The organism is Streptomyces sp. NPDC051987 (genome assembly GCF_040680735.1).
GTDB lineage: Bacteria > Actinomycetota > Actinomycetes > Streptomycetales > Streptomycetaceae > Streptomyces.
The window spans coordinates 1-45283 of the sequence record NZ_JBFAXI010000063.1 but is presented as its reverse complement, the minus strand read 5'-3'; the positions used below and the strand labels follow the sequence as shown (position 1 = coordinate 45283).

Here is a 45283-nt window from a genome sequence, read left to right as displayed (position 1 = left end):
CACGGCGACCCTCACCGGGCGCGAGAGTCCCGAGGTACGCCAGGTCTTCGACGACCTGTACGCGTCGAACCTGACCAAGGAGCAGGACATGATCGAGGATGAACCGCGATGTTCATCGCCCCGGAACGCAGTACCGCCAGACGCTCCTCAAGGACCTCTTCGAGTTCCTCACGGGTGCGCCGCTCCATCAGCATGTCCCAGTGGGTACGCGCGGGCTTGGCCTTCTTCTCCTCAGGGCCGTCACCGTCCACGAGGAGTGCCTGGGCCCCGCAGACCTTGCACTCCCACTCCGGCGGGATCTCCGCCTCGACCGAGAAGGGCATCTCGAACCGGTGCCCCTTCTCGCATGCGTACTCCACGGCCTGGCGCGGGGCCAGGTCGATACCGCGGTCCGTCTCGTAGCTGGTCACCACGAGGCGCGTACCGCGAAGAGCTCGCTCACTCATGAATCGTGCCTCCCGGGCTTGTCGCCCACAGGACAGGTGTCGCTGTCGTCGTCATCCGGTCAACGTCCGGTCGGCGGTAAAGATTCCCGTTCCGGGTCATGCGTCGCCGTCGTAGCCGCCCCTTGTTGTACCCACCAGCGCCCGGTTTGTCACATCTGCTAACGGATGTCACCCAGCGTTTCGGCATCTTTGACGCGCAGTAACGGTACGCCTGGCAGGCCAAACGCGTACACTACCGCCCTTCCGCGTTGAACGCTAAATCTTCTGCGGGACCGGGTTGCCGGCCTCGCCGATCGCCCGTCGCACCGGCACCCGCGCGAGCAGCGCGAACCCGATCACGAAGAACGCCACCAGCGAGATGATCGCCGAGCGGTAGCTGCCGCTCAGCTGGTAGGTGATCCCGAACAACAGCGGTCCCAGCCAGCTCATCCCCCGATCGCTCATCTCGTACGCCGCGAAGTACTCGGCTTCTTTCCCGGGCGGTACGAGATGGGAGAACAGCGAGCGGGACAGGGCCTGGCTGCCGCCGAGCACGAGGCCGATGCCGGCCGCGAGGACGAAGAACCACACGGGCGCCCCGGCCGGCAGGAAGTACCCGGCCGCCAGCGTCACCGTCCACGCCACGAGCGACCCGAGGATCGTGTGCTTCGCGCCGTAGATCCTGGCCAGCCGCCCCATCGTCAGGGCACCTGCCACGGCAAGCACCTGCACCAGCAGCACGGCACCGATGAGCGTCGACTGGCCGAGCCCGAGCTCCTCGGAGCCGTACACGGACGCCTGGGAGATCACGGTCTGGATGCCGTCGTTGTAGACGAGGTACGCCAGCAGGAAGGAGAGCGTCAGCGGGTGGCGGCGCATGTCGCGCGCGGTCGCCAGGAGCTGGCGCAGTCCGGGCGCCGTCCCCGCGGCCGCCCTGCCGCCCCGGTCGCGCAGCCGCCGCAGCGGCACGAGGGTGAAGGCGCCCCACCACAGGCCCGCCGCGGCCAGGCAGATACGGACCGCTTCCGTCTCGGAGAGGCCGAAGGAGTCGCGCGCCGAGTAGAGGACCAGGTTGACGATCAGCACCAGGGAGCCGGACGCGTAGCCGAAGGCCCAGCCCCGGGAGGAGACGGTGTCGCGTTCCTCGGGCGACGCGATCTGCGGCAGGTAGGAGTTGTAGAGCATCAGGGCGACGGACTGGGCGGCGTTGGCGACGACCAGCAGCACTCCGCCGAGCAGATAGCGGTCGCCGTCCAGGAAGAACATGCCCGTCGTCGCCGCGGCCCCGGTGTACGCGGCGACGCCGAGCAGCTGCTTCTTGCGGCCGGTACGGTCGGCCGCGCTGCCCACCAGGGGCATGATCACGACCGCGAGGAGCACCGACAGGGAGACCGAATAGGCGAAGAAGGAGCCCGCCCGGACCGGGACGCCGAACGGATGTACATAGCCGTCGGCGTCCGCCGCGTGGCCGGCGACCGACGTGAGGTACGGGCCGAGGAACACGGTGAGGACGCTCGTCGAGTAGACCGAGCACGCCCAGTCGTAGAAGTACCAGCCGCGCTGTTCGCGCCGCAGTTCGGCGGTCTCGTCGACGACCCCCGTCCGCACGGTCTCGGTGCCCACCCGTGCCCTCGCCTTTCCCGCAGCGGTACCGCGCGCGCCTCAGAACCAGACGCCGCGCTTCTGCATGACCTCGCGCAACGTGTCGATGTGATCGGTCATGATGCCATCGACACCCAGGTCCAGCAGCCGGTGCATCCGCTCGGGTTCGTTGACGGTCCACACGTGGACGTGCAGCCCGCGCGCGTGGGCGGCGCGCACGAAGCGCCGGTCGACCACCGGAACCCCCGACTGGGACTCGGGCACCTGGGCCGCGACCGCCGACCGGCGCACCGCCGCCGGCAGGCCCCAGGAGCGCAGCCGCAGTCCGACCACACCGCGGGTGCCGAACGAGGTGGCCAGGCGCGGCCCGGCCAGTCGCTGCGCCCGCAGCACCCGCGCCTCCGAGAACGAGCCGACGCACACCCGGTCGTAGGAGTCCGTCCTCTCGATCAGGTCCAGGAGCGGCCGCAGGGCCGGCTCCGCCTTGGCGTCCACGTTCCAGCGGACGTCAGGGAACTCCTCCAGCAGCTCCTCGAAGAGGGGCAGCGGCTCGCGGCCCGCCACGCGCGCGTGCCGCACGTCCTGCCACGGCAGGTCGGCGATCCGGCCGGCCCCGTCGGTGACCCGGTCCAGCGTGTCGTCGTGGAAGGCGACGAGCCTGCCGTCCGCCGTGGCGTGCACATCGGTCTCGATGTACCGGTAGCCGAGTTGGACCGCGCGCCGGAACTGCGCCACGGTGTTCTCCAGGCCGTCCGCGGCTCCGCCGCGATGGGCGAAGGGGATGGGGCCGGGGTGGTCCAGGTACGGGTGGCGGGTCGGCGTGCTCACGGACGCAGTATCGCGCGCTCGGGTGACCCGGTGGCAACGACCGTACTGCGGCCGGATGCCGTCGGGACGGCGAACACCTTCAGGAACAGCTGCGCGAGCGGGCCGATGGACACGGCGTAGAGGAGGGTGCCGGCGCCGACCGTCCCGCCGAGCGCGAAACCGGTGAGGACCACCGCCACCTCGATCGCCGTCCGCAGCAACCGGATCGAACGGCCGGTGCGCCGGTGCAGCCCCGTCATCAGGCCGTCCCGGGGGCCGGGCCCGAAGCTCGCGGCGATGTACAGGCCGGTCGCCGCCCCGTTCAGCACGATTCCGGCGGCCATCAGCGGAATCCGCACGGCGAACGCGTGCGCCTCGGGGAGGACGGCGAGCACGGCGTTCATGGCGAGGCCGATGACGAAGACGTTGGAGACCGTGCCGAGGCCCGGCCGCTGACGCAGCGGGATCCACAGGAGCAGTACGGCCGCCCCCACGACGATCGACACCGTGCCGATGCTCGTCCCGGTGTGCTTCGCGAGGCCCTGGTGCAGCACCCCCCAGGGCTCCAGTCCCAGGCCTGCCGCGACGAGCAGCGCGGAACTCACGCCGTACAGCGTGAGCCCCGCGTAGAGCTGGACCAATCGCCGTCCGAGACGGTCCTGCGTGGACAAGGGATACCCCCTGGGTGGTGACGGTGGCCTGACTCATGTCACTCTGTGGCTTGGGGAAGAGTGCCATCCATGGCCAATTCGGGGAAGGTGGACTGATTCTCATGGCGCAGTGGACCTCGGCGGTGGGGCCCGCTCAGCTCGCCCGGCTGCTCACCTCGCAGCAGGACCGCCCGGCCGGCCCCGGCACCCGGCGCCCGCCCGCCTATCGCGCCCTCGCCGACGGCATCCGGCTGCTGGTCCTCGAAGGCCGCGTCCCCGTCGCCGCCCGGCTGCCCGCCGAACGCGAACTGGCCCTCGCCCTGTCCGTCAGCCGTACGACGGTGGCCGCGGCGTACGAGGCGCTGCGTGCGGAGGGCTTCCTGGAGTCCCGCCGGGGCGCAGGCAGCTGGACCGCCGTCCCGGCCGGCAACCCCCTTCCGGCCCGCGGCCTGGAGCCCCTGCCCCCCGAGGCGCTCGGCTCGGTGATCGACCTGGGCACCGCCGCGCCGCCCGCGCCCGAGCCGTGGCTGACCCGCGCGGTCCAGGGCGCCCTGGCGGAACTCCCGCCGTACGCCCACACCCACGGCGACTACCCGGCCGGGCTTCCGGTCCTCCGGTCGATGATCGCCGAGCGCTACACGGCGCGCGGCATCCCCACCATGCCCGAGCAGATCATGGTGACGACCGGTGCCATGGGCGCCATCGACGCGATCTGCCATCTCTTCGGCGGCCGCGGCGAGCGCATCGCCGTCGAGTCGCCGTCCTACGCGAACATCCTCCAGCTGATGCGGGAGGCGGGTGCCCGGCTGGTGCCGGTGGCGATGGCCGAGGGGCTGGGCGGCTGGGACCTGGACCGCTGGCGCCAGGTCCTGCGCGAGGCAGCGCCCCGCATCGCGTACGTGGTCGCCGACTTCCACAACCCCACCGGGGCGCTCGCCGACGACGACCAGCGGCGCCGGCTGGTGGACGCGGCCCGCTCGGCGGGCACGGTGCTCGTCGCCGACGAGACGATGAGCGAGCTGTGGCTGGACGACGACGTGGAGATGCCCCGTCCGGTGTGCGGCTTCGACCCGGCCGGCTCCACCGTCATCACCGTCGGCTCGGCCAGCAAGGCGTTCTGGGCGGGCATGCGCATCGGCTGGGTGCGGGCGGCTCCCGACGTGATCCGCAGCCTGGTCGCGGCGCGGGCGTACGCCGACCTCGGCACGCCGGTGCTCGAACAGCTCGCGGTGAACTGGCTGTTCAGCACGGGCGGCTGGGCCGAGGCCGTCGACCTGCGCCGGAGCCAGGCCCGCGAGAACCGGGACGCCCTGGTGGCGGCGGTCCGCCGGGAGCTGCCGACCTGGGAGTTCGAGGTGCCGAAGGGAGGACTGACCCTGTGGGTCCGGGCGGGGGGCCTGTCCGGCTCGCGGCTGGCCGAGGCGGGGGAGCGGGTCGGGGTGCGCGTCCCGTCCGGTCCGCGGTTCGGGGTCGACGGCGCCTTCGAGGGCTATGTGCGGCTTCCGTTCACCGTCGGGGGAGCGGTGGCGGAGGAGGCGGCGAGCCGACTGGCGGCGGCGGCGCGGTTGGTGGAGTCGGGGGCGAGCGGAGGGGGCGCAGAGTCGCCGCGGTCCTTTGTGGCGTAGCGGCGGGGCGGCTCCGGCAGTTCTTCGGCCGCGGTGCGCGGGGGCCGGTCGCGCCCGCGCGGCGGAGCCGCACAGTCCGTTCGGCACAGCGCCCTCTGACGGGGCGCTGTCCGGCCGTGTCTCTCACGCCTTGGCGCGGGCAGGCGCCGCCGGGGCGGCGCGGGTGGGCGCGGGGCGCCCGGCGAGCGCCGGTGAGCGTCCCCCGGCTCAGGCCTCGGCGACGGCCGCCTCCAGGGGCACCTCCTGCTCCACCACCCCGCTCCGCGGCGGCAGCAACGCCAGGACCGCCTCCCGGTCGACCTCGCTCGTCGCGTCGTCGTACGGATCCGGAGTCGCCGGCACCTGAAGCCGCAGCACCGGTCCGTGCCCCAGCCGTGCGTACCCCCGCCCCGGCGGCACCTGGGCCAGCGGCGTCGTGTGCGGGGGAGCCCCCAGCGCCGCCGTCAGCTCGTCCGGCAGCGCCGCTCCCAGCACGACACGCGCGCGCGTGTGCTGGCGTACCGCCTCGCTCAGCGCATCCGCGCTGTCGAGCTGCTCGGCGACCACCACCGTGACATTCGCCGCGCGGCCGTGCCGGAGCGGGACCTGGAGGAGGTCCTGCGGGTCCTGCCGGGCGTCCGCCGCGGCCAGGTGGACGAAGGCGCCGGGGCGGTCGAGGAGGATCCACAGGGGGCGCCGGCAGTCGTCCGGCGGCGGGTGGCCCGCCTGGCGTGCGCGGTTGAGCGTGACGAGCCGCCGCTCCGTCTCGTTCGCCGCCCACTCCAGGCTGGCCAGTGCCCCGGTGAGCCCGCACTCCACGGCGAGGACCCCGTCCCGGCCGGCGAGGCACAGGTACTCGCCGCTGCCGCCGCCCTCGACGATGAGCACGTCGCCGTACTGGAGGGCCTGCAGGGCGACGGACCGCAGCAGGGTCGAGGTGCCGCTGCCGGGGCGGCCCAGGACCAGCAGGTGCGGCTCGGTGGAGCGGGCACCGGTGCGCCAGACGACCGGCGGCACGTCACGCTGCTCCTCGCCGTACGCGAGGGGGAGCGTGCGCTGGACCTCGCTGGGGTCGGTGAACCCGAGCACGGTCTCGCCCGGCGCGGTGACGAAGCGCTGGGCGGCGATGTCGGTGGGCAGCGGGGCGAGGACGGTCACCGTGAGCCGGTTGCCCTCCTCGTCCCACGCGAAGTGGTACTCGCGGCCGCGCCCGGACTTCGCGGTGAGCAGGTTCTCGATCCGCGCGCGGGCCGCGGGCTCACCGTCCGGGAAGTACGCGGGGTAGCGGAGCAGGAGCTGGCCGAGGCGGCCCGCGTCGTCGAACTCGTGGGAGAGGAAGGCCTTCTCCCACTCCCCGCCGTGCGCGTACAGCGGCGCCGGGTCCTCGGCGGCCGAGAAGTACGGCACCAGGGCCTCGTACAGGGACTGGAGCCGCTGGGTCTGCGACTCGTCGGGGCCCTCCGGCGGGGGTGGGGTGCGGTCCCGGCCCTGCCAGGCGCTCGCCGCCATCAGGGTGATGACGGCGAGCAGTGGTCCGTACGGCACCAGCGCCACGACCAGGACGACCGAGGCCGCCAGGAAGAGCAGTGGCCCACGCTTGTCCTTCGGGGTCTGAGCCCATCTGCGCCGCCCGGCGGAGGCCAGCCGGCCCAGCCCGCGCGAGACGGTGATCAGCGGATGCAGGACGTCGGTGGCGCTGTCGGCGGCCGTCCGGGCCAGCTCCCGGCTCCGGACGAGCTGTGCGCTGCCGTTGCTCAGAATGCGGGGAAGAGGGCGCCGGGCCACTGCTGTCTCCTCATGGTGCGTACGGGCCGAGGGGGGTCAGAACTTGATGCCGCCGAGCAGGCTCGCCAGGCTCTCGCCGCCTGCCTTGATGCTCGGTGCGATGGCCGTGCTGGCGAGATAGAAACCGAAGAGTGCCGAGACCGTGGCGTGCGACGGCTTCAGTCCGTCCTTGCGGAAGAAGAGGAAGACGATGATGCCGAGCACGATGACGCCTGAGATGGAGAGGATCATGTGAGATCTCCTGGTGTCGAAGGGGGACAGTCACCATGAGTTCTTCCAGGATCACAGCAGGTATCCATATGATTAAAGGTGCAATCGGGTGAATGTCGCAGAAATTGCCCCTCTTGGCGGATCGCTCCCGTCCCTGTGATCTTTACCTCGGGCAGATCCGGTCATGTTCACCCTGGCCCAGTAGGCTGGCGGTTCACTCGTACGGCCGCGCGGCCCGCCCGTTGCCGTACGCTCCCTCCGTCCACGTACGTCCCCACAGCGCACAGGAGAGGTGGTCCGGCCGATGAGCGAAGCCCCCGACCCCGAGGTCGTGGAGCTGGCGACCAAGATCTTCGATCTGGCCCGGCAGGGGCGGACCGAAGCGCTCGTGGCGTACCTCGACGCAGGCGTTCCGGCCAACCTCACCAACGACCGCGGCGACTCCCTCGTGATGCTCGCCGCCTATCACGGTCACGCCGACGCGGTCCGCGAGCTGCTCGCCCGGGGCGCCGAGGCGGACCGGGTCAACGACCGAGGTCAGACGCCACTCGCCGGAGCGGTTTTCAAGGGCGAGACGGACGTCGTCAAGGTGCTGGTGGAGGCCGGCGCGGACCCCGCGGCGGGCACTCCGTCCGCCGTGGACACCGCCCGGATGTTCGGCAAGGCGGAGGTTCTGGAACTGTTCGGCACCTCCTGACCCATCTGTTCTGACCAGCTAAAACACACAAAACGGGGGAGGCGGTACAGGGCCGCCGAAATTTCGGTCGCGGCAGGTCGAAGTGCCGAGTCATCATGACGTCGTGATTCACGGACGCGGTGGCTGGGCAGGTGTTGCCGCGCCGCGCGGACCGTGATGCGGCCCGCATGGGCCACTGACGAGAGGCAGAGAGAAATGGTCTACAGCAAGCAAGAGACGGCGGGCGCCCCGACGTTGTGTCACGCGGCCAGGTAGTGCGTGTTCTCCGGTTGCGTCGACGCTTGATGTGAGGCTGTTTCCCATGTTCGATCCGGTCATAGCGCCCAGCGGCACGCTGCTCGGCCTGCTTCAGCGGGGCCGCGGCGACGGCACGCTGCACGCGCTCACCGCCCCGCGCGCCGAGGCGCTCGCGGCGCTGAACCACTGTGTGCTCAGCGATCCCCGCCACGACTGGCAGGTGGAGAACCGCTCCCTGTACTACGCCCGGCTCTACCTCGACCTGCACGGCGAGCTGGACGCCATCGAGGCGCACCTCTTCGACCCCGAGGACCTCCTCGACACCGAGGAGTCCCGCACCGGCCTCGCGCTGGCCGTGCTCGGGCACCTCGCCTCCTACGGCAGGCGCGACGCGCTCGCACTGCTGCGCAGATACGCCGCCACCGGCTCGAACTGGGCCTGGGCCCTGGACGAACTGGCGCTGCGCGACGACGACGCGGGCCTGCGCGCCCTCGCCGCCCCGGTGCTCGCGCGCTTCCCCACGGATGCCGAGGGCGAGGCCGAGCTGGCCGCCGCCGTACGGGACGCGTTCGAGCCACGGCCCTGGCGGCTGTGGGCCGAGGATCCCCGGGAACCGATCGCCGCGCGCGTGCGTGCCGCGCAGGAGACCGGCTGTTTCGACCGCTGGCAGCGGCAGATGCGGCCGTCCGGGCCCCGTCCGGGGTGGAGCGTGCGGGCCGTCTTCGAATGGGCCCAGCAGGGCGTCGACCGCGGCGCGGCCCTCCACGTGCCGGCCGCTCGCTGTCTGGTCGCCGTCGCCGGGCCCGAGGACCGGCCGGAGATCCTCCAGGCCGCCAAGGACGGCACCGACGGAGCCCGTTGTACCGCCCTGCGGTACCTCGCCGACAGCAACGACCCCGACGCGCTGAACCTGATCGAGGTCGCGGTGGCCGACGGCACGGCCGCCGTCGTCGAGGCCGCCGTCGACGCCTTCGAACGCATGCGCAGTATCGCCGCCGTCGAACGCGCCCGCGGCTGGGCCCGCCGGCCCGACGCCCTCGGCGCCGCCGCGGGCCGGATGCTGGCCTGCCGGGGCGGCACCAAGGACAGCGAACTGGTTCTCGCCGCGCTGCGGGAAACCGTCCGGGGCGAAGGCCCCGACGCGCCGGGTCTGTGGACCCTCGTGGACGGCACCGGACGCCTCGGCATCGTCTGCGCCGCGCCCGTGCTGCGCCACGTCTACCGCGAGACCGCCTCGTCCCACCTGCGCGGCCGCGCCGCCCGCGCCCTGGCCGCCACCGACCCCTCCTTCGCCGCCGGCTTCGCCGTCGAATGCCTGTGGGACTGCGAGGAGACCACCCGCGAACTCGCCGCCCGGCACGCCGAGACCGGTGACGCCCGGGTCGTCGAACGGCTCCGCCGGCTCGCCGCCGATCCCGCCGAGGAGGCGGAGGTGCAGACGGCCGTACGCAGCCGCATCGGACCGGACCCGGCCGCCATGTGACCCGCGCTGCCGGGGATCTCTGCCCCACCACGGGAACCACGGGGGATCCCGTACACGTTCCCTGCGCGGACGACTGCTCGCCGGGTGAACGACGGGTGACCGGCAGGTCAGCCGGGCATGGCCACCGGCTGGCCCGCTCGGGTGTGCAGGGCAACGCTCATGGGACGTTTAACAGCCGGAAAGATCCACTTTGACGCGGCCACGTCCAGCACGGCGACAACACCGGTATGCGTGTCGTCATCGTGACCGAATCCTTTCCCCCCGATGTGAACGGCGTGGCCCACTGCGCGCTCCAGACCGCCCGACACCTCGTCGACCGCGGTCACGCTCCCCTCGTCGTCGCTCCGGCCCCCGCCCCCGGAAACAGGCTCGCCGCGGCCGCCGCGCCCTGCCCTGTCGTCCACGTCCCCTCCCTTCCGCTCCCGGGCTATCCCCAGGTCCGCGTGGCTCTCCCCAGCCGCAAGCTCGCCGCCGCCCTGATCGAGCACCGCCCCGACGTGGTGCACCTGGCCAGCCCCTTCATCCTCGGCGTCCGCGGCATGGCCGCCGCCGCCCGGCTCGGCATCCCGGCCGTCGCCGTCTACCAGACCGACCTGGCCGGATATGCCCGCACCTACGTGGGCGCCGGAGAGGCGGCCGCCTGGCGCCGGATCCGCTCCGTGCACGGCGCCGCCGACCGCACCCTCGCCCCGTCCACCGCGTCGATCAGCGACCTGGAGGCGCACGACGTTCCGCGCGTCCAGCTGTGGCAGCGCGGCGTGGACACCGTCCGCTTCCGCCCCGAGTTCCGCGACGAGGCCCTGCGCCGCGAGATCGCCCCCAACGGCGAGGTCATCGTCGGCTACGTCGGCCGCCTCGCCCCCGAGAAGCAGGTCGAACTCCTCGCCGGGGTCTGCGGCCTGGAGGGCGTGAAGGTCGTGATCGTGGGCGACGGGCCCGCCCAGGCCCACCTCACCGAGGCGCTGCCGGGCGCGGTCTTCCTCGGCCGCCGCACCGGCGGCGACCTCGCCCGGATCTTCGCCTCGTTCGACGTCTTCGCGCACACCGGCCCCTTCGAGACGTTCTGCCAGACCGTCCAGGAGGCCATGGCCAGCGGGGTCCCGGTGGTCGCGCCCGCCGTCGGCGGCCCGATCGACCTGGTCGACCACGGCCGTACCGGATTCCTCGTGCCGCCGCGCGACGCCGGTGCCGTACGGGAGGCCGTGGCCTCCCTCGCCGCCGACGCCGGGCTGCGGGCCGCGTTCGGCCGCGCCGCGCGGACCACGGTCGAGGGCCGCACCTGGGCCGCCGTCGGCGACCAGCTGATCGGCCACTACGAGGACGTGCTCGCCGCGCGCCGGCCGGTGGTGGCGGTATGAGCGTCACCTCGCCGGGACCGCTGCGCGTCGTCCGGCTGGCCAACTTCGTCGCCCCCGCCTCCGGCGGTCTGCGCACCGCCCTGCGCGAGCTCGGCAAGGGCTTCGTGGCGGCCGGACACGAGTCGGTCCTGATCGTGCCGGGCGAGCGCTACTCGGACCGGTACGAGGAGCAGGGCCGGGTCATCACGCTGCCCGGCCCGCTGCTCCCCGGCACCGGCGGCTACCGCGTCCTCGTCGACAAGAAGCGGGTCCAGAGCCTCCTGGAGCGCCTCGCCCCGGACCGCCTGGAGGTGTCCGACCGCACCACCCTGCGCTGGACCGGCCGCTGGGCCCGGCGCGCCCGGGTCCCCGCCGTGATGGTCTCCCACGAGACCGCCGACGGGGTCCTGCGCACCTGGGGCCTGTCCGAGAACATGTCCCGGCGCACCGCCGACGCCCTCAACATCCGCACGGCACACACCTACGCGCGCGTGGTGTGCACCACCGAGTTCGCCGAGCGCGAGTTCGTCCGCATCGGCGCGCGCAACGTCGTGCGCGCCCCGCTGGGCGTCGACCTGGTGGGCCGCCACCCCTCGCTGCGCGACCTCGACCTGCGGGCCCGGTACGCGCGCGAGGACGAGGCACTGCTCGTCATGTGCTCGCGGCTGTCCGTGGAGAAGCGACCCGGCACCGCCGTCGACGCCGTGGAGGCACTGGCACGGCGCGGGCGCCGGGTGGTCCTGGTGGTCGCCGGCGACGGGCCGCTGCGGGAGCGTCTGGAGCAGCGGGTGCGGGAGCGCCGGCTGCCGGTGACCTTCCTGGGGCACGTCTCCGACCGGGACAGCCTGGGCGCGCTGCAGGCGTCCGCCGACGTCGCCCTGGCGCCGGGACCCGCGGAGACCTTCGGGCTCGCGGCCCTGGAGGCCATGGCCTGCGGGACGCCCGTGGTCGCCAGCGCCTCCTCCGCGCTCCCCGAGGTGATCGGGTCCGCCGGGGCCACCGCGGCCGACCGCGGCGAGGCGTTCGCCGACGCCGTGGAGATGCTCCTGGAGCGGCCAGGCGCCGAGCGCCGGGACACGGCACGCGCGCGTGCGGAGTGCTTCGGCTGGGGAACGGCCGTGGAGGCCTTCCTCGCCGCGCACGACGCGCCGGTGCTGTGCCGTCGTGACGACAACGGAACGGCGGCACCGGTCCGTCGTGTCGTGCCGGAGGGCGTGGCATGAGAGCGGTTCGCTTCGTGGCGCTCGGGGACTCGCTGACCGAGGGCGTGGGCGACCCCGCCGGCGACGGGTGGCGCGGCTGGGCCGCGCTGCTGGCCGGCGGACTCGCCGCGACGGACGTGGAGTTCACCAACCTCGCGGTCAGCGGGGCGCAGACCCGGGACGTGCTGGAACGCCAGACCCCGGCCGCGCTGGAACTGCGCCCCGACATCGTCGCCGTCGTCATCGGCGTCAACGACACCCTGCGCTGCACCTTCGACATCCACGCGGTGGCCGAACGTCTTGACAAGGTCTACGCCGCACTGACCGCGCAGGGCGCCACCCTGCTCACGGCCTGCCTCCCCGACCCCGGCTCCATGTGGGGACTCCCCGGCGCCCTGTCGCGCCCGCTGGCCCGCCGGGGACGCGCGGTCAACATGGTGGTGCACGCCCTGTCCGAGCGGTACGGGGCCGTCCACCTGCACGCGTCGGAGGGCGCCTGGCTCACCGACCGCGCGATGTGGAGCGCGGACCGGCTGCACCCGGGGGAGCGGGGGCACCGGCAGCTCGCCGTCCGCTTCCATGCCCTGCTCGCCCCGCTGGGCATGGCGACGGGGACGGCGCCGTCCCCCGAGCCCGAGTTCCCGCCGCCGACGACGAAGGCGAGTCTCCTCTGGCTGGCGACGGCCGGCACCGCGTGGGTGATCAGGCGGTGCCGGGACCTGCTGCCCCAGCTGTTGCGGCTGGCCGTCGACGAGATGCGCCACCGCCGCCGCGGCACCAGCGCCCGCCTGGACCTCAGCGCGTCCGCCGCGGTCTCCGCCGCGCTGGCCGCCCTCCAGCCCCCGGAGCGGCCCGCCGACGCCGCGTGAGACAGGGCCGCATACGAGGACGTCCGAGACGGCTCAGCGACGGCGCACGGCCACGAAGCGGACCGGGATGCCCGGGACCGCCTGGGCCACCGCCGAAAGGTCGGCGGCGCGCACCACCGCGATCACCGGATAGCCGCCGGTGGTCGGATGGTCCGCCAGGAACACCACCGGACGGCCGTCGGGCGGAACCTGCACCGCGCCCAGGACCATGCCCTCGCTCGGCAGCTCACCGGGGCGGGCCCGCTCCAGGGCCGGGCCTTCCGTGCGCAGCCCGATCCGGTTGCTCGCCGGTGACACGCGGTACGCGCGCGAGGTGAACGCCCGGACGGCAGCGGGTGTGAACCAGTCGGCCCGCGGGCCGAGCGTCACCCGCAGCACCAGCTCCGTCGGCGGCGACGGCTGCGGCACGACGTCCACGCGCGCGTGCGGGCCCACCGGTGCGCCCAGCGGCAGCACGGCGCCGTCCGCCAGCGGAGCGGGACCGAGCCCGGAGAGCAGATCGGTGGCCCGGCTGCCCAGCACCGGCTCCACGGCGATCCCACCGGAGACGGCCACATAGCTCCGGACGCCTGACCGGGCCGCGCCCACCTCCAGCAGCTCCCCGGCCGGAACCACGACGGGCGCGCCCCAGGCCGCCGGACGCCCGCCCACCGTGACCGGGCACGGCGCACCGCCGACCGCCACCACGACGGCCGAACGCGGCCGCACGGCACATCCGCTGAGCGTCGTCTCCAGAACGGCCGCGCCCGTCCCGTTGCCCACCAGCCGGTTGACCAGGGCCGCGGCGGGCGCGTCCAGCGCCCCGGAGCGCGGCACCCCCAGGTGCGCGTGGCCGGGCCGCCCCCGGTCCTGCACGGTGGTCAGCGCACCGGCCCGTACGACGACGAGCGCGCGGTCGGTCATACGTCCCCCACCGGCACGAACCGCACCCGCGTCCCCGGCGCCAGCAGGGCGGCCGGCACCCGCGCGTGGTCCCACAGCACCGCGTCCGTCGTCCCGATCAGCTGCCAGCCCCCCGGCGAGGATCGCGGGTACACACCGGTGTACGGCCCGGCCAGCGCCACCGCGCCCGCGGGCACCGCGGTACGCGGAGTGGCGCGGCGCGGCACGTCGTAGCGGGCCGGGAGACCGGTGAGGTAGCCGAAGCCGGGAGCGAAGCCGCAGAAGGCGACCGTGAACTCGGTCGCCGCGTGGATCCGGGCCACCTCCGGCTCGGTCACCCCCCAGTGCGCGGCCACGTCGGCGAGATCCGGGCCGTCGTACCGCACGGGGAGCTCGACGGCCGCCCGCGTGCGCGGGGGAGCGGGCGGGATGACGGCGGCGGCCAGCTCGGTCGCCCGCCGCGCCGGGTCGTCCAGGCCTTCGAGCAGGACCGTGCGGGCGGCGGGCACGATCTCGCGCACCGTCAGGGAGCCCTCCGCGCGACGGCGCAGCAACTCGGCGTGCAGGGCCTGGGCCGCGGCGCCGGAGCCGACCTCGACGAGAAGGGCGTCGTCGCCGACCGGGTGGACCGCCACGGGCGCGGCCGACCGTGGGCCGGTGCCGGTGCCGGTGCCGGTGCCGGTGCCGGTGGTGCTGCATTTGCCGGTGGTGCTGCCTTTGCCGGTGTCGGTGCTCATGCGAACGCCGCCACGGTCACGCCCGCCGCCGTGAGCCGCGCGCGCACCCTGCGGGCCAGCTCCACGGCGCCCGGGGTGTCGCCGTGCAGACAGAGTGAGCGGGCGCGTACGACGATGCGCGCGCCGGAGTGCGAGGTGACCGCGCCGGAGCTGGCCAGTTCCACCGAGCGCTGCACGACCGCCTCCGGGTCGCTCACCACCGCGCCCTCGCGCCCGCGCGGGACCAGCGTCCCCTCGTCGGTGTACGCGCGGTCCGCGAACGCCTCCGTCACGGCCGGCAGACCCGCCTTCGCCGCCCGCGCGAGCAGCCGGGAACCGGGCAGTCCCAGAACCGGCAGGGAGGAGTCCGCGAGGAGCACGCCGTCGACCACCGCGGCGGCCTGCTCCTCGTCGTGCACGACCCGGTTGTAGAGCGCGCCGTGCGGCTTCACGTACGCCACGCGGGCGCCGGCGGCACGGGCGAAGACCTCGAGGGCGCCGATCTGGTAGGCCACCTCGGCCGCCAGCTCGGCGGGCGGCACGTCCATCGCGCGCCGCCCGAACCCCGCCAGGTCCCGGTAGGACACCTGGGCGCCGATCGTCACCCCCCGCTCGGCCGCCAGCTCGCACACCCGCCGCATGGTCGCCGCGTCCCCGGCATGGAAGCCGCAGGCCACGTTGGCGCTGGTCACGACGGACAGCAACCGCTCGTCGTCGGTGAGCCGCCAGCGGCCGAAGCCCTCGCCGAGGTCGGCGTTCAGGTCGATCGAGGTCATGGATGCGCTGTCTCTCCTGTCAGGCCACGCGGTACTGCTCGTCGCGGGCGTCGCTGATGAACATCTGGCCCGGCGCGTGCGTGATGGCGAACGGCGGCCGGGAGGCCGTCACCGCCGCCTGCGGGGTCACCCCGCACGCCCAGAACACCGGTATGTCGTCCGGATCGGCCTCCACCGGGTCGCCGAAGTCGGGCCGCCCCAGGTCGTCGATGCCGAGCGCCGACGGGTCGCCGCAGTGCACGGGGCCGCCGTGCACCGCCGGGAGCAGACTGCTCTCCCGGATCGCGGCGGACAGGTGCTGCGGCGGCACCGGGCGCATGGAGACCACCAGCGGCCCCCGCAGCCGTCCCGCCGGACGGCACTGCCTGCTGGTCACGTACATGGGCACGTTCCGGCCCTGCTCGACGTGGCGGATCGGGACCCCGGCCCCGGCCAGCGCCCACTCGAAGGTGAAGCTGCACCCGAGCAGGAACGACACCAGATCGCCCCGCCAGTACCCGCGCACGTCCGTCGGCTCGTCCACCAGCTCCCCGTCCCGCCACACCCGGTAGCGCGGCAGGTCGGTGCGCAGATCCGCGCCCTCGGCCAGTTCCGTGCCGGTCGCACCCGCGTCGGTGACGTCGAGCACCGGACAGGCCTTGGGGTTGCGCTGGCAGAACAGCAGCATGTCGTACGCCCAGTCGGCGGGCACCGAGATCAGGTTGGCCTGGGTGTGACCGGCCGCGACCCCGGCCGTGGGGCCCGTGAGCCCCTCCCGGAAACGGTCCCGGGCGCTTCTCGGGCTCCACGCGCGCGCGTGCTCGTCGACGCGGGTGACGGGAAGGTCGTGCGCGGCCGGGGCGAGCAGCCGCTCCTGCGTACGGTTCACGCCAGTTCCCTTCCGCGCGTCTCCGGCAGCCCGAAGAGGGCCAGGGCAGCCAGTGCGTAGCCGGCCGCGCCGAAGACCAGCGCACCGCCCACGCCCCAGCTGTCGGCCAGGAAGCCCACCAGGGTCGGGAAGACCGCGCCCACCGCGCGGCCCGCGTTGTAGGTGAAGCCCTGCCCGGTGCCGCGCACCGCCGTCGGGTACAGCTCGCTCAGGTACGAGCCGAAGCCGCTGAAGATCGCCGACATGCAGAAGCCGAGCGGGAAACCGAGCACCAGGAGCAGGGTGTTGGCGCCGCCCGGGATGTTCGCGTACGCCAGCACGCAGACCGCCGACAGCGCCGCGAAGAGCCAGATGTTGCGCCGCCGGCCCAGCCGGTCGGTGAGGTGACCGCCGGTCAGATAGCCGAGGAAGGCCCCCGAGATCAGGAAGGCCAGATAGCCGCCGGTGCCGACGACCGACAGACCGCGCTCGGTCTTGAGATACGTGGGGACCCAGGTCGCCAGCGTGTAGTAGCCGCCCTGGACGCCCGTGGACAGCAGGCCCGCGAAGACGGTGGTGCGCAGCAGACCGGGCGCCTCGGCCGTGCCCGGCCGGAAGATGGCGGTGAACGAGCCGCGACGCGGGCTCCGTTCGCGTACCGCGACCGCCTGCGGGGCGTCGTGCACCCGGCGGCGCAGCCACACCACGAGAAGTGCGGGCAGGGCGCCGGTCCAGAACATCACCCGCCAGGCCAGGGCGTCCCCGACGAACGAGAAGACCAGGGTGTACACGATCGCGGCGAGCGCCCAGCCGACCGCCCAGGAGCTCTGGACCGCGCCGAGCGTGCGGCCGCGGTGGCGGGCGCTCGCGTACTCGGCGACCAGGATCGCGCCGACCGCCCACTCGCCGCCGAAGCCGAGGCCCTGGAGAGCGCGGAAGACCAGCAGCGTCTCGTAGTCCGGGGCGAAGCCGCAGGCCACCGTGAAGACCGCGTAGGTCACCACGGTGATCATCAGCGCCCGGACCCGGCCGACCCGGTCGGCGAACACGCCCGCCGCGGCGCCGCCCACCGCGGAGACCACCAGGGTGACGGTGGTGAACAGGCCGGTCTGACCGCTGTCGAGACCGAAGTACGCCGCGAGCGCGACCATGCTCAGCGGCAGGGTGAAGTAGTCGTACGAATCCAGGGCATATCCGCCGAAAGCACCGGCGAACGCATGCCGACCGTGCGGGCCGAGGGCGCGCAGCCAGCCGAACGCGCCGTCCTCGGCGGTGTGTTCACCCCTGTCCGGGGGTGCGTCGGAGGGCAGGGCCTGCCGTGGAGGAGTCGTGCTCATGGGCACCTCGCAGGTGAGGGACGGAGGGTGCGGGGACTGAGCAGTGCGGGGCCGTGCGGGGTCGTGCGGTGAGCGTGAGGAGCACCGTAGAGGATCGTTCAACGATCCTTCAATACCCGCGTTGTTTCGTTCCTGCGTCTGCGGTTGAATTCCGGGCATGGCAGAGCAGCTGACGGGACTGGCCGACGACCGCGCCCTCCTCGGGCGGACCAGCACCGCCGAACGGGTCTCCGACATCCTTCGAAGCCGTATCGCCGAGGGCTACTTCCCGCCGGGCACCCGCCTGTCGGAGGACGGCATCGGCGGTGCGCTCGGCGTCTCCCGCAACACCCTGCGCGAGGCGTTCCGGCTGCTCACCCACGAGCGCCTGCTGGTCCACGAACTCAACCGGGGCGTGTTCGTCCGGGTCCTGACCGTCGAGGACGTCGAGGACATCTACCGCACCCGCGTCCTCGTCGAGTGCGCCGTGGTGCGCGGCCTCGGCGAGCCGCCCTACGCCCTTCAGGCCCTGTCCGCGGCGGTCACCGAGGGGCAGTCCGCGGCCGCCGCGGATGACTGGAAAGCGGTGGGTACGGCCAACATCCATTTCCACCGGGAACTGGTCGCCCTGGCCGGCAGCGAACGCACCGACGAACTGATGCGCAGCGTCTTCGCCGAGCTCCGCCTCGCCTTCCACGTGGTCGACGACCCCCATGCCCTGCACGAGCCGTACCTGACCCGCAACCTGGAGATCCTGGAGTCGCTGCAGCGCGGCGCCAGGCGCGAGGCGGAGCACCTGCTGGAGACCTATCTCACGGACTCCCTGGAACGAGTGGTGGAGGTCTACCGCCGCAGAGTCGACAGCGCTCCGTGAGGTTCAGCGCCCCCGCACCGCAGCGCCCTGTAGACGACCCGCACGCCGGCGCACCACCCGCAGTTGCCCGGCGCTTCCGGCGGGCCCGCTCCGCGCCGTTTGGGCCGATGTCAGACCCAGGACCTAGTCTGTGCACCGTGACTTCGCCTGCATCGACGGACAGCGTTCCGCCCCAGCTCAGCGCGGGGCCGCGCCCCGCCCCGGGCCCGGCCGCCGACGAGGGGCTGGCGCGGCGGCTGCGCGCGCTCGCCTGCACGGCGCCGCTGCACGACCTCGACGCGCGCAAGGCGAACCTGGCCGGCGAGTACTCGGTGTACGGCATGGCCGAGGTGGCCCTCGCCGCCATCGACCTGGTCACCCTGAACATGGACTTCGACACCGGCGCCGACCACGAACAGATCGTCGCCCGGCTGATCCCGCGCATCTCCGCCCAGGCCCCGCACCGCCCGGTCGCCGAGCACGAGCGGGTGGCCCGCTGGGTCCTGGAGAACCTGATCAACGTCGGCAGCGTCGACCGCGGCTTCCGCGCGGTGTACGGCACCTTCGCGCCGGACGGCTCGTACGTCCGCCGGGACTACGACTTCAAGCTCATCGAGGAGGTGCCCGGTCCTGGCGGCACGGTGTACCTCCGTACCACCGACGAGGCGGTCAACGTCCTCGTCGGCGCCCTCGACACGGACGTCACCAGCGCCCAGATCGCCGCCGAGGTCAAGCTGGAGGTGCTGATCAACCGCGGCCGGCTCGCCGACGCCCAGCTCGCCGCGGAGCAGGCCCGCTACCGGACCGTGCAGTACTCGGAGAGCCTGCGCCGGGCCCTGGAGGCCACCCGGCGCAACGTCCGCGCGGTGGACTGGCTCAACGCCGTCCCCGACATGATCGCCGAGGCCCTGGACCACGTCGCCGACCGGTACCGGCACGAGAACGCGATCCTCACCAACATCCGCAAGGCCCGTGACGAGACCGAGGACCCGGAGAACAAGCGGCGCGCCGCCGAGCTCGTGGACATCGTCAAGGACTGCATCCGCCGGCACACGCAGCTGCAGTCGCGGCTGCTGGAGGCCGGACCGCTGTTCCGCGCGGAGCAGGACCGGCAGGCGTTCGCCACGCCCATGACCACATCGGGGACGGACCTGTACGGGCACCTCCTCGCGCCGCTGCTGCCGTTGCCGCTGGAGCAGGCGGGCCGGGTCACGGCAGCGTTCTTCGCGCACGGGACCGGGCTGCGCACCCCCGTGTCGGTGCGGGTGGGCGACCTCGTCGACATCCTGCTGACGCCGCCGGTGGAGCGCGAGCACCTGGGTGCGGAGATGCCGGAACCGGACCTCATCGCCACGCCCGACGACAGCCGGTTCAGCGAGGAGCAGTTGGCCGACGCCATGCGGTTGCTGGACCTTCCGGCCGATGCGCCGCGGCGGTTGTCGGGGCTGCTGGCGGAGGCGCGGCGCGTGGGCGGCGAGGAACTGGCCTACCTGGTCGCCTTGCTGGCGGTGCACGCCGCGAGCCCGGCCGTGGGCACGGCCTACCGGCAGGGCGAGGAGAAGCTGCTGTTCGCGGTGGACGACGGCACGCAGCTGGACGACCCGGGGTTCGGCGGTGCCGATCTCATCGTCGGGACGGCCCTGCTGGACGCTGCGGGGATGGCCGCGGACCGGACCGAGGCGGCCTGATGCCGGATGCCGGGTGCGGGCTCGTGGGGGCTGGTCGCGCCGTTCCCCGCGCCCCTGAGGGAGTGCCACTGCCGCTTGCTTACGAGATCAAGGAGTTGTTGTGAGCGAGTACGTCGACGCTGAGGTGTCTGCTGGGGCGGCGCCCGCCGCCGTCACGCCCGCCGATGCCGCCGACGCCGCTCGGCTCGTCGCCTTCGGGCTGCAGCCCAAGGTGCAGCCCGCGCGTGACCAGGAATACACCGAGCTGCTGCGGCGGTACCGGGAGGACCCCCCGTTCGCGCGGCTCGCCGACGCCGTCGCCGCCGGACTGGGGCTGGTGGTCCTGGAGGTGTCGCCCCGCGCGGGGATGGCCGTGACCGCCGCCGAGGACTCGGTGTTCGCCGTCCGCATGGGCGACTACGCGCGTCGTACGTCGGCGGACGGCAGCGACCGGTTCCTGCACGGACTCGCCCATCTCGCCGTCGCCGCGCTGGCGTTCCCGCGTCCCGAGGACCTCGCCGACGACGGCTACATCGGGCGGATCACGGTCAACGGCGTCGACGCCTTCGTCCGGCAGGCCTGCCGCAGGCTGGAGGAGCGGGCCGAGCAGGCGGGGGAGAACACCGACCCGGCCACCGACGCCCCCGGTCTGGAGGCCGCCTGGCGGATCTGGGCCAGACGCAGTGCGACCGGCGCCACCAAGGACGCCCGCCGGCTCGCCGGATCCACCACCGGCATCATCGGCAAGGCGGTCGCCTTCCTCACCGACTCCGGCTTCCTCCAGCGCACCGGCGACGACCAGGGCGGCACGTACCGCACGACGGCCCGCTACCAGCTCCAGGTCCGGGACATGGCCGGCAGCGCCGCCATGGCCGAGCTGCTGGAGCTCGGTGTCGTCCCGGTCACCGACGGCACGGCCAGCCTGCTGCCCGCCGCCGACGCCGAGGACCTGGACCTGGTCGCCGACGCCGGCCTGCCGTTCCACTCCTGAGCCGCTCCTGAGCCGTTTCTGAGCCGTCACCACCCTTTCCCACGTCTTACGAGAGTCGCCATGTACGAGCTGTCCCGGGTCCGCCTCTACTCCATCGGGCCCGCCGGTGCGCGCTACGCCGACACCGTGCTGGACCTGCGCGGCGTCGGCGAGCCCGTGCCCGACCCCGCCCCCACCCAGGCGGAGTTCTTCGAGGAGGAGCCGGTCGGCCCGCCGCGCCGGCCCGCCCCTGCCGGCGTGCTCTTCCTGGAGAACGGCGGCGGCAAGTCGGTGCTGCTCAAGCTGATCTTCTCGGTGATGCTGCCGGGGCACCGGAACACCCTCGGCGGCGCCAGCTCGGGTGTGCTGCGCAAGTTCCTGCTCGCCGACGACTGCGGGCATGTCGCCCTGGAGTGGCAGCACACGCTCACCGGCGAGTGCGTGGTCGTCGGCAAGGTGAGCGAGTGGCGCGGCCGCCAGGTCTCCAACGACCCGCGGAAGTTCGCCGAGGCCTGGTACTCGTTCCGGCCCGGCCCCGGGCTCTCGCTGGACAACCTGCCGGTCGCCGAGTCCACCGCCGTACGGCAGCCCGTGGAAGGCACCTCGGGCGCCCAGGGGCGACGGCGGACCATGAAGGGTTTCCGGGACGCCATCACCGAGGCCGGCAAGGCGTACCCGCACCTGGACGTGTACTGGGAGGAGACCCACGACCGCTGGATCGAGCACCTCGGCGACCTGGGCCTCGACCCCGAACTCTTCCGTTACCAGCGGGAGATGAACGCCGACGAGGGCGAGGCCGCCGGCCTGTTCGCGGTCAAGAAGGACTCCGACTTCACCGACCTGCTGCTGCGAGCGGTGACCGACACCCGGGACACCGACGGACTCGCCGACCTGGTCGGCGGCTTCGGCAACAAGCTGGGGCGGCGCGCCGAGCTCATCGCCGAACGCGACTTCACCGCCGGATCGGTGGACCTGCTCGGCCGGATCGTGGAGGCCGCTCAGGCGCGGTCGCGGGCCCGCGAGATCCACACCGGCGCCGAGCGCCGCACCCGTACCCTGGCGCGGCGGTTGTCCGCGCGGGGCGTGCGGGAGCGGGTGCGCGCCGCCGACCTCGCCCAGCGGGTCACGGCCGCCGCCTACGCCGTCACGCACTCCGAGGGCGCCCGCGAGCGCAGCGCGCTGATCGCCGCCGAACTCGCCTACCGGCACGCCTCCCTGGCGCTGGCCGTCGGTGAGAAGTCCGCCGCCGCGCAGAAGCGCGAACTGGCCGACGCGCGGACCCTGCACTCCGCCTGGCAGGCCGCCGAGGCGGTGCTGCGCCACCGCGCCGCCGCCGACCGCGTCGCGCGCGTGGCCGCCGCCATCCAGGAGGCCGAGCGGGACGCGGCTCCGGCCCTCGCCGCCCGCGCCAAGGCCGCCGTCGAGCTCGTACGGGCGCTGCACGCGGCCGCCGAGGGCGCCGACCACCTCGCCAACGAGGAGGAGGAGCGGTCCGCCGCCCTCCAGGAGCTCAGCGACACCGCACACCGGGACTCGACCGCGGCCGCCACCGATGCGCAGCGCGCCCGCAGCGAGGCCGGCCACCTGCGCCAGCGTCTCGGCGAGGTCGAGCAGGAGACCGCCGAGGCGGTCCGCGCGGGCTGGCTCGACGACAGCACCCCGGACGCCGACCCGGCCAGGGCCGCCCTCGCGGCCAGCGACGCCGAGAAGACGGCCGTGGCCGCCTGGGACACCGCCCGGGAGGCCTCCCGCCGGGCGAGCGAGCACGCGCGCGAGACCGCCTCGGCCGAGTCCCGCGCCGAACTCACCGCGGCCCGCGCGGCGGACGCCGCGACGGCGGCCGAGCGGACGTACGACGCCGAGAAGCGGCTCGCCGAGGCCCTGGCGGGCGAAGAGCGGCTCGCCGAGCTGCTGGGCCTCACGGGCTCCCGTACGGCCGTCCCGCGTCCCCGCCACGAGCGTGGCGACGACACGCTCACCCCCGAGGAACTCGACCGGTTCGCCGACGAGTTGCGGGAACTGCTCGACGACGCCGTCGGATCCGCCGAGCGGCATCTGTTCGAGCTGCGGACCGCCGCCGCCGACGATGCCCGGATCCTCGGCGCCCTGGGCGACGGCGGTCTGCTGCCGCCGGGCCCCGACGTCCTCGCCACCGTCGAGTTCCTCGGCGAGCACGGCATTCCGGCGCTGCCCGGCTGGCGCTACCTCGCCCAGGCCGTCGATCCCGGCGACCACGCGCGCGTGCTCGCCGCTCGCCCCGAACTCGTCGACGGCGTCATCATCACCGACCCCGACACGCACGCCCGCGCCCGCGAGGCGCTCGGCGAGGCGGCCCTGCTGCCGCGCTCAGCCGTGGCCGTCGGCACCGCCGCCGCCCTGCTCGCGCCGACCCCGGCCGCCGATGCCGCCCCGGGCGACGTGTTCCTCGTACCGCCGAACCCGGCCATGCACGACGAGCGCGCCGCCGACGAGGAGCGGCAGGCCCTGCGCGCGCGGGCCGCCGACCGGGACATGGAGATCCGCACCCTCGCCGCGCGGCTGGGCAAGGACCGCGAACTGGCCGCCCGGCTCGCCTCCTGGCGCACCGGCTGCCCGGCCGGGCGGCTCGTGGAGCTGGCCCAGGAGGCCCGGGACGCACGGGTGTTCGCGGAGGAGGCCGAGGCCGAACTGGCCGAGGCACGGGCCGCTCGGGCGGAGGCCGAGGAGGCCGCCGCCGAAGCCGCGCAGGTGCGCGACGAACGACAGGAGGGGGCCCAGAAGGCCCGGCGCGCCGCCGACGCCCTCGCCGGCCTCGCGTTCCGGCTGCGCGAGCGGGCCGGCTGGCAGGTCAAGCTGCGGGAACTCGCCGACGAGGCCGCCGAGTCGGAGGCCCGCGCCCAGTCCTGCCTGGAGCGCGCCCGCGCCGCCGACGAGGACCGGCGGGCCGCCCAGCGCGCCGCCGACGACGCCCGCCGCACCGCCCGCGCGCTGCGCGCCGAGCGCTCCGAGATCGCCGGCGCCCCCGACGAGGTGCCCGAGTCCGACGAGGACGCCCCCAGGTCCTCGTCCTCCCTGCCCGCCCTGCGCGAGGCCTACCGGGCCGCCTCACAGCTGTACGAGAAGGTCGGCGTCGGCGCCGACCTGCGCGCCGAGCAGGCCCGTGCGGAGAGCGACGAGAGCGCCGCCCTCGCGGAACTGGAGCGGCTCAGCAACAAGGTCCGTACCCGGGCGGAACAGCTGCTCCAGTCGCCCGACGGCTCCGACGGGCCCTCCCGGCAGGCCGCCGCCGCCCGGGCGGAGGAACTGGTGCAGCTCCTGGAGACCCGCATGTCCACGGCGAGCGAGCAGCTCGGGCGGCTGCGCGGCGAGGCCGAGCGGCACGCCCCCGAGGACGGCGAGGCGCACACCGAACTCCCCGCGGAGCTGCAACCGCGCGACGCCGAGCACGCACAGGCGCTGCTGCGCACGGCGACGGCCGAACTGGCCGCACGTACCGAGGCGTTGGCCCAGGCCCGGGAGGCCCACGCCGAGCTGCTGGACGCGCACCGCGCGGCCGAGGACGCGGCGGGCGGCTTCGAGGAGACCGCGGCCATGCTCCGTGATCTGCTGCGTGAGCACATCGCCGACGACGAGCAGGAGGAGCCCGAGCCGTACCCCGGCACTCTGGAGGAGGCCCGGCACTCCGCCGCAGAGGCCCGCAGGTCACTGCGCGGCTGCGCGGGTGACCTGTCCGCCGCCGAGGCCGCCGTCCGCGAGGCGAGCGACGTCCTGGTCCGGCACGCCAACGCCACCCGGTACGAGGCGGTGCGGACCCCCGCGCGTCAGCAGATCCGTGAACTGCCCGCCTCCGCGCTGCCCGAGCACGCCCAGAAGTGGGCCGACGCCTTCGCGCCCCGGCTGCGGGTGCTGACCGACGAACTGGCCCAGCTGGAGCGCAACCGGGACTCGATCGTGGACCGGCTGCGCGGGCTCGTCGAGTCCGCGCTGGCGACCCTGCGCTCCGCCCAGCGGCTCTCCCGGCTGCCCGAAGGGCTCGGTGAGTGGTCCGGGCAGGAGTTCCTCCGCATCCGCTTCGAGGAGCCCGACCAGGCCACGCTCACCGAGCGGCTCGGCGAGGTCGTCGACGAGGCCACCCGGGCCGCCGTGAAGAAGAACTCCGATCTGCGGCGGGACGGCATGTCCCTGCTGCTGCGGGGAGTCGCGGCCGCGCTGCATCCCAAGGGCGTCGCCGTCGAGATCCTCAAGCCGGACGCGGTGCTGCGCGCCGAGCGGGTGCCGGTCGGGCAGATGGGAGACGTGTTCTCCGGCGGACAGCTGCTGACCGCGGCCATCGCCCTCTACTGCACGATGGCCGCGCTGCGGTCCAACGACCGGGGACGCGACAAGCACCGGCACGCGGGGACGCTGTTCCTCGACAACCCCATCGGGCGCGCCAACGCGACGTACCTGCTGGAGCTGCAGCGGGCCGTGTCGGATGCCCTCGGCGTGCAACTGCTGTACACGACAGGGCTGTTCGACACCACGGCGCTGGCCGAGTTCCCGCTGGTCATCCGGCTGCGCAACGACGCGGACCTGCGGGCGGGCCTGAAGTACATCAGCGTGGAGGAGCACCTGCGCCCCGGGCTGCCCCAGCAGCCGCAGGCGGGGGAGGCCGGGCACAGCGAGATCACGGCCACGCGGATGTTCCGCAAACCGTCCGTCTGACGGTCCCTTTCCCCGCCCGGTACGGCGGTCTCAGGGGTGCGTCAGCTGTCCGGCCTGGCCGCCCCGCCGCCGTATCCGCTCCTGCTCGCGCTCGGCGGCCCGCTCCTGCCGCCGGGCCGTGCGCCGCTCGCGGCGGAGCGCGCGGGCCGTGCTGCTCGGTTCCGAGACCACGCCGCCTCGCTGGGCCCACACCTGACGGGTCACCAGGACGTCGACCGCGCTCCAGGTGGCCACCACGGTGCTCGCCACGCTGCTGATCACCATCGGGAACGCCAGCCAGGACTGCGCCATCGTGCAGAAGAACGCCACCATGGCCAGCGTCAGCGTGACGGCGATGATGATCACAGCTCGCACCGCCGACGTCCGCACCGGATCGGGCATCCGGTACCGCTTGGCAGGCTCCTCGACCCACAACGGCCGGTACGGTCTCTGCTGTTGCCGCACTGCCGGGCGCGCCGCCGTACCGTCGTCGGGCGCCAGGCGCCGCTCAGCCGTCCCCATCAACGTGTCACTCCCCACCGCCGGTCAGCTTTCGCACCGGTGTCCGATGACCCCGGCTCCCCAGTGGCTGCCCGGCTTGCGCTGTTTTACGCCGCCCGGGTGTGAGATGCGCCTGCTGTGGCCGAATCCGCACCCGTCACCCTTCTACAAGGACGAACGAACTCGTTCGATGATTCCCCGTCGGGGAAAAATTCCGGCCAACTCATCCTTCGTGCCGATCCCGCCCCACTCGCGTGAAGTCGGCGCGATCACGGTGGCAATCTCCCGCAATGCGCGGACACTTCATCCTTTGCCTCGGCCATCTCCGGCCTCCGTGGCGGAAGTTCACCGCCCGGACTGTTCTTCGAGTTATCCCTGTGACGGTAGTAGGCTCGCGCCGTTTGTTGACGTACACGTGTACCCCCGGCCGTCGGGGGTCAAGCTGGGGGAGGCCATGCGCTTTCGCGGGAAGTCCATCCGCCGGAAGATCGTGGCGCTGCTTCTCGTGCCGCTGGTGTCGCTGACGGCCGTCTGGGGCTTCGCCGCCGTGCTCACGGGACGCGAAGTCACCCGGATGTTCGAGGTGTCGTCGATCGTCGAGGACGTCGGCTACACCACCGATGACGCGGTCCGCGCCCTCCAGCAGGAACGCCGGCAGACGCTGGTCTACCTCGCCGACCCGCGGGCCTCCGACGCGCTCACCGCCCTGAACCGCACCCGTGCCGCCACCGACCGGGCCGTGGCCGAACTCCGCAGGAAAGCGAAGGAACAGCACGTCCGCGACGGCCTGGACGCCGACGACAGCGAACGCCTCACCGCCGAACTCGACGGCCTCGACGGGATCGCACCCCTGCGCCGCAGCGTCGAGCAGGGCACCGTGGACCGCGCCCAGGCCCTCGACCTCTACGACGCCGTCGTGGACCCCTGCTTCACACTGCTCGGCGCCCTCGACGGTGTCGACGACGTCGAGATCGAGAAGCAGGCCCGTGCCCTCGTCAACATCACCCGCGCCCGGGAGTTCGTCTCCCGCGAGGACGCCCTGCTCGGCTCCTCCCTGGTGGTCGGGAAGATCTCCGGCGAGGAGACCCGCCGGATCTCCGACCTCGTCGCCCAGCGCACCCTGCTCTACGACATCAGCCTCCCGCTGCTGCCGTCCGGCGATCGCGACCGCTACGACCGGTTCTGGGGGAGCGCCGCCGCCGCCCCGCTGCTGGCCGCCGAGAAGTCCGTCGTCGGCCGCGGGTCCGGCGTGCCGAACGACGTCAGCGCCAGGAGCTGGGACACCACCGCGGGCAATGTGCTCGGTGAGCTGCGCACCCTCGACGACCAGGTCGGCAGCCGTTTGCGGGACCGCATGCGGCCCGTCGCCGTCGAGGTGATCGTCCAGGCCGCCGTGGTCGGCGTCCTCGGCCTCGTCGCCGTGCTGTTCTCGCTGGTCATGTCGGTCCGGGTCGGCCGCAGTCTCATCCGCGACCTGCGGCTGCTGCGCACGGAGGCGCACGAGGCGTCGGGGGTCCGGCTGCCGAGCGTGATGCGCCGGCTCTCCGCGGGCGAACAGGTCGACGTGGAGACCGAGGTCCCCCGCCTGGAGTACGACAAGAACGAGATCGGCGAGGTCGGGCAGGCCCTCAACACCCTGCAGCGCGCCGCCGTGGAGGCCGCCGTCAAACAGGCCGAGCTGCGCGCCGGCGTCTCCGAGGTCTTCGTCAACCTCGCCCGCCGCAGCCAGGTCCTGCTGCACAAGCAGCTCACCCTGCTCGACACCATGGAGCGCAGGACCGAGGACACCGACGAACTCGCCGACCTCTTCCGCCTCGACCACCTCACCACCCGCATGCGCCGGCACGCGGAAGGCCTGGTCATCCTGTCCGGCGCCGCTCCCTCCCGGCAGTGGCGCCGGCCCGTCCAGCTGATGGACGTGGTGCGCGCCGCCGTGGCCGAGGTCGAGGACTACGAGCGCGTCGAGGTCCGCAGGCTGCCCCGGGTCGCCGTCACCGGCCCGGCCGTCGCCGACCTCACCCACCTCGTGGCCGAACTCCTGGAGAACGCCACGGTGTTCTCGCCGCCGCACACCGCGGTGCAGGTCCTCGGTGAACGCGTCGCCAACGGATTCACCCTGGAGATCCACGACCGGGGTCTGGGCATGGCGGCCGAGGCACTCCTGGACGCCAACCTGCGGCTCGCCGAGACGCCCGAGTTCGAGCTCTCCGACACCGACCGGCTCGGCCTGTTCGTGGTCAGCCGCCTCGCCCAGCGCCAGAACGTCCGCGTCTCGCTCCAGCCGTCCCCGTACGGCGGCACCACCGCCGTCGTCTTCATCCCCGACGTGCTGCTGACCGACGACGTGCCCGACACCAACGGCGTCGGCTTCCGCCTCGACCGCGGCCCCGCGCCCAGGGAGACCGGAGCCGAGCAGAACCGGACCGCCACGCCCGCCCAGGCCCCCGGACAGCGGCTCGGGCTGCCGGCCGCGTTGCTGGACGGCCCGGTCGAGCTGGAGGCACCCGTCGACCTGGACGCTCTGGACGACTTCCCGGGCGCGCTCACCGGGGACGACAGCGAGCGCGGCGGACTGTTCCGCACGGGCCGCTCCCTCGCCCCCGCCGACGGCGCCACCCCGCCCGCCGGTTCCGCACTCCATCAGCCGGCCCGGGAGAGCGCCGACGGCTTCGGGGCCGAGCACCCCGGCGGCCCCGTGCCGCCGCCGGGGCGGCGTACGCCCAAGCTGGTCAGCTCGCACGGCAAGCCCGTCCCCGAGCAGCGGCTGCGTCGCGTCGATCCGGAGGCACGGGACCGGGCGGACCAGGGTGGCCCGGGCGGTCCCGAACCGGGCGGACTCGCCCCGCTGCCCTCCCGCCGTCGCACCGATCCGTCCTCGCGTCGCGCCATCGGCTCGGCCGACCGCGCCGAGGAAAGCACGGCGCCCCGGGCCGGCGGCCCGGACGAACCCTTCGGATCTCCCGCCCTGCCCCGGCGCACCCACCGCTCCGCGACCGCCCAGGGCAGCGGCACCGACGACTCCGCCCCGCTCCTCGGCAGCGCACCTCCGGAGGCCGCGTCCGGCACCCGGCCGCTGCCCAGGCGGGTGCGGCAGGCCAACCTGGCCCCACAGCTGCGACAGGACACCGCATACCCCACCGCGCGCGAGCCGGACCCCGCCGAGCGAGACGCCGACGAGGTTCGCAGCCGCATGGCCTCGCTCCAGCGCGGCTGGCAGCGGGGCCGCGCGGAGAACGCGGCGGGGGACGGATCCCGGAACAGCACAGCACAAGGAACGACAGAGGGGGACGGTCGATGACCGATCCGAAGGCGACCGGCCACACGGCGACGAACAAGGGCGAGCTGAACTGGCTGCTGGACGACTTGGTGGACCGGGTCGCCAGCATCCGCAAGGCCGTCGTGCTCTCCGGCGACGGCTTGCCCACCGGTGTCTCCAAGGACCTCAGCAGAGAGGACAGCGAGCACCTTGCCGCCGTGGCCTCCGGCTTCCACAGCCTGGCCAAGGGCGTGGGCCGCCACTTCGAGGCCGGCAGCGTCCGGCAGACCGTCGTCGAACTCGACGACGCCTTCCTGTTCGTCACGGCCGCCGGCGACGGCAGCTGCCTCGCCGTCCTCTCCGACGCCGACTCCGACGTCGGCCAGGTGGCGTACGAGATGACACTCCTGGTCAAGCGGGTCGGCGTACATCTGGGCTCCGCTCCGCGCACCGATCTGCCCACGGGCGGGTAGTGGGATGACATGAGCGGAGACGGTCAGGGAAGCAGCCACTGGTTCGACGACGAGGCCGGACCGGTCGTCCGCCCGTACGCCATGACACGCGGCCGCACCACCAGTGCGGGCCAGCACCGGCTCGACCTGATCGCGGTGGTCGTCACCGAGCCGCACGTGGACGACCCCGAGGAGGACCGGACGCTGTCCCCGGAGCACGTGGACATCGTCGAGCTCTGCCGCCACGCCCCGCAGTCGGTCGCCGAGCTGGCTTCGGAACTCGACCTGCCCATCGGCGTGGTCCGCGTCCTCATCGGGGACCTGGTCGCCGGGGAACTCGTCCACGTCAACCGGCCGGTACCACCGGCCGAGCTGGTGGACGAGAGTATTCTGCGCGACGTGATCAACGGCCTCCGGGCGCTGTGACCGGCGCGGAAGCGGAGTAGTGACGTGACAGGCTGGCAGTTCTGGGTCGACCGTGGCGGTACGTTCACCGACGTCGTCGCGCGGCGCCCGGACGGCCGCCTGCTCACTCACAAACTGCTCTCCGACAACCCCGCCCGGTACTCCGACGCTGCCGTGGCCGCCGTGCGCGAACTCCTCGCCGGCTCCGAAGACCCCGTCGACGCCGTCCGGATGGGCACCACGGTCGCCACCAACGCCCTTCTCGAACGCAAGGGGGAGCGCACCCTCCTCGTCATCACGCGCGGCTTCCGCGACGCCCTGCGCATCGCCTACCAGAACCGCCCCCGCATCTTCGCCCGCCGCATCGACCTGCCGGAGCTGCTGTACGAACGGGTGGTGGAGGCCGACGAGCGCGTCGCCGCCGACGGCACCGTGCTGCGCGCGCCCGACCTGGAAGCCCTGGCGGCCCCGCTCCGGGCGGCGTACGACGACGGGATCCGCGCCGTCGCCGTCGTCTGCATGCACAGCCACCTCTACCCCGCCCACGAGCGGGCGATCGGCGAGCTGGCCGCATCGACCGGTTTCCCGCAGATCTCGCTGTCCAGCGAGGTCAGCCCGCTGATGAAACTCGTCCCGCGCGGCGACACCGCCGTCGTCGACGCCTACCTGTCGCCCGTGCTGCGCCGCTACGTACGCCAGGTCGCCGACGCGCTCGACGGCGTGCGGCTGATGTTCATGCAGTCCAACGGCGGGCTCGCCGAGGCCGGACAGTTCCGCGGCAAGGACGCCGTCCTCTCCGGACCGGCCGGCGGGATCGTCGGCATGGCCCGGATGTCGCGGCTCGCCGGGTTCGACCGGGTCATCGGCTTCGACATGGGAGGCACCTCCACCGACGTCTCCCATTTCGCGGGCGGCTACGAGCGCGTCTTCACCACGCAGATCGCGGGCGTCCGGCTGCGCGCCCCCATGCTGGACATCCACACCGTCGCCGCGGGCGGCGGCTCGGTGCTGCACTTCGACGGCTCCCGCTACCGCGTCGGCCCGGACTCGGCCGGCGCCGACCCCGGCCCGGCCTGTTACCGGGGCGGCGGACCGCTCGCCGTCACCGACGCCAACGTCATGCTCGGCCGGATCCAGCCGGCCCACTTCCCCCAGGTGTTCGGGCCGGACGGGGACCAGCCGCTGGACGCCGGGCTCGTCCGCGACCGCTTCACCACGCTCGCCCGGGAGATCCATGAGCGGACGGGCGACGACCGCACCCCCGAACAGGTCGCCGAGGGCTACCTCAGCATCGCCGTGGCCAACATCGCGGGTGCCGTGAAGCGGATCTCCGTCCAGAAGGGCCACGACGTCACCCGCTATGCCCTCACCACCTTCGGCGGGGCCGGCGGGCAGCACGCCTGCATGGTCGCCGACTCGCTGGGCATCCGCACCGTCCTGGTGCCGCCCATGGCGGGCGTCCTGTCCGCGCTGGGCATCGGGCTCGCCGACACCACCGCCATGCGCGAGCAGTCGGTCGAGGCCGCCCTGGAGCCCGGCGCCATGGCCGGCATCCGCGAGACCGCCGACGACCTGGAGGCCGCGGCCCGCGGCGAACTCCTCGCCGAGGACGTGCCCGAGGACCGCGTGGAGGTCACGCGCCGCGCCCAGCTCCGCTACGACGGCACCGACACCACCCTCACCGTCGAACTCACCGAACCCGACGCGATGAAACACGCCTTCGAACAACGTCATCGCGCCACGTACTCCTTCACACTCGACCGGCCGGTCGTCGTCGAAGCGCTCTCCGTGGAAGCCACCGGCATCACTCAACCCCCCGATCTCTCCGCCCTCGCCCCGTACGAGGGCACCCCCGCCGCCCCGCGGACCGTCCGCCTCCACACCGGCGGCGCCTGGCGCGACGTGCCCCTCCACCGCCGCGAGGCCCTGCCCCCCGGCGAGTCCGTCACCGGCCCGGCGATCATCACCGAGGCCGGTGCCACGACCGTCGTCGACGACGGCTGGCGGGCCGCGGCGACCGACGACGGGCATCTGGTCATGGAACGCACGACGGTCACGGAGAGTTCCGATCTCGACACGAAAGCCGACCCGGTCCTGCTTGAGGTCTTCAACAACCTCTTCATGTCGATCGCCGAGCAGATGGGCGCCCGCCTGGAGTCGACGGCCCAGTCCGTCAACATCAAGGAACGCCTGGACTTCTCCTGCGCCCTGTTCGACCCGGACGGGAACCTGGTGGCCAACGCCCCGCACATCCCCGTCCACCTGGGATCCATGGGCACCAGCGTCAAAGAGGTCATCCGCCGCCGCGGCAGCTCGATGCGTCCCGGCGACACCTATGCCGTCAACGACCCCTACCACGGCGGCACCCACCTGCCCGACGTCACCGTGATCACCCCGGTCTTCGCCACGCAGGGTGACCGGATCCTCTTCTACGTCGCCTCCCGCGGGCACCACGCCGAGATCGGCGGCATCGCGCCGGGCTCGATGCCGGCGAACAGCCGCACCATCGACGAGGAGGGCGTCCTCTTCGACAACTGGCTGCTCGCCGAGAACGGCCGTTTCCGGGAGGCCGAGACGCAAAGGCTGCTGGCCGGGGCCCGCTATCCCTCCCGCAACATCCCGACCAACCTCGCCGACCTGCGCGCCCAGATCGCCGCCAACCACAAAGGCGTCGACGAGGTCGGCGGCATGATCGAGGAGTTCGGCCTCGACGTCGTCCAGGCCTACATGCGGCACGTCCAGGACAACGCGGAGGAAGCGGTGCGCCGGGTCATCGACGTCCTCGACGACGGCGCGTACGCCTACGAGACCGACTCCGGCGCCGTCATCCGGGTACGCGTGCGCGTGGACCGCGACAGGCGGCGCGCCACCATCGACTTCACTGGCACCTCCGCCCAGCTCGCCACCAACTTCAACGCCCCGTTCGCCGTCGTCAACGCGGCCGTGCTCTACGTCTTCCGCACCCTCGTCGCCGACGACATCCCGCTCAACGACGGCTGTCTGCGCCCCCTCGACATCGTCGTACCGCCCGGTTCGATGCTGGCACCTGAACCCCCGGCCGCCGTCGTCGCGGGCAACGTCGAGACCTCCCAGGCCATCACCGGCGCCCTCTACGCGGCGCTCGGCGTCCAGGCCGAGGGCTCCGGGACCATGAACAACGTCACATTCGGCAACGAACGCCACCAGTACTACGAGACCGTCGCCTCCGGATCCGGTGCCGGTGACGGCTTCCACGGCGCGAGCGTCGTCCAGACCCACATGACCAACTCCCGGCTCACCGACCCGGAGGTACTGGAGTGGCGGCTGCCCGTCCGCCTCGACGAGTTCGCCGTGCGGCCGGGCAGCGGCGGCGCGGGCCGCTGGCACGGTGGGGACGGTGCGGTCCGCCGCGTCCGCTTCCTCGAACCGATGGCCGTCTCCACCCTCTCCCAGCATCGCCGCGTGCCGCCGTACGGCATGGCCGGGGGCGAGCCCGGCGCGCTCGGTGCCAACCGGGTGGAGCGGGCCGACGGCACGGTCACCGAACTCCGCGGCAGCGATGCCGCGGCCGTCGGCCCCGACGACGTGCTCGTCATCGAAACCCCGGGTGGCGGCGGATACGGCCGCCCGTCGTCCGGCACCACCATCACCTCAACGACCCCATCAAGCAGGAGAAAACGATGATCTTCGGGCGATCCGAGCGTGGCAAGCCCCCGGTCGAGCCCGTCACGCTCAAGATCCTCGTGGCCGGCGGCTTCGGCGTGGGCAAGACGACCCTGGTCGGCGCGGTCAGCGAGATCAGGCCCCTGCGCACCGAGGAGCTGCTCACCGAGGCGGGGCGGCCGGTCGACGACACCTCCGGCGTCGAGGGCAAGCGCACCACCACCGTCGCCATGGACTTCGGCCGCATCACCCTGCGCGACGACCTGGTCCTGTACCTGTTCGGCACGCCCGGCCAGGAGCGGTTCTGGTTCATGTGGGACGAGCTGGCCGAGGGCGCGCTGGGTGCGGTCGTGCTCGCCGACACGCGCCGCCTGGAGGACTGCTTCGCCGCCGTCGACTACTTCGAGCGGCGGTCGATACCCTTCCTCGTCGGCGTCAACTGCTTCGCGGACGCGGCCCGTTACCCGGTGGAGTCGGTGCGTCAGGCCCTCGACCTCGACCCGGACGTACCGGTCGTGCTCTGCGACGCCCGGGACCGCGAGTCGGTCAAGGACGTGCTCATCGGCGTCGTCCGGCACGCGATGGCGTACGCGGCGGGCCATCGGCAGGCCGTCACCACCTGAACGGCGGCGGCACGGCCCGTACCCCCGCCGACCGGGGTACGGGCCGTGGTCACGGGGCGGTCATTCGCCGTCCGTCAGCCAGCCGAAGCTCTTCTCCACCGCCTTGCGCCAGCTCGCGTACTCCCGCTCACGCACCGACGCCGCCATCGCGGGCGTCCACTCCGCGTCCTTGCGCCAGTGCGACTTGAGCTCGTCCAGGTCGTTCCACACGCCGGTGGCCAGGCCGGCCGCGTAGGCGGCGCCCAGGCAGGTCGTCTCGGCGACCCTGGGCCGGATGACCGGCACCCCGAGGACATCGGCCTGGTGCTGCATCAGGAGGTTGTTGCCGGTCATGCCGCCGTCCACCTTCAGGGTGGTGATCTGCACACCGGAGTCCTGGAGCATGGCGTCCACGACCTCCCGCGTCTGCCAGCTCGTCGCCTCCAGCACCGCGCGGGCGAGGTGCGCCTTGGTGACGTAGCGGGTGAGCCCGGTGACGACCCCGCGCGCGTCCGCACGCCAGTAGGGCGCGAACAGGCCGGAGAAGGCGGGCACGATGTAGGCACCGCCGTTGTCGTCGACGCTCGCCGCGAGCGGCTCGATCTCGTCGGCGGTGCGGATGATGCCGAGCTGGTCGCGGAACCACTGGACGAGCGCGCCGGTGATCGCGATCGAACCCTCCAGGCAGTACACCGGCGCCTCGTCGCCGATCTTGTAGCCCATCGTCGTCAGCAGCCCGCTCTTGGACGGCACCGGCCGGTTGCCGGTGTTGAGCAGGAGGAAGCTGCCCGTCCCGTAGGTGTTCTTCGCCGTGCCGACGTCGTAGCAGGCCTGCCCGAAGACCGCCGCCTGCTGGTCGCCCAGCGCGGACGCCACCGGCACCCCGGCGAGCTGGCCGACGGCGGTGCCGTACACCTCGGCGGAGGACCTGATCTCGGGCAGGACCGACGCGGGGACGTTCATCGCGGCGAGGATGGCGGGATCCCACTGGAGGGTTTCCAGGTTCATCAGCATGGTGCGCCCGGCGTTGGTGACGTCGGTGACGTGCCGGCCGCCGTCCGGGCCGCCGGTGAGGTTCCAGATCAGCCAGGAGTCGATGGTTCCGAAGGCGATCTCGCCGCGCTCGGCCCGGTCCCGCAGTCCGGGCACGTTGTCCAGCAGCCAGGCTGCCTTGGGGCCGGAGAAGTAGCTGGCCAGGGGCAGTCCGGTCTGCTCGCGGAAGCGGTCCTGGCCGTCGCTGCCGCCCAGTTCACGGCACAGGGCCGCGGTGCGGGTGTCCTGCCAGACGATCGCGTTGTGCACCGGCTTGCCGGTGGCACGGTCCCAGAGCACGGTCGTCTCGCGCTGGTTGGTGATGCCCAGCGCGCTCAACTGGTCCGGCCGCAGGCCCGCGTTGGCGAGCGCCCCGGCCACCACGGCCTGCACCTTGGACCAGATCTCGGTGGCGTCGTGCTCCACCCAGCCCGGTTTGGGGAAGATCTGCCGGTGCTCACGCTGGTCGACGGCGACGATCGCGCCACCGTGGTCGAAGATGATGCAGCGGCTCGACGTGGTGCCCTGGTCGATCGCGGCGACGTACGTCTCGGCGGTGTCCGTCATGGCTGCCCCTTGGTCGCTGGGTCGAAAGGCTGCGTGGGTGGGAGGGCCGCGCGGGTCAGAAGGCCACGTTGTAGATGAGGCCCGCGAGAGCCCCGCCGATCAGGGGCCCGACGACCGGGATCCAGGCGTACCCCCAGTCCGACGTGCCCTTGTTGGGGATCGGCAGGAACGTGTGCACGATCCGGGGGCCGAGGTCGCGCGTAGGGTTGATGGCGTAACCGGTGGGGCCGCCGAGCGACAGCCCGATGCCGACGACGAGCAGGGAGACGATCAGCACGGTCGTGCCGGACTCGCCGAGCCCCTTGGTCAGTCCGAACGCGAGGATCGGCAGGACGAGCGCGATCGTCGCGATGATCTCGGTGACCAGGTTGGCGACCGGGTTCCGGATCTCCGGGATCGTGGAGAAGATGCCGAGCGTCTCGGTCGGCTCCTCTCCGGACTCCTCGTCGCGCACGTTGGCCTGGAACTGGGCCAGATAGACCAGGTAGGTCAGCGCGGCCCCGAGCACCGCACCGACGAACTGCCCGAGCAGGTACACCCACACCTTGCCCCACACGCCGGTGTCCACGGCGATGCCGAGGGTGACGGCGGGGTTCAGCTGCCCGCCGGAGAGCGGAGCGGCGGTGTAGGCGCCGGCGAGGACGCCGAATCCCCAGCCGAACGCGATCACCACCCACCCCGCCGCCCGGGCCTTGGAGTGTCTGAGGGTGACCGCGGCGCACACCCCGGCACCGAACAGGATCAGGATGGCCGTACCGATGACTTCGCCGACGAAGATGTCTCCGTTGCTCATGGCGGCTCCTAGGGCGCTGGCCGGGGGCATCGACCCCGGCGCATTGAGCAGGAACGGTTCCCTTGGCGACGTCAGCCGAAGGCAGGGTAGGTCCCGCGCCCCGCCCGGCGTCCGTGACGAGCGTGCCGTGGCAGCCGAATCGCCCAGGGGAAAACGGGCCGTGAGACATGAGCAGCCCACGGCGGGGTGTCTGAATGCGCCGAGAATGTACGGCGATGTCGACCGACACCGGAAGTTTTCACCGGCACCCAGGGGGCGTCAAGGTCGACGACGGCAACGATGACAGTCAACCCGTCGGCGGACAGCTGTCACGGCTCCGCCACCGCGCACCCGTTGCTGTGCGGCGGCAGCAGTGCCTCCTTGCGGGCCGCGGAGCGGAGGATCGGCACGGCGAGTCCGCCGTCGAGTTCGGGATTACGGCGGGCCCGTTCCGGGGGTCACTCAGGGTATGAGCCCCGCGCTCTCCGACCCGTGATCTCAGCGCACCGCTATCACGGACGAGCCGTGCCCGAACAGTCCCTGGTTGGCCGTGATCCCCACGCGCGCGTGCGCCACCTGCCGGTCGCCCGCGGCCTCCCGCAACTGCCAGGTCAGCTCGCAGACCTGGGCGATCGCCTGAGCCGGCACGGCCTCCCCGAAGGACGCGAGCCCGCCGCTGGAGTTGACGGGGATCCGCCCGCCCGGGGCCGTCGCGCCCTCGTGCAGCAGTTTCGCCGCCTCGCCCGCACCGCACAGCCCGAGGTCCTCGTACCACTGCAGCTCCAGCGCGGTGGACAGGTCGTACACCTCGGCGAGCGACAACTCCTCGGGGCCGATGCCCGCCTCGTCGTAGGCGGCGCGTGCGATCGACGCGCGGAAGGACTCCGCCGGCGGCTCCACCGCCGCCGCGGAGTCGGTGGCGATGTCCGGCAGATCCAGCACCGTGCTCGGATAGCGGGGTGTGACGGTGGACACCGCGCGGATCCGTACCGGCCGAGGCGCCCCGTGCCGGCGCGCGAACTCCACACTGGACAGCACCAGCGCCGCCCCGCCGTCCGAGGTGGCGCAGATGTCCAGCAGCCGCAGCGGGTCCGCGACCACCCGGGACGCGGCGACCTCTTCGGCGGTGACCCGTACGCGGTAGCGGGCGTACGGATTGAGCGCCCCCATGGCCGCGTTCTTCACCTTGACCAGCGCGAAGTCCTCGGGGGTGTCTCCGAACTCCGCCATCCGGCGGCGCGCGTACAGCCCGAAGTACGTCGGGTTCGTCGCCCCCAGCAGCCGGAAGCGCAGCCAGTCGGGATCGTCCGGCCGGTCCCCTCCGGCGGGTCGGAAGAAGCCCTTGGGCGCCGCGTCCGCACCGACCACGAGCACCACGTCCGCGAGGCCGGCCAGGATCTGTGCCCGCGCCGCGGCGATCGCCTGGGCCCCGGACGCGCACGCGGCGTACACGCTCGTGACCCGGGCGCCCTGCCAGCCCAGCGCCTTGGCGAAGGTGGCGCCCGCCACGTAGCCGGGATACCCGCCACGCACCGTGTCCGCGCCCACGATCGAGCCGATGTCCCGCCATGCGAGTCCGGCGTCCGCGAGCGCCGCGCGAGCCGCCGCCGTCCCGTACTCGGCGAAGCCGCGCCCCCACTTGCCCCAGGGGTGCATGCCCACACCGAGCACCGCCACGTCCGCCGTCATGCCGCGACTCCCGTCGGCCGCCAGTGCCAGGTCGTCCAGGTCGTCCGGGCGTCCTCGCCGAGCACTCCGGGGACGACCTCGACCTCCATGCCCACCGCCAGGTCCGCGGCGGTGATGCCGGGAACCGCCTGTCCCAGCACCACGATGCGCTCGGACTCCAGCTCCACAGCGATCAACGCATACGGCTCCCACGGAAGTTCCGGGTCGCTCACATAGGGTGACGGCGGACGGTACCTGCTGTCGGTGTACGACCAGATCCGTCCGCGCCGGGAGAGCGGGACCTCCTCCAGGTCGCCGCCCGCGCACCCGGGGTTGCGGCAGTGCACGTCCTCACGCGGGAAGAAGACCGCGGCGCAGGCCGCGCAGCGGGTCCCCAGCAGCCGGAAGCCGTCCCCCTCGCCGGTGAACCAGCCGGCGACGGTCGGCGTGCGTGTACGTGACAAAGCTCCTCCAGCCCAGCAGATCTGACGGAACGTCAGAAGTGTGCCACGGGTCGCCCGAGTTGGGCAGGCCGCGTCGGCGGGCCGCACTGCCCGGCCCGTTCCCGCGTCGGGTCGCCGGATGTCGGTTCACTTCCGGAACGGGGCGCTCCGTTGCCGGTAAGACGTCGTTCTCCTGATCGGATAAAGTCCGCGCGTGTCCGAAAATCAGCATCCACCTGCCAACTCCGCACCCGGCTCGCACTGTTCGAGCTGCGGAGCGGCCTACGGAGAGGGAATCTCCGGCTGGCCCCGCACCTGCCCGGCCTGCGGCCAGGCCGCCTACCGCAACCCGCTGCCGGTGGCGATCGCCCTCCAGCCCGTCTACGACACGAAGGGCACCGCCCTGGTCGTCATCACCCGCACCGTGGCTCCCGCTCGCGGAGGCACCGCACTGCCGGGCGGTTACGTGGACGACCGCGAGGACTGGCGGCACGCCGTCGTCCGTGAGCTCAAGGAGGAGACGGGCATCGAGGCGGCCGCCCGCGACGTACGGCTCGTCGACGCCATGAGCTCACCCGACGGGCACCTGTTGCTGTTCGGACTCCTCCCGGAACGCCCCGCCGAAGGCCTCCCGCCGTCGGCGGCGACCGACGAGACAGAGGGCTGGCACCTGCTGCGCCGCCCCGATGAGCTCGCCTTCCCGTTGCACAGCCTCGCCGTACGCGCGTGGTTCGAAGGCCGCTACTGAGCCCTCCGGCTCAGCCCAGCCCCCGGACCCGGACAGGGCAGGACGGCTCGCGCACGCCGGTCTCGTCCTCGCGCCGGACGACGACCCGCGGGCCCTCCCAGCGGGCCACGTATCGCTCCACCTCCGGCTCGTCCCAGCCGTCGCCCGCGTCCACCGCCACCAGCCCGCTCCCGGCCCGCCCCCGAGCGGGCGCCCACACCTCCAGCAGCGTCCCGCCGTCCTGGTCCCGCACGGGCAGGACGGCACCCGCGCGTGCCAGCACCGGGATCCGCGACAGCGGGGCGTCGACGAGCACCTGCCCCGGCCCCTCGTACGCCTGCTCGGTCACCGTGTCGTACCAGCGCCCACGGGGCAGCTGCACCGCACGCCGGTCGGCACCCGGATCCAGCACCGGAGCCACCAGCAGAGCATCGCCCAGCAGGAACGCGTCCTCGCAGTCGCGCAGCGCCCGGTCCTCCGGGGCACCCCACCACACCGGCCGCACGTACGGCGCTCCGGTCCGCCGCGCCAGCTGCGCCAGCGTCACGAAGTACGGCAGCAGACGCCGCCGTTCGAGCAGGGCCACGCGCGCGTGCTCCAGCACCTCGGCGCCGAACTCCCACGGCTCCCGGCGCCCGGCCCGCATGCTCGCGTGCGTACGGAACAGCGGCAGGTACGCGCCCAGCTGGAACCAGCGCAGAAAAAGCTCCGGCGACGGACTCCCGTCATAACCGCCCACGTCCGGCCCCGAGTACGGCACCCCGCACAGCCCCAGCCCCAGCACCAGCGACAGCGACGCGCGCAGCCCCGGCCAGCCGGTGGCCACGTCACCGGACCACGCGCCCCCGTAGCGCTGCATGCCGGCCCACCCCGAGCGGGAGAACAGGAAGGGCCGCTCCTTCGGCGCGAGGTCGCGCAGCCCCTCGTAGGCCGCCCGCGCCATACAGAGCGCGTAGACGTTGTGCGCCTCCCGGTGGTCGCCGCCGCGCCCCTCCAAGGAGTGCAGGGCCGAGCGCGGCAGCGTGGACTCGCCGAAGGCGCTGAAGGACGTCGGCTCGTTCATGTCGTGCCAGAACCCGGCGAAACCCATGGCGAGCCGCTCCTCGTACAGTCCGCCCCACCACGAGCGCACGCGCGCGTCCGTGAAGTCGGGAAAGACCGTCTCCCCGGGCCACACCACCCCCTCCACCGTCCGCCCCGAGGCGTCACGGACGAAGGCGTCGACCGCCGTCCCGCTGTCGTGGACCGCGTTGCCCGGCTCGGCCTTCACCGCCGGATCGACGATCGACACCAGCCGGATCCCGTCCCGCCGCAACTCCTCCGCCAGCGCCGGCAGCTTCGGGAAGCGCTCGTGATCGACGGTGAACACCTGGTGGGCGTCGTAGTGGTCGATGTCGAGGTGGACGGCGTCCAGCGGCAGCCCGCGCTCCTGGTAACCGGCGACGATCCGCCGCACCTCCTGCTCGCTGCCGAACCCCCAGCGCGCATGGTGATGGCCGAGCGCCCACGCCGGCGGCAGCGCGGGCGCACCCGTGAGCGAGGCCCACGTGTGCAGCACACGCGCGGGGGTGCCCACCATCACCCAGCAGCGCAGCGGACCGCCGTCCATCCGCAGCTCACAGCGCCCCGCCCGGTCATGCCCGGAACCGGCGCCCTCCTCGCCCTCCAGGAGCGTCACCGTCCCGTCCCAGGAACTGTCGTGGAACACCAGATGCGCCGCCGCGTCCGCCACCACCAGCTGGACCGGCATGGTGAGGTACAGCGGATCGTCACCGGGCCCGAAGGGACGGCCCGGATCGGTGTTCCACAGCCGGTACGTGCCGTCCCGCAGCCGCGGCCCCGAGGCACGCCCGCCAAGCCCGAAGAACCGCGCGTCCGCGGCCACCTCCGACCGCTGCACCCACCGCGCCGGACCCCCACCCACCGGCTCCCACCAGCGCGGCGGCAGATCCCGCCGCAGCATCACGCCACCAGGCGTGCAGACCTCCACCGCCCCGTGCCGCGACACGCTGACCGTCACCCGCTCCGCGACGACCCGCCAGCCGCCGTCCGTGTCCGGCTCCAGCACCGCCCGCGGATCCGGCTCCGGGCAGCGCCCCGCGAGGGCGTACGACGGCTCCGGACCGGCCCCGTCCCAGCCCCAGAAGACGGCCCCGTTCACGGCGACCGTGATCCGCAGCTCGGACCGGCTGAACCGGATCACCCCGCCGCCCGGCCCCGGCTCCGCGTCCCGCACCGGTCCCGGCACCCGCGCCCGCTCAGCGCCCCGCGCGGGCAGCCCGGCGGCATCGATCCGCCGCCTGCGCCACGCCGCCCGTACGGTACGCAACCCCTGAGCCGCCTTGCTCGAACCGACCACTCTTACCGAACGCACCAGGCCACGACCGTCCATGCTGCTCACCCTGCCACTCAGCGCTCCACATGCGCGTGCCGTTCAACTGCCGTTCACCCGTGCCGGGACCACATCGTCACGACACGGACTATGTGGAGCGCGCCCTGGTGTAGAAGTCGATCACATGGCATCGTCCCTGTCAGCCGCGTCACGCGCACACCCCAGCCTGTGCGCGGCCCACGCACACGCGCAGAAGCCCGGGAGCCGCCCCATGTCGACCGCGAACCCCCAGCCGCTCTGGCAGCCCGATCCGCAGCGGATCGCCCAGGCACGCGTCACCAGGTTCCAGTCCTGGGCGGCGCAACACCACGGAGCCCCCGCCGACGGCGGCTACCCGGCACTGCACCACTGGTCCCTGGACAACCTCGACACCTTCTGGAAGGCCGTCACCGACTTTTTCGACGTGCGGTTCTCCACGCCCTACGCGCGCGTGCTCGGCGACCGCTCCATGCCCGGCGCCGAGTGGTTCCCCGGCGCCCGGCTGAACTACGCCGAACACGCCCTGCGCGCCGCCGCGACCCGCGCGGACGAGCCCGCTCTCCTGCACGTCGACGAGACCCACGAACCCCGCCCGGTCACCTGGGCGGAGCTGCGCCGCCAGGTGGGCTCCCTGGCCGCCGAACTCCGCGGCCTCGGCGTCCGCCCCGGTGACCGCGTCAGCGGCTACCTCCCGAACGTCCCGCAGGCCGTCGTCGCCCTCCTCGCCACCGCGGCCGTGGGCGCCGTCTGGACCTCCTGCGCCCCCGACTTCGGCGCCCGCAGCGTCCTGGACCGCTTCCAGCAGGTCGAACCCGTCGTCCTGTTCACCGTGGACGGCTACCGCTACGGCGGCAAGGAACACGACCGCCGCGAGATCGTCGCCGAACTCCGCCGCGAACTGCCCACCCTGCGCGCCGTCGTGCACATCCCGCTGCTCGGCACCCCGGCTCCCGAGGGCGCCCTGGAGTGGTCGGCGCTCACCTCGGCCGACACCGAACCCGAGTTCGAACAGGTCCCCTTCGACCACCCGCTCTGGGTGCTGTACTCCTCCGGCACCACCGGCCTGCCCAAGGCCATCGTCCAGTCCCAGGGCGGCATCCTGGTCGAACACCTCAAACAGCTCGGACTGCACTGCGACCTGGGCCCCGAGGACCGCTTCTTCTGGTACACCTCGACCGGCTGGATGATGTGGAACTTCCTCGTCTCCGGCCTGCTCACCGGCACCACGATCGTCCTGTACGACGGCAGCCCCGGCTATCCCGACACCGGCGCCCAGTGGCGCGTCGCCGAACGCACCGGAGCCACCCTCTACGGCACGTCCGCCGCCTACGTGATGGCCTGCCGCAAGGCCGGCGTGCACCCCGCCCGGGACCACGACCTCTCCCGGGTGAAGTGCGTCGCCACCACCGGCTCCCCGCTGCCCCCCGACGGCTTCCGCTGGCTGCACGACGAGTTCGCGGACAGCGGGGCCGACCTCTGGATCGCCTCCGTCAGCGGCGGCACCGACGTGTGCTCCTGCTTCGCGGGCGCCGTACCCACACTCCCCGTGTACACCGGCGAACTGCAGGCGCCCGGCCTCGGCACCGACCTCCAGGCCTGGGACCCGGCCGGAAACCCCGTCATCGACGAAGTGGGCGAACTGGTCGTCACCAAACCCATGCCCTCCATGCCGATCCGCTTCTGGAACGACCCCGACGGCAGCCGCTACCACGAGAGCTACTTCGACACCTACCCCGGCGTGTGGCGCCACGGCGACTGGATCACCGTCACCGCACGAGGCTCGGTGATCATCCACGGTCGCTCCGACTCCACGCTCAACCGCCAGGGCGTTCGGATGGGCTCGGCGGACATCTACGAGGTCGTCGAGCGCCTCCCGGAGATCAGGGAGTCCCTCGTGATCGGCGTCGAGCAGCCCGACGGGGGCTACTGGATGCCCCTCTTCGTCCACCTGGCACCGGGCGCGGTACTCGACGAGGCCCTGCTGAACCGCGTCCGGCAGGCCATCCGCGAACAGCTCTCGCCCCGGCACGTCCCCGACGAGATCATCGAGGTCCCCGGCGTCCCGCACACCCTCACCGGCAAACGCATCGAGGTCCCGGTCAAACGCCTGCTCCAGGGCGCGCCTCTGGAGAAGGCGGTCAACCCCGGCTCCATCGACAACCTCGACCTGCTGAGCTACTTCGAGGACCTGGCCCGCAAGCGCGCCTGACCCTCCCTGGCTCCGTCAGCTGCGGAATCCAGCGCCGTCAGGTCCGCGACCGGGTTCCGCGGCACGCATTGTCAGTGGTGCCGGTTACTGTGAGTGAGCATTGATCGACCGCACACAGGGGGAACCATGGCGCACACCGACCACCGGACCATGCGACGCGTCCTGCGCCGCGAGATCGCCGGCACCATCGGCCTGCTGACCGACGAACACGACTTCAGCGCCATGCGGCGCTACCGCACCTTCACCTTCGACGACCACCTCACCTACCTCCGCCAGATCGAATCCCTCCTCAGGACCCGCGCCGCCGAGGGCACCCACACCACCCTCGCCCTCTTCGACCCGGAGGAATTCGCCGAGTTCTGCACCGCCGCCGGACTCGACCCGGACAACCCGGCCAGCCGCACCCGCTTCACCGCCGAACTCGCGGCCACCGGCGCCACCGTCCCCTACGACGGCCGCCCCCTCACCGACCTGGTCCCCGCCCTCGTCGACGAGGCGGTACGCCAGGCCACCTGGGAGTACGCCAGCACGCTCCTCGCCCGCCTCGGCCCTTGCCCCACCTGCGGCGAGGACGTCGGACGCGCCGCCTTCGCCCGCGCCAACCACCTCCTGAGCCGCATCCTCGACACCGCCCCCGCGGGCAACCGGCACCTCGTCTGCAGCGTCTCCGGACCACCCGAAACCCTCGTCGCCGTCCTGCACGCTGACCAGAACAGCGAGGGCACCACCCACCTCGACGAGGCCGAAGCCCTCGAGTTCACCAGCGTCCTCGCCCTCGGTCTCGCCACGGACAGCCCCGGCGGGCTCGTCATGCGCACCAGCGCCCCCGGCACCCCCGACCGGGTCTACGGCTGGCGACTGCGCGGCAACACCCTCCTCCCCCTCACCGCCGGCGAGGTCTTCGACGCCTACTGCACCGACATCGAATCCGGAGACCTCATCTCTCCGGAATCGGACGTCGACTACTGCGCTCCGCCGGACCTCGGCGACCAGGAGGCGACCCCGGGCCACCACCACTGAAAACACCAGGGGCGCGCCA

35 protein-coding genes and 1 pseudogene are annotated in these 45283 nt (G+C 73.2%); 18 read left to right on the top strand and 18 right to left on the bottom strand.

Going from position 1 to position 45283, the window contains the following annotated elements:
* Positions 1-11: 11 nt before the first annotated feature.
* The 4 genes from AB0M11_RS28395 to AB0M11_RS28380 form a co-directional block, all read right to left on the bottom strand.
* Entirely contained in the window at positions 12-446 is a 435-nt protein-coding gene (locus tag AB0M11_RS28395) for an RNA polymerase-binding protein RbpA (protein WP_365710359.1), read from the bottom strand.
* Between the two features lie 255 nt (positions 447-701).
* Positions 702-2048 carry an MFS transporter gene (locus tag AB0M11_RS28390; RefSeq protein WP_365710357.1) on the bottom strand — a complete coding sequence of 449 codons (1347 nt, stop codon included), beginning with the start codon at positions 2046-2048 and terminating at the stop codon, positions 702-704.
* Positions 2049-2087: 39 nt separating this feature from the next.
* Positions 2088-2855, bottom strand: coding sequence for a glycerophosphodiester phosphodiesterase (locus tag AB0M11_RS28385; protein WP_365710356.1), 768 nt, complete (start codon positions 2853-2855; stop codon positions 2088-2090).
* Entirely contained in the window at positions 2852-3505 is a 654-nt protein-coding gene (locus AB0M11_RS28380; RefSeq protein ID WP_365710354.1) for a hypothetical protein, read from the bottom strand. The genes AB0M11_RS28385 and AB0M11_RS28380 overlap by 4 nt, the downstream gene beginning before the upstream one ends.
* A gap of 101 nt (positions 3506-3606) precedes the next feature.
* On the opposite strand from AB0M11_RS28380, the gene AB0M11_RS28375 reads away from it, so the two are divergent.
* A complete protein-coding gene (locus AB0M11_RS28375; protein WP_365710352.1) occupies positions 3607-5109 on the top strand; it encodes a PLP-dependent aminotransferase family protein in 1503 nt (500 codons plus the stop codon).
* Positions 5110-5316: 207 nt separating this feature from the next.
* Here the strand turns inward: AB0M11_RS28375 and AB0M11_RS28370 are convergent, their stop codons facing one another.
* Together AB0M11_RS28370 and AB0M11_RS28365 are read right to left on the bottom strand one after the other, a co-directional pair.
* Positions 5317-6873, bottom strand: a complete 1557-nt coding sequence (locus tag AB0M11_RS28370) for a hypothetical protein (protein WP_365710350.1) — start codon at positions 6871-6873, stop codon at positions 5317-5319.
* Positions 6874-6909: 36 nt separating this feature from the next.
* The gene (locus AB0M11_RS28365) at positions 6910-7104 is read right to left on the bottom strand and encodes a hypothetical protein (RefSeq protein WP_046731976.1); all 195 of its coding nucleotides are present in this window, start codon (positions 7102-7104) and stop codon (positions 6910-6912) included.
* Positions 7105-7387: 283 nt separating this feature from the next.
* Between AB0M11_RS28365 and AB0M11_RS28360 the strand changes: the two genes are divergently transcribed.
* Both AB0M11_RS28360 and AB0M11_RS28355 read left to right on the top strand, forming a co-directional pair.
* Entirely contained in the window at positions 7388-7780 is a 393-nt protein-coding gene (locus tag AB0M11_RS28360) for an ankyrin repeat domain-containing protein (RefSeq protein WP_365710348.1), read from the top strand.
* A 301-nt stretch (positions 7781-8081) separates the two neighbouring features.
* Positions 8082-9500, top strand: a complete 1419-nt coding sequence (locus AB0M11_RS28355; RefSeq protein WP_365710346.1) for a HEAT repeat domain-containing protein — start codon at positions 8082-8084, stop codon at positions 9498-9500.
* A gap of 107 nt (positions 9501-9607) precedes the next feature.
* Here the strand turns inward: AB0M11_RS28355 and AB0M11_RS28350 are convergent, their stop codons facing one another.
* On the bottom strand, positions 9608-9826 hold the full coding sequence (locus tag AB0M11_RS28350) for a hypothetical protein (RefSeq protein WP_365710365.1): 219 nt from the start codon (positions 9824-9826) through the stop codon (positions 9608-9610).
* Between AB0M11_RS28350 and AB0M11_RS28345 the strand changes: the two genes are divergently transcribed.
* From AB0M11_RS28345 to AB0M11_RS28335, 3 genes are read left to right on the top strand one after another with little or no spacing between them, the layout of a single operon-like run.
* Complete coding sequence (locus tag AB0M11_RS28345) at positions 9728-10858, top strand: glycosyltransferase family 1 protein (protein WP_365710344.1); 1131 nt, start codon at positions 9728-9730, stop codon at positions 10856-10858. The two genes, AB0M11_RS28350 and AB0M11_RS28345, sit on opposite strands and share 99 nt — an antisense overlap.
* On the top strand, positions 10855-12060 hold the full coding sequence (locus AB0M11_RS28340) for a glycosyltransferase (RefSeq protein ID WP_365710342.1): 1206 nt from the start codon (positions 10855-10857) through the stop codon (positions 12058-12060). Before AB0M11_RS28345 ends, AB0M11_RS28340 begins: the two co-directional genes overlap by 4 nt.
* Complete coding sequence (locus AB0M11_RS28335; RefSeq protein ID WP_365710340.1) at positions 12057-12908, top strand: SGNH/GDSL hydrolase family protein; 852 nt, start codon at positions 12057-12059, stop codon at positions 12906-12908. Before AB0M11_RS28340 ends, AB0M11_RS28335 begins: the two co-directional genes overlap by 4 nt.
* Positions 12909-12941: 33 nt before the next feature.
* Here AB0M11_RS28335 and AB0M11_RS28330 read toward each other — a convergent pair whose 3' ends face one another.
* The 5 genes from AB0M11_RS28330 to AB0M11_RS28310 all read right to left on the bottom strand — a co-directional run bounded on the left by AB0M11_RS28330 (position 12942) and on the right by AB0M11_RS28310 (position 17466).
* The gene (locus AB0M11_RS28330; RefSeq protein ID WP_365710338.1) at positions 12942-13811 is read right to left on the bottom strand and encodes a biotin-dependent carboxyltransferase family protein; all 870 of its coding nucleotides are present in this window, start codon (positions 13809-13811) and stop codon (positions 12942-12944) included.
* Positions 13808-14425: an allophanate hydrolase subunit 1 gene (locus tag AB0M11_RS28325; RefSeq protein ID WP_365710363.1), complete on the bottom strand. Its 618-nt coding sequence runs from the start codon at positions 14423-14425 to the stop codon at positions 13808-13810. Before AB0M11_RS28325 ends, AB0M11_RS28330 begins: the two co-directional genes overlap by 4 nt.
* A 98-nt stretch (positions 14426-14523) precedes the next feature.
* On the bottom strand, positions 14524-15282 hold the full coding sequence (locus tag AB0M11_RS28320; protein ID WP_365710336.1) for a 5-oxoprolinase subunit PxpA: 759 nt from the start codon (positions 15280-15282) through the stop codon (positions 14524-14526).
* A gap of 19 nt (positions 15283-15301) precedes the next feature.
* Positions 15302-16150, bottom strand: coding sequence for a putative hydro-lyase (locus AB0M11_RS28315; protein ID WP_365710334.1), 849 nt, complete (start codon positions 16148-16150; stop codon positions 15302-15304).
* Entirely contained in the window at positions 16147-17466 is a 1320-nt protein-coding gene (locus AB0M11_RS28310) for an MFS transporter (RefSeq protein WP_365710332.1), read from the bottom strand. The genes AB0M11_RS28315 and AB0M11_RS28310 overlap by 4 nt, the downstream gene beginning before the upstream one ends.
* Before the next feature lie 157 nt (positions 17467-17623).
* On the opposite strand from AB0M11_RS28310, the gene AB0M11_RS28305 reads away from it, so the two are divergent.
* The 4 genes from AB0M11_RS28305 to AB0M11_RS28290 all read left to right on the top strand — a co-directional run bounded on the left by AB0M11_RS28305 (position 17624) and on the right by AB0M11_RS28290 (position 25618).
* Complete coding sequence (locus AB0M11_RS28305) at positions 17624-18319, top strand: GntR family transcriptional regulator (protein WP_365710330.1); 696 nt, start codon at positions 17624-17626, stop codon at positions 18317-18319.
* Positions 18320-18456: 137 nt separating this feature from the next.
* Positions 18457-19986, top strand: coding sequence for a hypothetical protein (locus tag AB0M11_RS28300; protein WP_365710328.1), 1530 nt, complete (start codon positions 18457-18459; stop codon positions 19984-19986).
* 100 nt (positions 19987-20086) lie between these two features.
* Complete coding sequence (locus AB0M11_RS28295; protein ID WP_365710326.1) at positions 20087-20956, top strand: hypothetical protein; 870 nt, start codon at positions 20087-20089, stop codon at positions 20954-20956.
* A 60-nt stretch (positions 20957-21016) separates the two neighbouring features.
* Entirely contained in the window at positions 21017-25618 is a 4602-nt protein-coding gene (locus tag AB0M11_RS28290) for a hypothetical protein (protein WP_365710324.1), read from the top strand.
* 30 nt (positions 25619-25648) lie between these two features.
* Here AB0M11_RS28290 and AB0M11_RS28285 read toward each other — a convergent pair whose 3' ends face one another.
* A complete protein-coding gene (locus AB0M11_RS28285) occupies positions 25649-26119 on the bottom strand; it encodes a hypothetical protein (protein WP_365710323.1) in 471 nt (156 codons plus the stop codon).
* A 433-nt stretch (positions 26120-26552) separates the two neighbouring features.
* On the opposite strand from AB0M11_RS28285, the gene AB0M11_RS28280 reads away from it, so the two are divergent.
* From AB0M11_RS28280 to AB0M11_RS28260, 5 genes and pseudogenes are all read left to right on the top strand, one after another.
* Positions 26553-29396 (top strand): nitrate- and nitrite sensing domain-containing protein, encoded by a 2844-nt coding sequence (locus AB0M11_RS28280; protein WP_365710321.1) that lies wholly within the window; start codon positions 26553-26555, stop codon positions 29394-29396.
* Positions 29393-29827, top strand: a complete 435-nt coding sequence (locus AB0M11_RS28275; protein ID WP_365710319.1) for a roadblock/LC7 domain-containing protein — start codon at positions 29393-29395, stop codon at positions 29825-29827. Before AB0M11_RS28280 ends, AB0M11_RS28275 begins: the two co-directional genes overlap by 4 nt.
* Before the next feature lie 9 nt (positions 29828-29836).
* Positions 29837-30232 (top strand): DUF742 domain-containing protein, encoded by a 396-nt coding sequence (locus AB0M11_RS28270; protein ID WP_365710317.1) that lies wholly within the window; start codon positions 29837-29839, stop codon positions 30230-30232.
* A 24-nt stretch (positions 30233-30256) separates the two neighbouring features.
* Positions 30257-33884: pseudogene (locus AB0M11_RS28265) on the top strand (hydantoinase B/oxoprolinase family protein); the annotation flags it as partial.
* Complete coding sequence (locus tag AB0M11_RS28260) at positions 33871-34476, top strand: ATP/GTP-binding protein (RefSeq protein ID WP_365710361.1); 606 nt, start codon at positions 33871-33873, stop codon at positions 34474-34476. The pseudogene AB0M11_RS28265 and the gene AB0M11_RS28260, both read left to right, overlap by 14 nt.
* 60 nt (positions 34477-34536) lie before the next feature.
* On the opposite strand, the gene glpK is transcribed toward AB0M11_RS28260, so the two are convergent.
* From glpK to AB0M11_RS28240, 4 genes are all read right to left on the bottom strand, one after another.
* The gene (gene glpK, locus AB0M11_RS28255) at positions 34537-36054 is read right to left on the bottom strand and encodes a glycerol kinase GlpK (protein ID WP_365710315.1); all 1518 of its coding nucleotides are present in this window, start codon (positions 36052-36054) and stop codon (positions 34537-34539) included.
* 55 nt (positions 36055-36109) lie between these two features.
* Positions 36110-36847 (bottom strand): MIP/aquaporin family protein, encoded by a 738-nt coding sequence (locus AB0M11_RS28250; RefSeq protein WP_365710313.1) that lies wholly within the window; start codon positions 36845-36847, stop codon positions 36110-36112.
* Positions 36848-37324: 477 nt separating this feature from the next.
* Positions 37325-38515, bottom strand: coding sequence for a lipid-transfer protein (locus tag AB0M11_RS28245; RefSeq protein WP_365710311.1), 1191 nt, complete (start codon positions 38513-38515; stop codon positions 37325-37327).
* The gene (locus tag AB0M11_RS28240) at positions 38512-38958 is read right to left on the bottom strand and encodes an OB-fold domain-containing protein (protein ID WP_365710309.1); all 447 of its coding nucleotides are present in this window, start codon (positions 38956-38958) and stop codon (positions 38512-38514) included. Before AB0M11_RS28240 ends, AB0M11_RS28245 begins: the two co-directional genes overlap by 4 nt.
* Before the next feature lie 193 nt (positions 38959-39151).
* On the opposite strand from AB0M11_RS28240, the gene AB0M11_RS28235 reads away from it, so the two are divergent.
* A complete protein-coding gene (locus AB0M11_RS28235; protein ID WP_365710307.1) occupies positions 39152-39685 on the top strand; it encodes an NUDIX domain-containing protein in 534 nt (177 codons plus the stop codon).
* 10 nt (positions 39686-39695) lie between these two features.
* Here the strand turns inward: AB0M11_RS28235 and AB0M11_RS28230 are convergent, their stop codons facing one another.
* Positions 39696-42056 (bottom strand): TIM-barrel domain-containing protein, encoded by a 2361-nt coding sequence (locus AB0M11_RS28230; RefSeq protein WP_365710305.1) that lies wholly within the window; start codon positions 42054-42056, stop codon positions 39696-39698.
* Positions 42057-42267: 211 nt separating this feature from the next.
* On the opposite strand from AB0M11_RS28230, the gene AB0M11_RS28225 reads away from it, so the two are divergent.
* Together AB0M11_RS28225 and AB0M11_RS28220 are read left to right on the top strand one after the other, a co-directional pair.
* Positions 42268-44244, top strand: coding sequence for an acetoacetate--CoA ligase (locus AB0M11_RS28225; RefSeq protein ID WP_365710303.1), 1977 nt, complete (start codon positions 42268-42270; stop codon positions 44242-44244).
* 126 nt (positions 44245-44370) lie between these two features.
* A complete protein-coding gene (locus tag AB0M11_RS28220) occupies positions 44371-45264 on the top strand; it encodes a hypothetical protein (RefSeq protein WP_365710301.1) in 894 nt (297 codons plus the stop codon).
* Positions 45265-45283: the final 19 nt, after the last annotated feature.

Excerpts from the sequence above, each read along its gene's own strand:
- AB0M11_RS28395 (WP_365710359.1), bottom strand. The coding sequence starts at position 446 with ATGAGTGAGCGAGCTCTTCGCGGTACGCGCCTCGTGGTGACCAGCTAC.
- AB0M11_RS28375 (WP_365710352.1), top strand. The coding sequence starts at position 3,607 with ATGGCGCAGTGGACCTCGGCGGTGGGGCCCGCTCAGCTCGCCCGGCTG.
- AB0M11_RS28365 (WP_046731976.1), bottom strand. The coding sequence starts at position 7,104 with ATGATCCTCTCCATCTCAGGCGTCATCGTGCTCGGCATCATCGTCTTC.
- AB0M11_RS28360 (WP_365710348.1), top strand. The coding sequence starts at position 7,388 with ATGAGCGAAGCCCCCGACCCCGAGGTCGTGGAGCTGGCGACCAAGATC.
- AB0M11_RS28355 (WP_365710346.1), top strand. The coding sequence starts at position 8,082 with ATGTTCGATCCGGTCATAGCGCCCAGCGGCACGCTGCTCGGCCTGCTT.
- AB0M11_RS28345 (WP_365710344.1), top strand. The coding sequence starts at position 9,728 with ATGCGTGTCGTCATCGTGACCGAATCCTTTCCCCCCGATGTGAACGGC.
- AB0M11_RS28340 (WP_365710342.1), top strand. The coding sequence starts at position 10,855 with ATGAGCGTCACCTCGCCGGGACCGCTGCGCGTCGTCCGGCTGGCCAAC.
- AB0M11_RS28335 (WP_365710340.1), top strand. The coding sequence starts at position 12,057 with ATGAGAGCGGTTCGCTTCGTGGCGCTCGGGGACTCGCTGACCGAGGGC.
- AB0M11_RS28330 (WP_365710338.1), bottom strand. The coding sequence starts at position 13,811 with ATGACCGACCGCGCGCTCGTCGTCGTACGGGCCGGTGCGCTGACCACC.
- AB0M11_RS28320 (WP_365710336.1), bottom strand. The coding sequence starts at position 15,282 with ATGACCTCGATCGACCTGAACGCCGACCTCGGCGAGGGCTTCGGCCGC.
- AB0M11_RS28310 (WP_365710332.1), bottom strand. The coding sequence starts at position 17,466 with ATGAGCACGACTCCTCCACGGCAGGCCCTGCCCTCCGACGCACCCCCG.
- AB0M11_RS28305 (WP_365710330.1), top strand. The coding sequence starts at position 17,624 with ATGGCAGAGCAGCTGACGGGACTGGCCGACGACCGCGCCCTCCTCGGG.
- AB0M11_RS28290 (WP_365710324.1), top strand. The coding sequence starts at position 21,017 with ATGTACGAGCTGTCCCGGGTCCGCCTCTACTCCATCGGGCCCGCCGGT.
- AB0M11_RS28285 (WP_365710323.1), bottom strand. The coding sequence starts at position 26,119 with ATGGGGACGGCTGAGCGGCGCCTGGCGCCCGACGACGGTACGGCGGCG.
- AB0M11_RS28280 (WP_365710321.1), top strand. The coding sequence starts at position 26,553 with ATGCGCTTTCGCGGGAAGTCCATCCGCCGGAAGATCGTGGCGCTGCTT.
- AB0M11_RS28275 (WP_365710319.1), top strand. The coding sequence starts at position 29,393 with ATGACCGATCCGAAGGCGACCGGCCACACGGCGACGAACAAGGGCGAG.
- AB0M11_RS28270 (WP_365710317.1), top strand. The coding sequence starts at position 29,837 with ATGAGCGGAGACGGTCAGGGAAGCAGCCACTGGTTCGACGACGAGGCC.
- AB0M11_RS28260 (WP_365710361.1), top strand. The coding sequence starts at position 33,871 with ATGATCTTCGGGCGATCCGAGCGTGGCAAGCCCCCGGTCGAGCCCGTC.
- glpK (WP_365710315.1), bottom strand. The coding sequence starts at position 36,054 with ATGACGGACACCGCCGAGACGTACGTCGCCGCGATCGACCAGGGCACC.
- AB0M11_RS28250 (WP_365710313.1), bottom strand. The coding sequence starts at position 36,847 with ATGAGCAACGGAGACATCTTCGTCGGCGAAGTCATCGGTACGGCCATC.
- AB0M11_RS28245 (WP_365710311.1), bottom strand. The coding sequence starts at position 38,515 with ATGACGGCGGACGTGGCGGTGCTCGGTGTGGGCATGCACCCCTGGGGC.
- AB0M11_RS28230 (WP_365710305.1), bottom strand. The coding sequence starts at position 42,056 with ATGGACGGTCGTGGCCTGGTGCGTTCGGTAAGAGTGGTCGGTTCGAGC.
- AB0M11_RS28225 (WP_365710303.1), top strand. The coding sequence starts at position 42,268 with ATGTCGACCGCGAACCCCCAGCCGCTCTGGCAGCCCGATCCGCAGCGG.
- AB0M11_RS28220 (WP_365710301.1), top strand. The coding sequence starts at position 44,371 with ATGGCGCACACCGACCACCGGACCATGCGACGCGTCCTGCGCCGCGAG.